Origin of the sequence: Cryobacterium sp. TMT4-31 (assembly GCF_004403385.1) — a bacterium.
Taxonomy (GTDB): domain Bacteria; phylum Actinomycetota; class Actinomycetes; order Actinomycetales; family Microbacteriaceae; genus Cryobacterium; species Cryobacterium zongtaii.
Map to the genome: position 1 here is coordinate 1 of NZ_SOGI01000063.1, position 57,392 is coordinate 57,392.

A 57,392-nucleotide genomic window follows, 5' to 3' on the forward strand; every position below is an offset into this window, starting at 1 on the left:
CGCCGGGGCGGAGACGGGCCGCCGGGGCGGAGACGGGCCGCCGGGGCGATGTCGCGCCGCCCGGGGGAAGGGCGGGCCGCCGGGGAGGCTCAGCCCTCGGCGTCGAGCCGGCGCGTGGAGGCGCGTTCGATGAGGGCGGGAACGGACGCCGGAAGCGGGGAACCGTCACCGTTGATGCGGCTGAGCAACACGCTGAGCATGTCCCGTCCGATGTGCTCAAAATCCTGGCGCACGGTGGTGAGCGGGGGCGACAGGTGCTCCGCCTCGGGCACATCGTCGAACCCGACGATGCTGACGTCGCGGGGAACCGACCGTCCCCGATCGGACAGGGCGTGCATCAGCCCCACCGCCATCTGGTCGTTCGACGCGAAGATCGCCGTGAGCCCCTCGAGGTCGCAGGCCATGCCGAAGGTGTAGCCCGCGGACGGCGACCAGTCGCCGATGCCGATGCGGCGCGCCTGCAGGCCACGGGAGGCCAGCTCGTCACGCCACCCGCGCTCCCGCTCCTTGGCGTCGATCGAGTCGCTCGGCCCGGCCAGGTGGGCGATGTTGCGGTGGCCGAGCCCGGCCAGATAGGCCACCGCGGTGCGGGCGCCGCTGTACTGGTTGGCCCCGACCGTGGTGATACCGGTGCGGGCCGTTGCCTCAAGCGCCACCACGGGGATGGCCAGCTCCATGCCGGCGACGACGTCGACGACGCCCTGGCGGCTCGTGATCACGGCGATACCTTCGACGTTCTGCCGGAGGAACGCTTCGACGACGGCCCGGATCGCCGACGGCTCGGTGTCGATCAGGCTGGCCGTGAAGACCGACCAGGATGCCTTCCGCGCGGCAGCGTTGAAGTAGAGCTGGGTGGACGCCGGACCGAACTCGGGTGTGCCCGTGGCGATCAGCCCGATGGTGCGCGACCGCCGGGTCACGAGCGCCCGCGCGGCGGGGGAGGGCACGTAGCGCAGCTTCTTGATGGCCTCCTCGACCCGAACCCGGGTGGACGGCCGCACATTGGGCAGGTCGTTGAGCACCCGGGAGACCGTCTGGTGCGATACCCCGGCGAGACGCGCGACGTCGAAGATCGTCGCCTGGCGGGGAGTTTCCTCTCTCACGGCGATACCTTTCCCTGCGGGTGACGGGGCCCCAACTCTCCGCGGTCGATCGTCACACGGAGCATCCGGCCAGCCCACATAGTGCAGGGTTGTGTCACCGATTCTAGACGAGTGCCCTGACCGGCCAGTGCCAGGAGCCCGAGGGTCCCGGTCACCGCTCGGCCCCCCGACGCTGGTCGTCGTCATCGTCGGCGCCGTCGGCGATGACGGTGAGCAGCCGCTCGACGGTCAGGTCGTGGTTGCGGATGTCGGCAACCTTCTTCCGATCGCGCAGGATCGCCACCCGGTTGCTGATGCGCAGCACCTCTTCGAGTTCGGCCGAAATGAAAACCACGGCGAGACCGTTCTCGGCCAGATCGGTGACCAGATTCTGGATCTCGGCCTTCGCACCGATGTCGATGCCCCTGGTGGGCTCGTCCAGAATCAGCAGGCGGGGCGCTATGGCCAGCCAGCGGGCGAGAAGCAGCTTCTGCTGGTTGCCCCCGGAGAGGTGCCGCACGAGAGCATCCGGGTTCGGCGGGCGAATGTTCAGAGCCTGGATGTAGCTGGCGGCGAGCTCGTCCTGTCGTTTTCGGGAGATCCGACGGAACCAGCCCAGGTCGGCCTGCAGGGCCAGTGCGATGTTGTCGCGAACGGTCAGGTCCCCGATGATGCCCTCGGCGCGGCGGTCCTCCGAGGCGTAGGCGATACGGTGTTTCAGCGCATCGCGGGGGCCCCGGAACTTGTGCACGACACCGTCGACCGACACGCCGCCCCTGTCCGGCCGGTCGATGCCCGCCAGCAGTCGTGCCAGCTCGGTGCGGCCGGAGCCGAGCAGACCGGCCATGCCGACGATTTCGCCCTCGTAGACGGCCAGGTCGATAGGTGCCAGAGCGCCGTCCCGGCCGAGGCCGACGGCGCTCACCAGCGGCCGTTCACCGCCGAGGGCTTCCTCGACCTCCCGCTCACTCGTGCGATGCTGCATCTCGGAGAGAACCGACATCCCGGCGCCGACCATCTTCTGCACGAGATCGATCCGCAGCAGCTCATCCGTGAGGTACTCGCCGACGAGTTGGCCGTCGCGCAGCACGGTGAGTCGGTCGGAGATCTCGTAGACCTGCTCGAGGAAGTGCGAGATGAACAGGATGGCGACCCCGGACTCCTTGAGGTGGGCGATCACCCTGAACAGCTCCGTCACCTCGTCGGTATCCAGGCTCGAGGTGGGTTCGTCGAGAATCAACACCTTGGGTTGCACGGCGACGGCCCTGGTGATGGCGATGAGCTGTTGCACGGCGAGTGAGTGGTCCGCGAGGATGGACGCCGGGTCGATGTCGAGGTTCATTCCCCGGAGGAGCTCGCCGGCGTGCCGTCGTGTTGCCGGCCAGTCGATGCCGCCCCACGGACGGCGGGACTCGTGCCCGAGCAGGATGTTCTCGGCAACGCTGAGGTTGGGCAGGAGGTTGATCTCCTGGTACACGGTGCTCACGCCAGACCGTTGCGCGTCGGCCGGGCTGGCGAAGGCCACGCTGACCCCATCGACCTCGATCCGCCCGCCGTCGATGCGGTACACACCCGTCAGCGCCTTGATCAGGGTGCTCTTACCCGCGCCGTTCTCGCCCAGCAGCGAGTGAACCTCCCCGGGGAACAGCCTGAAGTCCACGGAATCCAACGCCGTGACGCCCGGGAACGTGACGGTGACGCCGGTCATCACCACGATCGGTTCGGCTTCGATTCTGTGCACCTCGCGAACCTCCTCGTCCCCCTGAATGTTAGGGTTCACAACTCGTTCGGCGCAACAGGAGCCCCGCAGGGCTGCATCCCAGTAAAAAGCCCTTGACAACACCGGCAAAACGCGGTTAGCCTCCGAAAAGAGCGATTGTGAAGGCTAACAATTGATCCCGACGACGAAGTCAGAAACTATCAAGCAGCTGGCTAGTAGCGAATTGTTAGCGATCACACATCGTCCAAGGCACCGCAGTCGTTCATTGAACACATTCATACTGCTGGCACGACGCTCGTGCCCGCAGATCTCAAGGAGGAGATCACATGGCACCCACATCACGGTTCCGAGCGTTCACGGGTTTGGCCCTGGCCGGAACACTAGCTCTCAGTCTGGTCGCCTGCTCATCGGGGTCGGACGAACCGGCCGCATCCGGTGACGACAGCGGCGAGCTCACCACCGTCGGATTTGTCGCCGTCGGACCTGAGGGAGGCTGGCGCACCGCGAACGAGCAGAACATTCAGGATGCGTTCTCCACCGAGAACGGGTTCGACCTGAAGTATGCCCCGTCCAGCAACGGCGACCAGAACTCCCAGATCACCGCGTTCACCTCGTTCATCGACGAGGGCGTAGACGCGATCCTGCTCTCCGCCACCGAGGCAACGGGCTGGGAAGACGTGCTCGAGCGGGCACAGGAGGCCGAGATTCCGGTGGTGCTGCTTGACCGCGGCATCGAGCCGAACGACGAAAGCCTCTACACGAGCCGGATCGCTCCGGACAACGTGGGCATCAGCGCCTCGGCCGCCGAATGGGCCAACGAGCAGTTCCCGGATGGCGCGAACTACGTCGTCCTCGAAGGCCCGCCCGGACTCTCGGTGGTGAACGACCGCAACAAGGGATGGGACGAGGCCGTCGCCGACAACCTGACCAAGCTGGAGAGCCAGTCGGCGAACTGGTCCACCGAAGAGGCCAAGAGCGTCTTCGAGACCATGCTCAAGGCCAATGGCAACGACATCCAGCTCGTCTTCGCCCAGAACGACGAAATGGGCCTGGGCGCCGCTCTCGCGGTGGAGGAGGCCGGACTCACCCCCGGCACCGACGTGAAGATCATCACCATCGACGGCACACAGGCCGCCCTCGAAGCCCTTGCGGCCGGCCGGCTCAGCTTCGTGGCCGAATACAACCCGCTCTTCGGAGAGGACGCCATCGAGGTCGTCAACGCGGCCCTGGCGGGCGAGGACGTCGAGTCCAGCATCGTCGTGCCGAGCACGACATTCGATTCGCCCGAGGCGGCCACCGCGGCCCTGCCCGACCGCCAGTACTGACCGGCAGCACGACCCGAACGTGTTCGTTCCTGCGGCCCATCCGGCCGCAGGAACGAACACCCCCTTCGTGGCAGGTTCGCCACGCCACTCAACTTTCGAGGCCGACACACCGGCAGGACCAGGCAGAGACATGGCAGCGACAGCGCCGGCAGTGACAGAGCCGATCGTCGAGATGGAGAACATCTCGATCGAGTTCCCGGGGGTCAAGGCTCTCCAGAACGTGAACTTCCGACTCTTCCCTGGCGAAGTACACACCCTGATGGGCGAGAACGGGGCGGGCAAATCCACCCTCATCAAGGCGCTCACCGGTGTGTACAAGATCGACTCCGGCACAATCACCGTCGGCGGCGTTCCGAGGCGGTTCGCGGGCACCGCGGATGCGCAGAGCGCCGGCATCTCCACCGTCTACCAGGAGGTCAACCTCTGCGACAACCTCACGGTGGGGGAGAACGTGATGCTCGGCCACGAGGTACGCGGGCCGATCGGCATCAACTGGCGCAAGACCCGCGAGGCGGCCCACGAGGCCCTCATCCGGTTGGGCCTGGGCGACCTCGACCCCAGACAACCGCTCTCCAGCATCTCGCTCGCCCTGCAGCAGCTGGTCGCGATCAGCCGCGCGATGGTCACCGACTCCACTGTCCTGATCCTCGACGAACCGACCTCCAGCCTGGACGCGAACGAGGTTGAAGGCCTGTTCACGGTCATCCGCCGCCTGCGCGACGAGGGTGTTGCCATCCTCTTCGTCTCGCACTTCCTCGACCAGGTGTACGCGATCAGCGACCGGCTCACCGTGCTGCGGAACGGCGTCGTGGTCGGCGAACACCAGACAGCTGCGCTGCCGCGCAACCAGCTCATCTCCGAGATGATCGGCAAGGACGTGGACACCCTCAACTCCCTGGGCTCCCAGCGATCCCGGGCCGTGCACTCGGGCGGCGCGCCCTACTACAGCGCGAAAGACCTGACCCGCAAGGGCTCCATCGAACCCGTGGACATCGAGGTGCACGCCGGCGAAGTGGTGGGCCTGGCCGGATTGCTCGGTTCCGGCCGCACCGAGCTCGGCCGGCTCATCTACGGTGCCGACAAACCCGATGCCGGCATCGTGACCATCGACGGGAAAACCACCGAGGTCACCAGCCCGGTCGGCGCCCTGGCGCGCAAGATCGCCTTCTCCACCGAAAACCGGCGCGACGAGGGAATCGTCGGCGACCTCACGGTGCGGGAGAACCTGGTCCTGGCCGTGCAGGCCCGCCGCGGCTGGGCCCGGCCGCTGTCCCGCCGGGAACAGGCCGCGATCTGCGACAAGTACCTGGTGGAGCTGAACGTGCGACCCGCCGACCCGGAGCGGGCCGTGCGGGATCTATCCGGCGGCAACCAGCAGAAAGTCCTGCTCGGCCGCTGGTTGGCCACCCAGCCGGAACTCCTGATCCTCGACGAACCGACCCGCGGAATCGATGTGGGGGCCAAGGCGGAGATTCAGGAGACAATTGTGGCGCTCGCCGATGACGGCATGTCGGTGATCTTCATTTCGTCTGAATTGGAGGAAGTCGTGCGCCTCAGTGAGCGCATCATCGTGCTGAAAGACCGGCGCAAGATCGGCGAGATCGTCAACGGACCCGACGTGACCGCCGAAGCCATCGTCGATCTCATCGCTTCAGAAGGGAGCGGCGCATGAGCACCCCCGTCGCACGTCCGTCCGCAGCCATCCGCGTCATCACCGGGCTGTTCCACCAACCGTACGTCTGGGCGATCGTGGCCCTGCTTCTGTTGCTCGTGGTCAATCTCACCAAGAACCCCGCCTACCTCGGGGTATCGGTCAACGCCGCCACCGGCAACCTCTCTGGCAACGTCATCGACATCCTGCGCGCGAGCGCGCCGATCATGATGATCGCGGTCGGCATGACCCTGGTCATCGCCACCCGCGGCATCGACCTGTCGGTCGGGTCGGTGATGGCTGTGGCCGGTGCCGTCTCAATGGAATTCATGCGCAACACCGGCACCGGATCGTTCGGCACCGCGGTGGTGGCCGTGCTCCTGGCGCTGGGAATCAGCGCGCTACTCGGCACCCTCAACGGCATCCTGGTCTCGATCGTGGGCCTGCAACCCTTCATCACGACCCTGGTGATGATGCTCGCCGGCCGCGGCCTGGCCAAGGTGATCACCTCGGGCCAGAACACCTCGGCGACGAACGAGACCTTCCGTTGGATCGCCAACGGCACCTTCCTCGGCTTTCCCGTTGTGTTCGTCATCGCGGTGCTGATCGTGGCGGTCCTGGCCGCCCTGGTGCGCCGCACCGCGCTCGGCCTGATGATCGAATCCATCGGCATCAACCCCAAGGCCGCCCGGATGGCCGGGATCCGCCCCGTCGGCATCCTCATCTCCGTCTACATAGTGAGCGCTGTGCTCGCCGGCGTGGCCGGGATCTTCAGCACCGCCAGCGTCATGACGGTCGAGGTGGCGAAAACGGGCATGACCGCCGAAATGGATGCGATCCTCGCCGTGGTCATCGGCGGGACCTCGCTGGCCGGAGGCAAATTCTCGCTCACCGGCAGCATCATCGGGGCCCTGCTGATCGCGACACTCGACAAGACCATCGTCTACATGTCCATCCCCTCGTCGGCGACGCCGGCCTTCAAGGCCGTCGTCATCGTGATCATCTGCCTCCTGCAGTCGCCCAGGGTGCGCTCGATGTTCAACCGGCGCAGAACCCGCGTCATCATCACGGATAAGGAAACGGTGCCGGTATGACCATCACCGAGCTCGATCGGCCGGCCGCACCCTCGCTGCTGTCGCGAATGAAGCCGAACCTGGAAACCCTGCCGACCCTGGCCGCCGTGGCGATCTTCATCGCCATGCTGATCTACGGTGAGGTCGCCTACGGGCGGATTGTGCAGTTCAGCACGATCTCGAACCTGCTGATCAACAACGCGTATCTGATCATCCTGGCGGTGGGCCTGACCTTCGTCATCCTCACCGGCGGGATCGACCTGTCGGTCGGAGCGGTGATCGCCATCAGCAGCCTGGTCGGGGTGATGCTGGCCAACGCCGGCTGGAATCCGCTCATCGTGATCGTGCTGATGATCCTGATCGGCTCGGTCTTCGGCGTCGCCTCCGGGGTGCTGATCCAGTACTTCAACGTGCAACCCTTCATCGCGACCCTCGCGATGATGTTCCTCGCCCGCGGCCTCGCGTCCATCCTCAGCACCACCCCGCAGCGGCTCGACGACGACTCGGTGATCCGCAGCCTGTCCACGCAGTGGAAGGTCTACGACGGACCCAAGATCGACGACCTCGTGACAACCCCCAACGTGCTCATCGCCGCCCTCGTCGTCATCGTGGCGTTCTTCATGCTGCACCGCACCCGATTCGGTCGCACGGTCTACGCGATCGGCGGTTCGGAACAGTCGGCGTTGCTGATGGGACTGCCGGTGGTGCGCACGAAACTGTTGATCTACGTGATCAGCGGCACCCTCGCGGGACTGGCCGCCGTCGTGTACACCTCGAAGCTCGGCATCGCGCAGAACATCACCGGGGTGGGCTGGGAGCTGGACGCCATCGCCGCCGTCATCATCGGTGGGACGCTGCTCACCGGCGGAGCCGGCTTTGTGCTCGGTTCCGTGATCGGCGCGCTGGTTCTCGGACTGATGAACGTGCTCATCACCCGCGACGGCGGCATCCCGCCTGAAGCCACCACGATCATCACCGGCGGCATTCTCCTCGCCTTCGTGCTGCTGCAGCGATTCGTCGTCTCGCGCAAGCGCAAATCCTGAGCCCCAGAAGGGGGACGGATCCGCCGACCGGGTGATCGACGCGCCCGGCGGCGGATTCCACAGGGCAAAATCATGTCCCGCTCGACCTGTGGATAACTTCGGGTCCGACCGCGTATTCCTGCGGTCTTCGGTGGTGCCGCCCTGTTGACAACCGGTGGAATGTCGGTGGATAAGTACATAATTGTAATTCCCGCATGTAGTGGCTGTTCCCATTGGCAATCACTAGATGTAGTATTGAAGTCCAAGCAATCGCACAACGCTTGAAAAAGAACTTCGCACTTTACGGGTGCATTTCCACCACATTTCCACTACGTCTTCACCACGGATTTCGCACAGCTTTGCCTATGGTCCGAAACGACGAGAACGATACGAGAGGCCTCTTCGATGGCAATCACCGTCTACACCAAGCCGTCCTGCGTGCAGTGCACCGCGACCTACCGTGCCCTGGACAACAAGGGCATCGAGTACAACATCCTCGACCTGTCAGCCGACGAGAACGCACTCGAGGCCGTCAAGGCGCTCGGCTACCTGCAGGCGCCCGTCGTCATCACCGATGAGGACCACTGGTCGGGCTTCCGCCCCGACAAGATCAACGAGCTCGCCGCGCGCCTGGCGTAACCAGCGTTGCGCCTGGGGGGCGCCGACCGTTCAACTCGCACGAAAAGGGGAACCCATGCTGCTTCAGGCTGATTCCACTCGCGAGTCCACCGCCGGCGCGGCAGGACAGGGTGCCGGCGCGGAAGTCGATGCCGGAGACGTGGACATCGTCTACTTCTCGAGCGTCTCCGGAAACACTCAGAGGTTCGTAGAGAAGCTCGGCCGGCCCGCCGCCCGCATCCCGCTGTACGCCAAGGATGCGCCCCTTGTCGCCCGGCATCCGTTTGTGCTCGTTGTACCCACCTACGGCGGCGGCGATCTGGGGCCGGCAGTGCCGCGCCAGGTCATCCGCTTTCTCAACGACACACGCAACCGCTCACTCATCCGCGGCGTCATCGGCGCCGGGAACACGAATTTCGGTGAGGCCTTCTGCCTCGCCGGGGACATCATCGCGCAGAAGTGCGGTGTACCCCACCTGTATCGCTTTGAAGTATTCGGCACACCGGACGACGTAGCCGCCGTTCACGAAGGATTGGAAGAATTTTGGAAGCAACAGCCGTGAAGGTCACCCCGATCAGCCCGCCGTCGGGCCTGGACATGGATTATCACTCCCTGAACGCCATGCTCAACCTGTACGGACCGAACGGGGAGATCCAGTTCGACAAGGACCGCGAAGCTGCCCGGGAGTTCTTCCTGCAGCACGTGAACCAGAACACGGTGTTCTTCCACTCGTTGCGTGAACGTCTCGACTACCTGGTCGAGAAGGAGTACTACGAGCAGGCCGTGCTCGACATGTACAGCTTCGAGTTCATCACCAGCCTCAACAACCTGGCGTACTCGAAGAAGTTCCGCTTCCAGACCTTCCTCGGCGCGTTCAAGTACTACACGTCGTACACGCTGAAGACCTTCGACGGCAAGCGCTACCTCGAGCGCTTCGAGGACCGCGTCGTGATGACCGCCCTCGGCCTGGCCCAGGGCGACGAAAAGCTCGCGGTCGCCCTCGTCGAGGAGATCATCGCCGGTCGTTTCCAGCCCGCGACGCCCACCTTCCTGAACTCCGGCAAGGCCCAGCGCGGCGAGCTCGTCTCCTGCTTCCTGCTGCGTATCGAAGACAACATGGAGTCCATCTCCCGCGGTATCAACTCCTCGCTGCAGCTGTCCAAGCGCGGCGGCGGCGTGGCCCTGCTGCTCTCCAACATCCGTGAGTCCGGCGCGCCGATCAAGCAGATCGAGAACCAGTCCAGCGGCATCATCCCCGTGATGAAGCTGCTCGAAGACTCCTTCAGCTACGCCAACCAGCTCGGTGCCCGCCAGGGCGCCGGAGCGGTGTACCTGCACGCGCACCACCCCGACATCATGCGCTTCCTCGACACCAAGCGCGAGAACGCCGACGAGAAGATCCGCATCAAGACCCTCTCCCTCGGTGTGGTCATCCCCGACATCACCTTCGAGCTGGCCAAGAACAACGAGGACATGTACCTGTTCTCCCCGTACGACGTCGAGCGCGTCTACGGCGTGCCGTTCGCCGACATCTCGGTGTCCGAGAAATACCACGAGATGGTCGACGACTCGCGCATCAAGAAGTCCAAGATGAAGGCCCGCGACTTCTTCCAGACCCTCGCCGAGATCCAGTTCGAGTCCGGCTACCCGTACATCATGTTCGAAGACACCGTGAACGAGGCGAACCCCATCAAGGGCCGCATCAACATGTCGAACCTGTGCTCGGAGATCCTCCAGGTCAACACCCCGACCACGTACAAAGAGGACCTCTCCTACGACACCATCGGCAAGGACATCTCCTGCAACCTCGGCTCGATGAACATCGCGCTGGCCATGGATGCGCCCGACTTCGGCCGGGTCGTCGACACCGCGATCCGCGGACTCAGTGCGGTCTCCGACCAGAGCCACATCGCGTCGGTGCGTTCGATCGAGAGCGGCAACGACAAGTCCCACGCCATCGGCCTGGGCCAGATGAACCTGCACGGCTACCTCGCCCGTGAGCGGGTGTACTACGGCAGCGAAGAGGGCATCGACTTCACCAACATCTACTTCTACACGGTGCTGTTCCACGCCCTGCGCGCCTCGAACAAGATCGCCATCGAACGCGGCACCACCTTCGAGGGCTTCGCGGACTCCACCTACGCCTCCGGCGCCTTCTTCGACAAGTACACCGACCAGGTCTGGGAGCCGACCACCGCCCGCGGCGCCGAGCTGTTCGCCAACTCGGCCGTTGAGATCCCGACGCAGGCCGACTGGGCCGAGCTCAAGGCATCCGTCATGGAGCACGGTATCTACAACCAGAACCTGCAGGCCGTGCCGCCGACCGGGTCGATCTCGTACATCAACAACTCGACCGCGTCGATCCACCCGATCGCCTCGAAGATCGAGATCCGCAAGGAAGGCAAGCTCGGCCGGGTGTACTACCCGGCGCCGTTCATGACGAACGACAACACCGAGTTCTACCAGGATGCCTACGAAATCGGCTACGAGAAGGTCATCGACACCTACGCCGCTGCCACCCAGCACGTGGACCAGGGCCTGTCGCTGACGCTGTTCTTCAAGGACACCGCCACCACCCGCGACATCAACCGCGCCCAGATCTACGCGTGGAAAAAGGGCATCAAGACGATCTACTACATCCGTCTGCGCCAGATGGCCCTCGAGGGGACCGAGGTTGAGGGCTGTGTTTCCTGCGCTTTGTGATGTAATTCACTGATCTCAGCGGTGGTCGAGCCTGTCGAGACCACGTAAGCAGATCTCGACAGGCTCGATCAACGACGTACCACCAAGAGGAATAAATCATGATTGACAAGCTCAAGCTCGTCTCCCACGTTGACGCGATCAACTGGAACAAGATCGAAGACGAAAAAGACGTCGAGGTCTGGAACCGCCTCGTCAACAACTTCTGGCTGCCCGAGAAGATCCCGCTCTCCAACGACGTGCAGTCCTGGAACCAGCTCACCCCGGTGGAGCAGCAGCTCACCATGCGCGTGTTCACCGGACTCACCCTGCTCGACACCATCCAGGGCACCGTCGGTGCCGTCTCGCTGATCCCCGACGCGATCACCCCGCACGAGGAAGCCGTCTACACGAACATCGCGTTCATGGAGTCGGTACACGCGAAGAGCTACTCCTCGATCTTCTCGACGCTCGCGTCGACGAAGGAGATCGACGAGGCGTTCCGGTGGTCGACCGAGAACGTCAACCTGCAGAAGAAGGCGTCCATCGTGATGGACTACTACCAGGGTGACGACCCGCTGAAGCGCAAGGTCGCCTCGGTGCTGCTCGAGTCGTTCCTGTTCTACTCCGGCTTCTACCTGCCGATGTATTTCTCCAGCCGCGCCCGCCTCACCAACACGGCCGACCTCATCCGTCTGATCATTCGGGATGAAGCCGTGCACGGCTACTACATCGGCTACAAGTTCCAGAAGGGTCTCGAGGGAGCCACGCAGGAGCGCAAGGACGAGATCAAGGACTACACCTTCAACCTCATGTACGAGCTGTACGAGAACGAGGTGCAGTACACGCAGGACCTCTACGACCAGGTCGGCCTGACCGAAGACGTGAAGAAGTTCCTGCACTACAACGCCAACAAGGCGCTGATGAACCTTGGCTACGAGGCCATGTTCCCCAAGAGCGTCACCGACGTGAACCCGGCGATCCTGTCGGCCCTGTCGCCCAACGCCGACGAGAACCACGACTTCTTCTCCGGGTCGGGCTCCTCGTACGTCATCGGCAAGGCCGTCAACACCGAAGACGACGACTGGGACTTCTAGCTCTCGTCTTGTGAACCACACTCGAAAGGGCGGATGCTTCGGCGTCCGCCCTTCTTGACTCTTTCTGCATTGTTCAGTTAGTCGACGGGGAGTAAGTGAATTGGCAGCACCTTTCGTTTCGATGCGAAAGTTGGTGGACAACTCTTTGTCAGCCATGCTTTCAGCTGTAGAGATCTACAACAAGCCGCAGATGACGTACCGCGACGAGATCACCGTAATGATGGTCGTGAACGCGTGGGAGCTGGCGTTGAAAGCGGCGTTGAGGCAGGGCAACCAGTCGATCTTTTACCCGAAGACTCGGGGCGATCGATACCGGTCAATCACACTCGATGATGCGCTACGCCGCGTAGCTTCACGGAAGCTCTGGCCGGCTGGGATCGATGGTGTCGCCGTGACAGCGAACGTGAAGGCGCTTTCGGAGTACCGGGATCGAGCGATTCACCTCTATAACGCAAAGGGGCTTGGCGCTGTAATTTATCCCTTTCTTCAGCAGAACGTGCTCAACTATCGGGACTTCATGCTGGCGAAGTTCAAGAAGGATCTTGCCGATTCGATGACCTGGCAGCTGCTCCCGCTTGGAGCGACTGCACCCGCAGACGCCGTGCAATTTATGCGAGTAGACAAGAACGCGACGATGGTTGCCGAAGTTCAGGATTCTATTGACGAGTTGAGGTCCTATATGGACTCAGCTGAAGCTGCGGGAAGCGACATGACGCGCGTCGCAACGGTTTACGACATCAACTTGCGGTCGGTGAAGAACATGACTAGTGCCGACCTCGTCGTCGCAGTTTCCCAGACCGCGGATGGCCAAATTGTGGTGAAAAAGAGTGATCCCAACCAAACGCACCCTCACAGCATGAAAGAGCTGATTGAGAAGGTGAACAAGCGCCGCGTTGGGCGTGCTCTCAGCAGCTATGATCATCAAGCCATCTGCTGGAAGAAAGACCTCCGGAACGATGCGAAATTTGCCTGGCGCCACAGCAACAATGACACCTACGTATGGTCGGGAGATGCTGTGATCCTTCTTGCGTCACTCACCGACGCTGAGTGCGACCAGATGAGATTGGAATATGGATCGCATCTCAAGGATCGAGCTGCGTCGTAGAAGGCGGGTCGTCGACGTGGTGTACATGGTCATGAGGGTGGTGACAGTCAGCTGACGGGTGTGGTTCTGATTCGGGTGCCCGCCTGGGTCAGAAGCTGACCCAGGGCGTTGGTGCGGTGCAGGTGGCTCGCGAGGGGCAGTGCGGCTTGCTTAGGTGTTGTTCGACACAGATCCTCTCCAAAGGCTCTCGAGCCTTGACCGGGTTTCGGTAGATAGACGGTGTCAGAGAGGACGCCTTCAACGACTCCGAGCGTCACCAATGACATGTCAATGCAACCTTGCGCACGAGAGTCGGGTTGCCAGGAACGCCAGCGGTATGCCGGCCAAACATTCAATCAGCTGTTCCGCTGAAGCCGGATTGTCGTCGTGGCGCAAGCGGTGTGCATCACGAGACAGGTGCCCGCGCGTATTGATGAAGTGCAATGTGAACGACACGCCGTGCGCTCTTCGAACGCATGCGATGATGGACCCATGCAACCGGCCGAACTTCAGGAAACGGATGTCGAGCTAGATCTCGGTCTGCCTGCCTCTGAACTACAACGTGCCAGACGGCGCCGAATCCCTCGAGCAAAGACCGCTCAACGAAGTCATCTCTGGATTCAGCCAGTACTCAGCGAAGCTATGTTGTCCGTCGGCGCCTTTCACACAGCGTTCAATCTGCCGAGGCACCTCCGACCGCAGGAACGCATCCCAGTTGGGCTAGCTCAGCTACGGATCGCTTTACTCGAAGAAGAGGTCGGAGAGTTCCGGGTCGCGGCAGAATCGGGCGACTTGGTTGGTGTCGCTGACGCCCTCGCCGACATCTTGTACGTGGTGTACGGTTCCGCTCTGACATATGGCATCGACCTTGATGCGGTCGTCAGAGAAGTACATCGTTCCAACATGAGCAAGCTGGACATGAACGGAAAGCCGCTTATGCGAGCAGACGGAAAAGTCCTAAAATCCGAGCAGTTTTCGCCGCCCGACATACCTCAAGTCCTGAAAAGCCAGCCGCCGTTGCCGTTTCCGCCATTTCTAGAGCTGCACCACGCGTAGCTTCGGACCCCGTGGCGCTATTGGTGAGTGAACCAAGCGCCGCGCTGTAAGCGATCATTAGAGGCAAGCTTCGGCCGTGCTGTGCTTTGCTGTGCCGTTTGCGCGGGCATCTTGCTCCCTGAATTATTGCCTTCAACTGGGAGTTTGACCCTCTAAAGGGTGCGAGACACCAGGCACTTGAGCGCGAGAGTATGGAAGTTCCACGTGCGAGCGAGTCGACTCTTTGCGTGCTGTGCGCGCAAGAGCCGAAGGAACTGAGCCGCAATGAACACCGTCGCCGAAAAGCGATCCCTCATGCCAAGAATCGTTGTCCTTAGCGGGCCCGTTGGTTCAGGAAAGAGCACGCTCGCAAGTGACCTTACGGATCGCTACGGCGCAAATCATATTCGGACCCAAGAGATCATCAAGTCACTGGCCGCGCAAGCCGGGGTCCCGCTACCGAATGAGCGAAAAGCGCTCCAAGATTACGGCGACCTTCTCGACGAGCACACGGACGGCGCGTGGGTTGCGGACGCGGTGGACAAGTGCATCGGAGATTCTGCCGACAACGTGGAGCTGATAATTGTCGACGCAGTGCGTCGCCTTGCGCAGATCGAGGCACTTCGGGACCGCTATCCAGCGAGAGTGACCCACATCCACGTGGACGCGCCTACGGACGTGTTGGAAAGCCGCTACGAGGAACGCAAACGGAGTGCGGGGCCACTCCAGGAACTGCATAGCTATAGAGACGTGGCCCTCAATAAAACTGAAAGCCAGACGACATCACTTGGGCAAGACGCAGACGTATCTATAGACACAGACCGCTGTTCAAGCGCTGATGTAGCGATTCGTGCAGCAGCGGCTTTGAGGCTCGATGTTTCTCGATCGGCACGGTTGGTTGATGTTCTCATCGGCGGCCAGTACGGCAGCGAGGGCAAAGGGAACATCGCCTACTTTATGGCACAGGAGTATGACCTGCTCATGCGGGTGGGCGGCCCGAACGCAGGACATAAAGTGCCGACCAAAGACACGGCCTACACGCATCGGCTTTTGCCCTCGGGGACCCTCGCAAATAGTCGAGCAAAGCTCTTAATTGGGCCCGGGGCTACGTTAGACGTTCAATTGTTGCTAAAGGAAATTAGCGAATGCGGCGTCGAGAACACGCGGCTCGTTATTGATCCGCAAGCGATGATCATCGAAGACTCTGACAAGGCCGCCGAATCTCACCTCAAAAGCACGATCGGCTCGACAGGAAAGGGTGGCGGTTCCGCTGCGTCACGTCGAATCATGGGACGAACCGGAGGAGGAGAAGAGCCGGTCCGCCTTGCAAAAGACGTCGATGAACTTGCCCCCTATATTGGCTCGGCCGCAGACCTCCTAGAGGAGACTTTCCGCAGGAACGGGCGTGTGCTGTTAGAAGGGACACAAGGCACCGGACTGAGTATCTACCACGGGCACTATCCCCACGTCACGAGTCGCGACACCACGACTTCGGCAACGCTCGCGGAAGCTGGAATTGGGCCGCACCGCCTTCGCCGAGTGGTGATGGTGATCCGCACGTATCCAATTCGTGTGGGGAACCCGATCAATGGTGAATCCGGACACATGTCGCAAGAAGTGGACTGGGACAAGATCGCCGATCGTTCCGGGCACGATGAGACAGTGCTCCGCGACAACGAAAAAGGATCTGTCTCAGGGACGAAACGTCGCGTTGGAGAATTCGACTGGGTACAGCTGAAGAGGGCGGCAAACCTCAACGGCGCAACCGACATCGCTTTGACGTTCACCGACTACATCGACAAGCAGAATGAGGATGCTCGACGATTCGAACAACTATCTGAGGCAACGGTCAACTTCGTCGAAGAAGTCGAAAAGGTCGCAGGTGCACCAGTTTCCCTCATCGGGACTCGCTTCGACAAGAGAAGCGTGATCGACCGGCGTGAATGGTAAATGGCAACGGAGCAAGGAATATGGAAACCGAAGAACTGATCGAGCGTTACCCAAAGCTGTACCACATGGCAACGGCCGGCAGCTGGCAGCTGATTAAGGCCAGCGGCCTTTGGACAACTGAACAGATAGTTGCGACCTCGGGCCTTGACGCGTTGGAAGCGGACCGAATGCTCTCGCAGAAGCGTGAACATTCAGTCGCGCTCGCACACCCGCTGTTGGGGGAGATCACAGTGAGGGATCAAAAGCCGTTGCGGATGAGCTTCCTTGAGGCCAGTCTGGTGGATGTCACTCCGGCGGAATGGCTCGCGACTTTGAACAATCGCGTCTTTTTCTGGCTTCACATGGATCGACTGACCAGGCTGCTAAACGCCAGACACTACCGCACTATGGAGCAGGATGTGCTGACCATTGATACGCGGAGTCTCGTCGAAGCACATGGCGAGAGAGTCCGGCTTTCTCCCATGAACAGTGGAGCCACACTGTTCCCCAACCCGCCGATGCGCGGTAGTAACACCTTCTCGACGATCGGCAACTATCCCTACGAGGAGCGACGAAAAGGCCGTGTGCCAAGCGATGCGGTTGTCGAACTCGCTGTCGTCAATGGGGTCCATGACCTCGCGGATCATGTGACGTCTGTGCACCGTTGGAGGGGAGCAACCCAACTCTACGAGCTGGAATTGTGACCTGAAAGCCAGGGGTTGCGACCAGTGCCATGCACCACTCCGAGCTGTTACAAGCGCACATCTGGCGCGGAAGCAATGGCTATTCGCCATGCATGTCTCGGCGCGGGGAGTGTTCCCAGCGGATCCGCAGCACTAATTCAACTCGGGCTAGCGTCAAGTCTGAGCGGTCACCGCACGGCCAGTGCCGCGCTGGCGCCCCTGGCGTTCGGGACGCCGCGCGCCTCCGGCCTGGACCCTCGCGATCGCCGATGGGGTGGGCGCCGGATTCTTCGGGCGGGCCAGCGCAAAACGGCATCCGCTTTTGTGTCGCGACTACATGAACACATGTGACCGGACGCGCGTCGACGCCCGCGCCGTCGAACGCGCGGACGTATCGCTAGGCGATGGTCGCGCCCGATCGGCACGGCGAATACGCCAACATGTCACGCACCACGTGCCTGAAGCGGAGCGAGCGTAGAGGCGTGGCGTATTGGCCGCCCAGCAACGCCATCGGTGAGATCGCCCGCGTGTCTGTGTGATTGTGCAGCTGCCCGTCGCGTCCGGGGCGACCGCGGGCTATCGTGTGGGCGTGCCCGCACTTGTCGACGCGAAGCGCGCTCACGCCGCCGGCGTGCAGCGCCTACTCGAGAGCTATCGGGCCGTCCCCGACGGGGCCCCGATTCGGCTGGCCAAACCAACGTCGAACCTGTTCCGGGCACGCGCCAAGAACACCGTGCCGGGCCTGGACACCTCCGGGCTGACCGGCGTCATCGCGATAGACGAAGAGGCGCGGACGGCCGACGTGGCCGGCATGTGCACCTACGACGGCCTCGTCGCCCAGGCGCTGCCCCACGGGTTGGCGCCGCTGGTGGTGCCGCAGCTGAAGACCATCACGCTCGGCGGCGCAGTCACCGGCCTCGGCATCGAGTCGACGTCGTTCCGCAACGGCCTGCCGCACGAGTCGGTGCGGGAGATGGACATCCTCACCGGCACGGGGGAGGTGCTCACCGTCTCGCCCACCGAGCACGCGGATCTGTACCGGGCCTTCCCCAACTCCTACGGGACGCTGGGGTACGCGGTGCGCCTGCGCATCGAGCTCGAACCCGTGAAACCGTTCGTCGCGCTCAGCCATCTGCGGTTCCACTCGCTCGTCGACCTGATCCGGGCCATGCACGGCATCATCGAGACCGGGATGTTCGACGGTGACGTGGTCGACTACCTCGACGGCGTGGTGTTCAACGCGGCGGAAAGCTACCTCTGCCTCGGTAGGAAGACCAGTGCGCCCGGCCCCGTGAGTGACTACACCGGCCGACAGATCTACTACCGCTCCATTCAGCACGACAGCGGGGTGACGGACGACCGCCTCACCATCCACGACTACCTCTGGCGCTGGGACACCGACTGGTTCTGGTGTTCGGAGGCGTTCGGAGCGCAGAATCCGCGGGTCCGCCGGCTGTGGCCGCAACGCTACCGGCGCAGCAGCGTCTACGGGAAGCTGATGAAATACGAACAACGATTCCACATCGGCGATCGCATCGAGAAACTGGCCGGCCGGCCGCCCCGCGAGCGCGTCGTCCAGGACATCGAGGTGCCGATAGAGCGGTGCGCGGAGTTTCTGGACTGGTTCCTGGACACCGTGCCGATCACACCGGTCTGGCTGTGTCCGCTGCGGTTGCAGGATGACACCGGCTGGCCGCTCTACCCGATCGGGCCGCGCCAGAACTATGTGAACGTCGGCTTCTGGTCGACGGTGCCGGTCGGGTCCACCGCGGGGGCGACGAACCGCCTGATCGAACGCGCGGTCCGTGATTTCGACGGGCACAAGTCGTTGTACTCCGACTCCTACTACTCCCGGGCGGAGTTCGACGAACTCTACGGCGGAGAAAACTACCGGGCAGTGAAGAACAGATACGACCCTGATTCACGTCTCCTCGACCTCTATGCCAAGGCGGTGCAACGACGATGACCACGTACCGGGAACGCTCGACGAAGTCGACTTCGCTGACGGATGCGCCAGGGAAAACCGGATCGGCGGGGAAATACACCCTCGCCGAGGTGCTGGAGATCTTGGCAGGCGGCCGGCTTCCGCTGCGGTTCACGGCCTATGACGAGAGTTCGACCGGGCCGACGGACGCGTCGTTCGGGCTGGATCTGAGAACCCCCCGCGGCACGAGCTACCTGGCCACCGGCCGCGGCGACCTCGGCTTTGCCCGCGCCTACATCGCCGGCGACCTCGACATCCGCGGGGTGCACCCGGGGGACCCCTATGAGCTGCTCAAGGCCCTCGCCGACAGCCTCGTCTTCGCACGCCCACCGGCACGGATGATGGTCGACATGATCCGCTCCATCGGCGCCCGGCACCTGCGCCCGATAGCGCCGCCGCCCGAGGAAGCGCAGCCCCGGTGGCGCAGGATCACCGGAGGGCTCCGGCACAGCAAGATCCGGGATGCCGAAGCGATCCACCACCACTACGACGTCTCGAACACCTTCTACGAGTGGGTTCTCGGGCCGTCCATGACCTACACCTGCGCGTGTTACCCGCGCGGGAGCGCATCCCTCGAGGAGGCGCAGCACAACAAGTACCGACTCGTCTTCGAAAAGCTGCGACTGGAACCGGGCGACCGGTTGCTCGACGTGGGCTGCGGCTGGGGCGGCATGGTGCGCTACGCCGCCCGCCGCGGCGTGCGAGCGACCGGTGTGACGCTATCGACCGAGCAGGCCGGCTGGGCACAGCGGGCCATCGCAGACGAGGGCCTGGGCCATCTGGCCGAGGTCCGTTACGCCGACTATCGCGATGTCACGGAAACCGGGTACGACGCGGTGTCGTCGATCGGGCTGCTCGAGCACATCGGCGTGCGCAACTATCCGTCGTACTTCGGGTTTCTGCAGTCCCGGCTGCGCCCCGGCGGGCTGCTACTCAATCACGCCATCACCTGGCCGGAGAATCACAAACCACCACAGCCGCGCGGATTCATCGATCGTTACGTCTTTCCCGACGGGGAGCTCACAGGGTCTGGCCGGATCATCAGCGAGGCGCAGGACGCCGGTCTGGAGGTTCTGCACGAAGAGAACCTGCGGCAGCACTACGCGCTGACGCTACGCGACTGGTGCGCCAATCTCGTCGAGCACTGGGACGAGGCGGTCGCCGAGGTCGGGCTCCCCACCGCGAAAGTGTGGGGTCTGTATATGGCTGGATCGCGGCTCGGGTTCGAGAACAATGGCATCCAGTTGCACCAGGTGTTGATGTCCCGGCCCGACAAACCGGGCGCTGCCGGCGAGCTGCCGTTGCGGCCCTGGTGGACCCCGTAGTCGCCGTTCGTGCGGCCCGCACGGCTCCTGGAGCGGCCTACGCTGGGGGAATGTCACGCACCAAGCGCCTGAAGCCGAACGAGTTGGTTCACGAGTGGCCGGATGGCCCGGCCAGCGACGCCATCGGCGAGGTCGCGCGGACGTTCGCGGGCAACTTGCGCCGTGCCATCGGTTCGCGGAGCATCCGCAATGCCGCCGAGTCCTGCGGCGTGAACCACGCCACCCTGATCGGCATCCTGGACGGGCGGGCCTGGCCGGACATGGAGACCATCGCCAAGCTCGAACGTGGGCTGGATGCGGCGCTCTGGCCGGGGCACGTGACGAGGACCTGACCGGGTCGTTTTGGTTTGCTCAGCGGTGGTTTTCGGTCTGCTCGATCTGGTCGGCGAGATTGTCCGGGCTGAGGTCCGCGTTCTTGAACTCGGGTGTGAGCGGCAGTTCCAGGTGCAGGTCGGTACCGATGCAGATCTCGATGGTGCCCGAGAGTAACGCGAAGTCGAGCACGTGGCCGCCGTGCTGCCGGTCGGCGTCGACGAAGTGCACGTGCCCGCCGGGCACGCCGATGCCCTGCCCGTAAAGCGGGGTGCGGAACCCCGCGACGACGCCGGTGGAACGGCCGAACTCCAGGGTCTTCTCGCCCCGGATGGCCTCGGACATGGGCAGATACGGCTTCTCCTGCCGCTGCACGGCCCGCACCCGCACCCACTCGAACTCGCCGGTCAGCCGCACCGCGTAGAGGTAATTCGCGCTCTGCAGGGTCTCGTTGATCAGCGCCACCGCCTGATCGCGGGTGGCAGGCCCGGTGACGGGGATGGTGACCGTGGGGACGAACTCGGTGACCACGGCGAACGGGGTCAGGTCGCCGGGCGCGGCGGGTGCCACCGTGCCGTCGACCCGCATCCGGTAGCAGACACCGTCGAGGATCAGCATCTCGCCGTCGAGCGCGTTGAAGGTGCCCAGGCCGAAGTCGCCGTGTTCGAGCAGGGTGGCCACGGTGGTGTCACCGTCGTAGATGCCGTCGAGCAGGGCGCTCATCAGGCTGGTCTGGTACACGAGATGGCGGCCGGCGGGGACGTCCACGATGGTTCCTCCTAAGCGTGCGGTGGGGTTAGAGCGACGGGATCAGCTCGGGCACCCGGCAGGGCTGGCCGTGGGCGTAGTTGAGGCAGGAGCCCAGGGCATCCGGGTACGGGTCGGGGTTGCCGGAGCCGAACCAGGCCGTGTAGAACAGCCAGAAGTTGAGGTTGCCGTGGGTGGAGCATCCGTCGCCATCACTGTCGGGGTCGGCGAGGGCCGCCTCGTTGGGCTGGTACGGGGTGTAGTTGTACAGGTTGGCGGTGGCCTGGTTCTGGATGTCGACGGTGCTGGCGCCGCACGCGGCGTCGGGATTGTAGCCCACCTCGGTGTCGCCGATCTTGTAGGTGCGCTCGGGCTCCTGGGTGTACTGACGGAACTGCCAGGCCGCGTTGTAGACCTGGTTGAAGAAACCGAAGTACTCGGTCTCGCAGTCGGCCGTGTCGGGGCAACCGTAGCCGGTGGCGCGCAGGTAGCCGGACTCGGTGGGCCGGCTGAGCAGGGACTGCTCCTTCTGCAACAGCACCAGCAGAACGCGGGGGCTGATGCCGCAGGCCTCGGCGACCTTGCTGATGATGGTGCTCGCGTGTTCGTTCTCGGCGCCCGGGTAGGCGGCACAGTGGCCGGCACCCGCGGCGGGCTGGTCGACGGTGCTCTCGCGGTACTCCCAGAGGCAGGGTGAGCTGTCGGTGCGGATGCAGCTGCGCGACAGCAGGAACGACTGCACCTGCTGCTCGGTCATGGCGTCGGCGTTGAAGAAGGTGTAGTCGCTGACGATGCGGCCGGGCTCGAAGCCGGCCAGGTCGATCGTGTTCGTGGCGATGGGCGCGGTGGGGGCCGCCGTGGCGGGTTCGGCGCGCAGGGCGGCACTGACGAGGGCTGCGCCGGCCAGGACGACGACGAGAACGGCAGCCGTCGCGAGCGCGGACAAACGGTGGCGCTCGAAGTAGCTCATCCCCAGAGACTATCGAAGGCGTTGGGGCGCCGGGTGGGAGGCGGCTGCGAGAGGCTGCGCCGGCGCGGCTCAGCGGCGGAGGGCGGCCGGAATTCCTCGCCCGAGATGGCCCGCGCTCTACCGGCGGCAGGCTCGGGACGGTTGAATGGGAGGGAACCGCAGGAGTCGGACGCTCCGCCTTCCGCGGCAGGAGGCCACCATGGACGCTGACACCGGCACAGGCAAGGACCCTCGACCCGATGCGGGCGACGCGGCGGCGGTGCACGCCGAAGCGGCCGCGCAACCGGCACAGCAGCCCGGCCCGCGCACGGGCATCGTCGTCGGGCATGATGGATCGGCCGACGCCGATCACGCCCTGACCGTGGCTCTCGACCTGGCCGCCGACCTCAAGGTGCCGGTGACGATCGTGCGCGCCTGGACCATCGACACGGCTCCGCGCCCGGCGAACTGGGAGTTCGGCTATGTGTCGTCGTACTCGGACTACGCGGGCGCGGTGCGGGAACGCCTCGTGGACGACACCCGGGACGTCGTCGCCGAGCATCCGGGGCTCACGGCGGAGTATCGGGTGGCGCTGGGCGGGCCGGCTAAGACTCTGATCGAGGTCTCGCGGGGGTCCCGGATGCTGGTGGTCGGCTCCCGCGGGCGCGGCGGACTGGCCGGGATGCTGCTCGGCTCGGTCAGTGAGCAGTGCGTGCGGCACGCGGACTGCCCGGTGCTCGTAGTGCGGCCCCGGTCCTGACCCGCGGAAGCGGGACTGCCGGGTGCGGGTCAGCCGGCCTGGAGGCGGTTGCCCACCGCGAACCAGGCGAGCGCGCCGAACACCGGTGCGAAGACCACGGTCAACACCCACCGTGTGCGGGCCGGTTCGCTCAGGTGCACGGCGCGGACCACCTGCGCGAGGGCGGCCACGATGAGGACGAGGGCGCCCAGGCCGGCCAGGACGATGAGCGTCACGCCGATCAGAGCGCCCAGCGTGGCGCCGTCGATAGCGCCGCCGTCCAGGACATCTGTGCGCCCGAGCGTTCCTTGCCAGGCGGTGCTGAGTATTCCTGTGCTGTTCATTCGTCGGATTCCCCTCGATCCCGGCAGATGGTGCCCGGCGGCGGCGCTGGGCGGGTGGTGCGGTCGTGCGGTAGTCGTCGGCCGGGAAAACAGGTTCCCCCCGGAATGCTCGCCCGGCCTAATGGAAGCATACCAAACGGTATGCTTTCTGGTGAGACGAAGTCGGAATTGGTCTCGGTGCCGTGCCGGGTGCCCGTTTCCAGTCGAGGAGCGTCATGACCCAACAGGCTCGCGCCGTGGAAACCCGGGCGGCGATCATCCGCGCCGCCGCCGATGTCTTCGGCGCTGTGGGCTACGGCGGTGCCTCGATGGCGGATATCTGTGTCGCGGCCGGGCTCACCAAGGGGGCGCTGTACTTCCACTTCGCGTCGAAGGAGGCGCTGGCGCTGGCGGTCATCGACGCCCAGCATGAGCGGGCGCTCGGGCTCGGCGACGAGTTGCTGCACAGCGAGCAGCCCGGCCTGCACGTGCTGTTGCGGATGGCGTTCGAGCTGGGCAAGCAGGTGCGCGACGATCCGGTGTCGCGGGCAGGCATCCGCCTGACGATGGAATCGAGCAACCTCTCGGTGCCCGTGGTGACGCCATACGAGGACTGGATCGCGGCCTGCGAGCTGTTGCTGCGGCGCGCGATCCTCGACGGCGACGTGCGCGCCGACGTGGATGTCGCCGCCGCCGCCCGGTTCATCAGCCCGGCGTTCACGGGTGTGCAGGTGGTCTCCGGCGTGCTCACCGGCCGGGCGGACCTGATGCAGCGGCTCGTGGAGATGTGGTCGTTCGTGCTGCCGAGCCTGGTGGTGCCTGAGCGGTGGGACGTGCTGCGGACCCTGCCCGCGGAGATGGCCGACGTCTGGGGGTAGAGCCTGCCGGTGGCGCAACTGGTGCCCGTGCGGACAATTGGTGCCGGTGTGCCGGACGCAATTGTCCGCACGGGACGCAGAACGAAGGTGGTGGCTAGTCCTCGTCGGTGACGACGGTGAGCTTCACGGCGATGTTGCCGCGGGTGGCGCGGGAATACGGGCAGACCGCGTGTGCGGCTTCCATGGCTGCCTGCGCTGTGGCCGGGTCTGCGCCGGGGATCTGGGCCTCGATGGTGACCTCGAAGTCGAGGCCGGTGGCCATGCTGCCGACGAGGTTGACCGTGAGGGTGACGGCGGATTCCGACACGTCGACCTTGTTCTGGCGGGCGGTGGCCTTGAGGGCGTTGTGGAAGCAGGCCGCCCAGCCGCTGGCGAAGAGCTGCTCGGGGTTGGTGCCGGGTCCGTCGTCGCCGCCCATGTCCTTGGGGATGGACAGGTCGAGGTCGAGCTTGTTGTCGCTGGTGACGACCTTGCCGGTGCGTCCACCCCAGGAGGTGGCGGATGCGGTGTAAATGGCGTTGGTCATGATTGTCTTCTTTCGGGTAGAGCGGAGCACACTGGACTCAGTCGTCAACACGCAGAGTGTTCGACATCGAGCCGACAAGTGCTTCGTATTCGAAACAACTTCTTTCTCACCCTAACGGAGGACCGACCATGGGAATTCCCGAACCATCCATCTCGGCCGATGAGATGCGTGCCTGGGCGGCCCTGTTCGAGACGTCGAACATCGTGCAGTACGCGGCCGACCGCAATCTGCGCGACTCCGTGGGCCTCACCCTCGCGCAGTTCGAGATTCTCCTGCGCATCGGCGAAGCCGGCACCGTTGGGCGGCGCATGACCGACATCGCCGATTCACTCACGGTCTCCCGCAGTGGGCTCACGTACCAGGTCGGCCAGTTGGAGCGGAAGGAGCTGGTGCTTCGGCAGCCAGCCCCCGACGACGACAGGTCGGTCATCGCCCACATCACTCCGGCGGGCCTCGACCTGCTGCGGACGGGCATCCCCGGTTACGTCGACCTGGTGCGGGAGATGCTCTTCGACAGGCTCAGCCATGCCGACCTGATGACCGTCACCGAGATCCTCGACGATGTGCGCCGCCAGCTCAAGGAGCAGCCGAAGCGGTCAACCTACCGGCGGGCGCGGCGCAGCGTCGCTCAGGCTGGTTCGGATGCCGCGGCGGCGGCCGGTGCGGTGCCGACCACCGAGTAGCGCCGGATGGGCAGCCGCGAGGGGTTGCATCCGTCGGCGCGCTGGGCAGACTGGGGGGATGAGCATCCCCACACATGGCGATAGTCAGCCCGGTGCCGGCGAGCAGCGCACCGTCGAACTCGTCGAGGATGAGCGCCGGTACGTGCTGCTGCTCGACGGGGTGCAGGTGGGCCACACTGTCTACGCCGATCACGGCGAACAGCGGGTGTTCGTGCACACCGAGATCAGCATGGACCAGTCCGGCAAGGGGCTGGCGTCGACGCTGGTGGCGGCCGCGCTCGCCGATGTGCGGGCGCGCGGGCTGCGGGTCGTGGCGTTGTGCCCGTTCACGGCCGCCTACCTGCGCGGGCATCGCGAGTACGACGATATTCTCGACCCGCTGACCCCGCGGCTGAAGGCCGATCTGCGCGCGGCGCAGCTGATCTAGCGCCCGCCGCACGGCCTGCGCGGGCCACGGCGCGGGGGTACTCTGTGCAGCGAAAACAGGCCGAACCCCAAGGAGATGCATCATGGCTGGTGGAGTAGCGCGCCGCGACCGATTCGAATTGCCCGACTCGGTGCGACGCTTTTTTGAGGGCGACTGGGAGTCCGCAGCCCTGCGGGTGGAGGAATACCACGAGGGTGACACCCTCGTGGTGAAAGCCGAGATGCCCGGCATCGACCCCGACAAGGACGTGGACATCTCGGTGTCCGACGGGGTCCTGCACATCCAGGCCGAACGCCAAGAGACCAGCGAACACAAGGAGAAGGGCGGTTACCGCACCGAATTCCGCTACGGCTCCTTCGCCCGCGACATCCCGTTGCCCAGCGGCAGCAAAGACTCCGACGTCTCGGCCAGCTACCGGGACGGCGTACTCGAGGTGCGGGTGCCCGTCGCCGAGCGCGAGCAGACGACGTCGAAGATCCAGGTGACCCGCGGCTGAGCCTGCACCGCTGGCACTGACGGGTCAGACGGCGGTCGGCGCCGCCGCCTCGGTGGATGCCGGTTCGCCGGATGCTGCGGCCCGGGGCGCCGGCTCGTGGCCGAACAGCTTCGGGCGCAGCCACAGCGACACGTAGACCAGGGCGATCAGAGCCGGCACCTCGATCAGCGGGCCCACGATGCCGGCCAGGGCCTGACCGCTCGTGGCGCCGAACGTGCCGATGGCCACCGCGATGGCCAGCTCGAAGTTGTTTCCCGCCGCCGTGAAGGCCAGCGTGGCCGTGCGGGCGTACGACAGCCCGACCAGCCGGCCGGCCAGAAAGCCCGCCCCGAACATCACCGCGAAGTAGACCAGCAGCGGCAGGGCGATGCGCACCACGTCCAGCGGCCGGTCGATGACCTGCTGACCCTGCAGGGCGAAGAGCAACACGATCGTGAAGAGCAGTCCGTAGAGCGCGAACGGGCCCACCCGCGGCAGGAACCGGCTCTCGTACCAGGCGCGGCCACGGGCGGCCTCGCCGATGCGACGGGAGAGGTAGCCGGCCAGCAACGGAATTCCGAGGAACACCAACACGCTCGCGGTGATCGCCCAGATGGAGAACTCGGCGCTGGTCGTGGCCAGGCCGAGCCAGGCCGGCAGCACCTGCAGGTAGAACCAGCCGAGGGCGGCGAACGCGATGACCTGGAACACCGAGTTGATCGCCACGAGGAACGCCGCGGCCTCCCGGTCGCCGCAGGCCAGGTCGTTCCAGATGAGCACCATGGCGATGCACCTGGCCAGACCCACGATGATGAGCCCGGTGCGGTATTCGGGCAGGTCGGGCAGGAAGACCCAGGCGAGCGCGAACATCAGCGCCGGGCCCACGAGCCAGTTCAGCACCAGCGAGGACACCAGCAGGCGCCGGTCGCCGGCGACGGCGCGGGCATCCGAGTACCGCACCTTGGCGAGCACCGGATACATCATCACCAACAGGCCCACCGCGATCGGCACGCTCACCGAGCCGATCGAGAACGCGTGCAGCAGGTCGCCGACGCCGGGCGCGAAGACGGCGAGCAGTAGCCCGAGCCCCATCGCGAGGAGAATCCAGACCGGCAGCAGCCGATCGGTGGTGCCGAGCTGCGCGGCGGCAGGGGCGGGCTGGTCGGCGGATGTCATGGTGCTCCATCGGTCGCGGCTGGGAAATAGATGAACGTCGATATTGAGTGTGGCGACAGCATCGATGGATGTCAATTCGCGTGTCAGAATGGGGGGATGGTGAACGTCGAACTTCTGCAGGCCCCCGCGGCGGTCGAGTGCTGCGCGCCGCCCGCCCGCCAAGCGCTCGCCGCGGACGGCGCGGAAAAGCTTGCGAAGACCCTCAAGGCCATCGCCGATCCGGCCCGGCTTCGGCTGATCTCGATGGTCGCCGCCCACGACGACGCCGAAGCCTGCGTCTGCGACCTCACCGAACCCCTCGGCCTCAGTCAGCCCACGGTGTCCCACCATCTCAAAGTGCTGGTGGATGCCGGTATTCTCTCCCGGGACAAGCGCGGCACCTGGGCGTACTACCGACTGGTGCCCGGCGCTCTCGACGCCCTGGCCCAGTCGGTCGTCACCGTCTGAGCCCTCGGGTCCACTGGAACCACCCAGCCGCGCTTTGTAGAGTGAAGGCATGACAATCGCACCCGATCACGCCGTGCGCCGCAGCGCTCTGTTCGGCTGGCTGTGGAGCGTCGCGGTTCTCGGCCTCGGCCTCTGGGTGAGCCTGGCCACCGGTGAGTGGATCGCCTTGCTGTGCGCGGCAGGCCTGGTCATCCTGCCGATCGGCGGCCTGGCCCTCCGCGCCAGACGACCCTAGCGACACCCCCGCCGATGTGTGCGTACGCATGCACGCACACGGTTTACCCAGAAACGTGACGTAACGTCATTTACCTGCGCGCGGGGCCGACGTCGTCGCCGTGTGCTGGATTCCCATTCGGCGGTGCCACCTTCACGGTTCCCGCCCGCTCCACGCCCTATCCGGCCTGCCCTGTCACCTGACGCGGGCCGCTGCCGGTGAGTGACCCTTTCGAGGCCTGGTGGATCCGCATCCTGATCCCGCATCGACCAGAAAGCTTTTGCCATGTCCATTTGCACCGTGCACATCCTTGCCCACGTTTCGGCCGGGGAGTTTCATGCGTAGGCGCAGCGGATTCATCAAGCCGCCCTCCCGCCGCCGGCAGGTCACCGCCGTCACCGCCATGACCTTTGTGGCGCTGCTCACCACGGCCGGTGCGCTGCCCGCGCAGGCCGCTTACGTGGATGCCGACGGTGCTCCGGCCAGCGCGGCTCAGGCGTCCGCCGCCAGGGTAGCCCAGGCCGAGGCCGCACCGGCACAGAGCATCAGCGTGACCGCCGCAGCGCCCGTCCCCGTGCAGGTGGACACCTACACGGCCAAGGAGGTCGCGCCGCCACCACCACCCGTGGTCGTCGCCCCCGCCGCCGCGGCCGCGGCCACCGCCGTTGCCGCCGCCCCCGCCGGGGCGAGCGTGCGCTGGCCGTTCCCCGGCTCCATCCGCATCTCCGACGGGTACGGCCCCCGCTCGGCGCCCTGCGCGGGATGCTCGACCTTCCACGACGGCCTCGACATGAACCCCGGCCAGGGAACCCCGATCGGTTCCGTCGCCGACGGCGTCGTGAGCTCGGTGACCGCGTACGACAACGGCGGCCTGGGCGTGCACGTCATGATCGATCACGTCGTGAACGGTCAGAACGTCACCAGCACTTACGGGCACATGCTCGCCGGCTCCGCCGCCGTGAGTGTGGGCCAGTCCGTCACGGCCGGTCAGGTGATCGGCAACGTCGGCAGCACGGGCCAGAGCACCGGACCGCACCTGCACCTGGAGCTGCACCTCAACGGCGTAACCGCCATCGACCCGTACTCCTGGCTGACCGAGCACGCGGGGCCGATGTAGCCGACCCCGGGGCTCCATGCGGCGCCGGTCGCCCGGGCCGGGAGTCAGGGCGTCGGCGGCGTCACCTGGAAGTACAGGTGGGCGTGCAGACGACATCCGTCATTGAAGGGCGACCCGCACGCCGGGCAGGCGGACACGGACCTGTAGACCTCGATCGTGAGGGTCTGCCCGCACGCCCCGCAGAGAATCGCCCGCTCGGCCCACTCCGCCGGCGCCCACTGCGCTGCCGGGTGCGATTCGGCGTCGGCGTGACACTGGAAGCACGGGTAGAACCTGTCGCAGCAGCGGAACCTGATCGCGACGATGTCGGTGGGCCCGGCGTAATGCACGCACCGGGTGTTCGCATCGACTGTGGCGCCGTAGACGCGCGGCCTGGCCGGGTGCCGGTCGGCCGGGACTTCGTGCAACATGCCGTCTCCTTCGGGTCCAACAGCGCGGTCACCCGCTCGCATCCGTTCGCATCCGCTCTCGTGCGCGGAGAACAACTGTGGCCGGTGCGGACTTCTGCGCCCGGTGTGCCGGGTGCACTTGTCCGCACCGGCCACAGTAGCCGAGCTGGATGCCGTCGCGGGAGTCCGCGCGGGCAGTGGCTACTCGCCCGTGTCGGTGCCCGAGTCGGTGCCGCTGGTGTCGGTCGTCGCGGTGGCCTGCTCCAACACGAACGCCTCGAAGGCTGCCGCGTCGCCGAGGTCGCCCTCATACTTGACGCCCTGCACGAGGACCGTCGGGGTGCCGGCGAGCGCGCCGATGTCGGTGTTGGGCAGCGGGTTGTCCAGAGCGCGGTCGGTGGCGTCGCCCACCCAGTCGGCGAACTCCTGGTCGGTGATGCAGGTGGCCACGGATTCGTCGGTGACGCCGGCCTCCTCCACCAGGCTGACGAGCTCAGCATTGCTGAGGCCGGTCGTGCCCTCGGTGGGCTGGTTCGCGAACAGGGCGCTGTTCACGTCGAGGAAGCTGTCCGGCTGGTAGTTGGCCACGCAGGCGGCGGCGTTGGCCGACCTGGTGGAGTACTTGCTGCCGCTCGAGGACTGGTCGAGGATCGAGATCGGGTGCGTCTCGAGGGTGATGTTGCCCGCGGTGAGCCAACTGGTGAGCTGGGCGCCGTTCGTGGTCTCGAACTGGCCGCAGTATGGGCACAGGTAGTCCAGGTACACCGCGATGTTCACGGTGCTGGTGAGCTCGCTCACATCGGTGGGCACTGGCTCGGCGTCGGCCGCGGTCGCCGCGGTCGTCACGGCGCTGATGGTGGTGCCGTCACCCTGCATCAGGATGCCGTCGCTGGCCATGTTGAGCGGCCCGGGCGAGGGCGGCTTGACGCTGCCCACGATCAGGACGGCGACGATGACGGCCACGGCCACCAGGGCCAGGCCGATGCCGCCGCGGAGGAACCAGCGATTGCGCGTCTCGCGCTTCTTCTGCTCCTCCCGCTGGATGCGGGCGGTCTCGCGCGCGACCTCACGGCGATCCTTCTTCGGGGGGAGCGCCTGGCCGGGGGTTTTTGAGTTCATGGGCTATCTGTGCCGTTTCGTCGGGACTGGTTCTCACCCCGACGATATCGACCCGGCCTATGAGGCCGGTTGCCGGGTGCTGTGAGCTAGCTGGGAGGGCAGCCCGAGCCGGGCACCCAGATCAGCCTAAGACCAGATCGGGGTGCACCGGGAGCGAGCGGCTAGAACCAGGTGCTCAGGTGCGGGGCGTAGGCGGAGTGCAGCGCCGTGTCCAGCCGGATGGCGGCATCCGGGGACTTCTCGGTGATCCGGCCGGCGCGGGCGAGGTCGACCGCGCTCGTGCCGCCGAGGTACAGCGACGCCAGGTCCGCTGCCGAGAGGGCCACCTCGACGGCGCCGGCCGGGGCCGTACCGGTGAGCGGATGCGCCTGTCCCGACCCGTCGGCGGCCACGGTGAGCAGAAACCGGCCCTCGGCGAAGCCGAGGTCGTCGGTGACGTCGAGCAGGTAGTCGCCCGGCGCCGCGTAGCTGCGGGCGCCGAGCGCCACCGGAACGTCGAGGATGCGCAGCCAGAGGTGGTCGCGTTCGCTGGTCTTGCGCACGGCGCGGTGGTCGGAGACCTGCCAGGCCACCGGCTCGGAGACGCTGCGGAGGCCCGCGTTGATCTCGTTGACCATGTCCATCTCGATCACGAACCGCCAGAGCGCGGCATAGGCGTCGTCGGTGGCCGCGACGAGGTCGACAAGCTTGAGCTGGCCGGGGTGGCTGACGTTCTGCAGCGCGATCTCGTAGAGCGCGAATCCGGCGATGGCGCCGTCGGCATCGTCGTAGCGCACCGCGCGGATGCCGCGCTTGTGCGCGTCGGGTTCGTTCGGCAGCAGGCCAAGGGTGCGCTTCCACCAGATCTCGCGACGGTCGACCTCGCCGGGGGAGCGATCGCGGGTGCGTTCGAAGACTTCGGGGCCGTCGGCGAGCAGCGATTCCGGGCTGACGAACTGAACGCGGCCGGCCGGGGTGGGGCCGGTCCAGCGGGCCCGCTGGGTGTCGACGACGTACGAGGACTGCCGAGCCGACGGTCCGAAACCGTACCGGCCGTAGATGGTGGCTTCGGAGACCGTGAGCATGGCGATCGGCAGGCCAAGCCGCTGGGCGGTGCGGAGCTCCGACGTGAGCATGGCCCTGGCAATGCCCTGGCGGCGGTGGGTGGGGGAGACGGTGACCGAGCTGATCGCCCAGGTGCCCAGGGCGGTGCCGCCGGGCACGGTCAGGCCCATCTCCCAGGACCGTATCGTGGCGACCGGGGTCTCCGGGTCGGCCTGCGAGGCGTCCCAGACGCCGGTGACCCTGTCGGTGGCGATGTCCTCGACCTGCACCTCGAGGGTGCCCTCGGTGGGCGTTACCTCGTGGAAGCCGCGGGCATCCGCCAGCAGCCAACGCTTGAGGCCCGCCTCGTCGTCGGCGTCGAGCACCGCCAGTCTCAGGCCGCGTTCGGCGAGGTTTGCGGTGGATTCGGGGTCGACGGGTGCGGAGGCGTAGGCATTCACCCATCCAGCCTACTCACGCCGATCCGGGGCGGACCGGGTGGGTGGCGGCCCGCTTGTCACCGATGCGGGCGTCATCGGCGGCGACGGTACCGGGATGGTGTTCCTGGCGCAGGCGAGTGCCCTCCACGTCTCGTGGACCACTTTCTTCCCGCAGGCAGGTGTCCTTCGCGGCGGCACGGGTTCTAGCGTGTGCCGCCGGGACTGACGTGTGCCGCCGGGACTTGTGAGTGCCGCGAGGCCCGCGGCGCCGGAAGCGGGGCGAGGCCCCGCCGGGAATGGACCGCGCCAGAGCCGCCAGGCGGCTGCAACGTTGTAATGAAGGCGGTAAGTTCGGACGTGAGCAGACCGACGCGCCGAGGACGGCGTGTGGCCGCCCGGAGTCGCGACCGCGCGCACGGACTGTTCGCGGCACTGACCGACAGGGAGCGAAATTGGCAGCAACACTGCGCGATGTGGCGGCGCTCGCCGGCGTGTCGATCAAGACCGTCTCCAATGTGGTCCACGACTTTCAGCACATCCGGCCCGCAACCCGGGAGAGGGTGCGCGCGGCCATCGACGAGCTCGGCTACAAGCCCAACATCTCGGCACGCAGCCTGCGCTCCGGCCGCACCGGTGTGATCGGCCTGGCCCTGCCCGAGCTCAGCCTCAGCTACTTCGCCGAGCTGGCGGATGCGATCATCCAGGCCGCCGAGCGCCGTCACCTGGTGGTGCTGCTCGAGCAGACCGGTGGCGGTGACCGCGGCCGCGAGATCGCCATGCTCTCGAGCCCGCGGCTACAGCTGACCGACGGCCTGATCTTCAGCCCGCTGGGCCTGAGCACCGACGATGCCGCAATGCTCAACGTGGGCTACCCGATGGTGCTGCTCGGTGAGCGGGTCTTCGGCGGACCCGTTGACCACGTCACCATGCACAACGTGGAAGCCTCGAAGGCGGCGACCCTGCACCTGATCAGCCGGGGCCGGCGCCGGATCGCCATCATCGGTGCGCACGAGGGCGAGGTGGTGGGCTCCGCCGTGCTGCGTGTGCAGGGTTACCGCGAGGCCCTCGCCGAGGCCGGCATCCCGTTCGACCCGGCGCTGATCTGCAATGTGGGCCGGTGGCACCGGGCGGACGGCGCCGAGGCGATGCGCGCCCTGATCGACACCGGCGTCAGTTTCGACGCGGTGTTCGGGCTCAACGACACCCTGGCGCTCGGCGCCATGCGGGTGGCTCAGGTGGCCGGGCTGCGGGTACCGGAAGACGTGATGTTCATCGGCTTCGACGCCCTCGACGAGACCAAGTACTCCCTGCCGACCCTGTCGACCATCGACCCCGGCCGCGACGAGATCGCCGACACCGCGGTGCGCCTGCTCGTGCAGCGCATCGAGGAGGGCGTGACCCCGCGGGTGCCCGAGGTCTACCTGGCCGACTACACCGTGATCGACCGGGAGTCGACGGCAGGCTGACTGGACTGGTGCTCGAGGGCGGTGTCGAGGTGCACAAGACGGCAGCCGTGTGCCGGCACCCGCAGGGTGGTGCCGCCGTTCGTCACCGCGACCTGATCGCCGTGCCACAGGTCGGTGGCCGTGGCCGCCCCGGCCGGTGCGCCCAGCGCCGACAACGGCAGATGGATGTCCCTGGCGGCGTCCGCGGTGTTGAACACGGCCACGTAAATCGCCGCCGGCTCCTCGACTTCGGCCCCGGCAACCGAACTCCACACGATGGTGTCACCCTCCCGCCAGAGCTCCCGCTGGCCGTGCGAGTCGCGGTGCATGCGCAGCACCGCCGGGTTGGTGAGCAGGGCCAGGGTCTGGGGTGGGGTGGACGGCAGGTCGCCGCCGAACATCAACGGGGACCGGGCCAGGCACCACAGCGTGAGCATGGTGCGCTGTTCGTCCGGCGTGAGCCGGCTCATCCGGTCGTCGCCGCGTTCGGCCCGGATGCCGATGCGCCCCAACGGCAGCATGTCGGCGTCGGCCCAGGCTCCGGGGCACTGGTGCGGTGCCCAGCGCGCGAGCCGGCCGAACTGGTCGAGGATGTCCTCCCAGCGGTCCCAGAGATCGTCGGACACCCGCCAGAGCTCGGCGTTTGCGGCCAGGTGCTCGCGGTGGGCCTGGGAGAGATCGGTGCCGGGGGAGAGGCTGAGGGTGATCGGGCGTCCGGAGCGGGCGATGGCCAGGGCGTAGGCCGCAATTTCGCGGGAGTGGTACGGCGCGAGCATGTCGTCGGCCTTGATGAAGTCCACGCCCCAGGTCGCGAACTGGGCCACCTGGGCGTCGTAGTAGGCCTGCGCGCCGGGGTGGTCGTGGTTCAGGCCCACGTTGTCCGGGTTCCAGGTGCAGGCCGAGGCCGGGTCGGCGATGTCGGCGGCGGTCACCCCGGCACGCTCGAAGACGGGCAGGGCCCGCTCCACCGCGGCGCGCGGGATCCCGCGCATGATGTGCAGCCCGAAACGCAGGCCGAGCGCGTGCACCCGGGCGGCGAGCGGGGCGAAGCCGGCGCCGGCGGCCGCCGACGGGAACCGGTTGGTGGCGGGCAGCTGGCGGCCCCAGGCATCCATCTCGATGCCGGGCTTCTCGTTGTAACCGCCCGCGCGGGCGGCGGGGTCGTACCAGGCGATGTCGACCACGATGGTGTCCCAGCCGAAGCGCAGAAGGTGTTCGGCCATGAACTCGGCGTTGGCCAGCACCTCGGCCTCGGTGACGGTGGTGCCGTAACAATCCCAGGAGTTCCAGCCCATCGGAGGCCGGTCGGCGAGTGGGGCGACGGTGTCGTGCATGGCCAGGTCAGCGGGGAATTCGAGGGACATCGGGAGGCTCCGGTTCGGTGGGCCGCCCCGGCCACGGCCGGTAACGGGACGATAACATTTATTGCAACGTTGGAATTTTTTACCGGGATTCGTTGCGTATGCACCGAGCCTGTCATACTGTTACAACGTTGTAAAACACTCAGGACGCGGATGTCCGACCCGACGGGCCGTGGCATCCACCACTCACAGCACAGCCAATCGGGAAGGAACTACGTGATGAAGAGGTCACGTTTTATCGCCGCCTCCGTAGCAATGATCGCTACGACCGGCCTTCTGCTCAGCGGATGCTCGGCAGGAGCAGCAGACACCGGTGAGAAGCAGCTCACATTCATGTTCCGCGGCGGCGAAGACGAGAAGGCCGCATACACGACGGCCATCAAGGCCTTCGAAGAAGCCAACGACGTCAAGGTCAAGATCATCTCGACCACCGCAGACGACTACGCCACCAAGCTCAAGGCGGCCATCGCCGGCAAGCAGATCCCGGACGTGTTCTACATCGCGCAGGGCGACATCCAGGCCTACGTGAACAACGGTGTCGTCCTCGACATCACCGAGTACGTCGAAGGGTCGGACACCCTCGACCTCGACAACATCTGGGAATACGGCGTCGACAGCTACCGCTTCGACGGCAGCCTGGTCGGCGAAGGCGCCATCTACGCTCTGCCGAAGGACGTCGGACCGTTCTCGTTCGGGTACAACAAGACCATGTTCGAGGCCGCCGGTATTCCGCTGCCCGACGTGGACGTTCCCCTGACGCTCGAGGAGTTCGTCAACATCTCCAAGCAGCTCACCAAGGACCTCAACGGTGACGGCGAGCTGGACCAGTGGGGCACCGGCCTCAACGTGCAGTGGAGCCTGCAGTCGTTCGCATGGTCGAACGGCGCCGACTTCCTCAACGAGGACCGCACCAAGGTCACCGTTGACACGCCCGAGTTCGCCGAGGCGCTGCAGTGGTTCGCGGACCTGTCCAACGTGGAGGGCGTCACCCCCTCCACCGCGCAGGCGCAGACCCTTGACACCTACCAGCGTTGGATGAGTGGCCAGATCGCGTTCTTCCCGGTGGGCCCGTGGGACGTCTCCACGTACGCCGAGCTCGACTTCGACTGGGACCTGATTCCCTACCCGGCCGGGAAGACCGGTGAGTCCGCCACCTGGGTCGGCTCGCTCGGCATCGCCGTCGGCAGCACCACCGAGGACCCTGAGCTGTCCGCCAAGCTTGTCGAGTACCTCTCTGCCGACGTCACGGCGCAGCAGACCTTGGTCGACGCCGGGGTGCAGATCCCGAACCTCAAGGACATGGCCGACACCTGGGTGGCCGACTCGACCACCAAGCCGGCCAACAAGCAGGAATTCCTCGACATCGTCAACGACTACGGTCGTGCGCTGCCGGCGAACAACACCTACAACGCCGAGTGGTACGACGAGCTGTTCACCAACATCCAGCCGGTCCTCGACGGCAAGCAGACCGCCGCCGACTACCTCAAGGAGGCGCAGCCCAAGATGCAGGCCTTCCTGGACGACGCCAACGCCCAGGCCGGTATCGGCTAACACCGCCCGGATGCCGCGGCCGCGCTCTCTACGCGTGGCCGCGGCATCCGCCCCCGGCCCCGGCCGGCCCCCCGCTCATGGAATCACGTCAAGGAAGATCACTGATGTCCACCACAGCTCTTCGCACCAAGCCGCGCCGCTCTCGACTGCACAGGCGCGAGCACCAGGTTGCCCTCGCGTTCATCGCGATCCCCCTGATCGGCTTCCTGCTTTTCACGCTCTACCCGCTGCTGTTCTCCGTCTACGCCTCCTTCACGGCCTGGAATGGGCTGGCCGCTCCGAAGTTCAACGGGATCGACAACTACATCAAGATGTGGAACGACCCGTATTTCGCCAAGGCCATGTGGAACACCTTCTTCATGATGATCGGTATCCCGATCGGCCTGGTGCTCTCGATGGCGTTGGCCCTCGGGCTCAACCGTAAGATGCGCGGCACCACGTTCTTCCGCACCGTCTACTACGTGCCGGTGATCTCTTCGATCGCCGCAATCGCCATCCTCTGGCAGTGGGCCTACAACGGCGACTTCGGCCTGGTCAACCAGGTTCTGGACCTGTTCGGCATTCAGGGACCCAACTGGCTGGCGAACAAGGACACCGTCAAGCCGGCACTGATCATCATGGCCACCTGGAAGGGGCTCGGCTACTCGATGCTGCTCTACCTGGCTGCCCTGCAATCGGTGCCGCGCTACCTCTACGAGGCCGCAGCGCTCGACGGCGCCGGCACCTGGGCTCAGTTCCGCCACATCACCCTCCCGATGGTTCGACCGGTCACCTTCTTCCTCGTGGTGACGAGCATCATCGGCGGCTCGCAGATCTTCATCGAGGTCAACATCATGACCCCGACGGGCGGTCCGGAATTCAGCTCGGCGACCATCGTCTGGTACATCTGGCGGCAGGCCTTCAACAACCTGCACATGGGCTACGCGTCATCGATGTCGATCGTGCTCGGTCTGATCATCTTCGTGATCACCGTCATCCAATTCAGGCTCAACCGCCGCAACCAGTTCTCGATCGACTGAGGCCGCCACCGTGACTACATCAACCTCCCTGCCCGGCTCCATTCCGAGCGCAGCTCCCCTCCTGGCCCCCGACGGGGCACTCCCACCGACCTCAGGTGGCCGCCGTCTCCCGGCGCCGAACCGCAAGCGCGGCGTCTCGCGCACCACCAGCTATTCGATCGGCAATGTGATCGTCACGATCATCCTGTCCATCGGCGCTGTGGTCATGATCGGCCCGTTGCTCTGGACGTTCTCCACCTCCATCAAGACCCAGGAAGCGATCTTCTCGCTGCCGCCGCAGTGGATCCCCGACCCGATGGTGTGGGAGAACTACCTGCGGGTCTGGTCGGCCGGTCCGCTGCTCAGCGGCATCCGGAACAGCCTGATCGTGGCGGGCACCGTCACCGTGGTCGGATCGGTCACCTCCTCGATCGCCGCGTTCGCTTTCGCGAAGATGCGGATGCCGTTCAAGAACGCCGCATTCCTGATGCTGCTGGCCGGCCTGATGATCCCGTTCCCGACCATCATGATTCCGCAGTTCATGGTCTTCGCCGAGATCGGTTGGGTCGACACCCTGCTGCCGTTGATCGTGCCCGGCCTGTTCGGCAACATCATCATGATCTTCTTCCTCAAGCAGTACCTCGAGAACGTGCCGGACTCGATCATCGAGGCCGCCAAGCTCGACGGCGCTTCCTACCTGCAGATCTTCTTCAAGCTGATCTTCCCGGCCATCCGGCCCGCCATGGCGGCGCAGTTCATCCTCTGGTTCATGGCCGTCTGGAACGACTACCTGGCCCCGATCATCTACCTGAACACGCCGGAGAAGCAGACCCTGCAGCTGGTGATCGCGAGCTTCAACGCCCAGTACGCCAGCCAGACCGACTACCCGCTGATCATGGCGGCGTCCTTCATCGCCCTGCTGCCCGTGCTGATCGTGTTCATCATCTTCCAGCGCCAGATCATCGAATCCGTCGCCCTCACCGGCGGGAAGGGCTGATCATGTCGGTTCTCGACCAGACCCTGCCCGGCCAAGCGCGACCCGGCCAGGCGCTGCGCAGCCTGACCCCGGCGCCCGCCGGCGACCCGGCCGACTGGGGCACCCGCAACGCCCACGACCCCACCGTCGTGCGCGACACCGACGGCACCTGGTACATGTTCTCCACGGATGCCGCCGCCGGCGCCGATGCGGTGGCGGCCGGCGTGCACGTGCGCCGGTCGCCCGACCTCGTGCACTGGTCCTTCGTGGGCACCGCCCTGGACGGCGTGCCCGGGCCCGCTTTCGAGTGGAGCCAGGCGCCCGGGCTCTGGGCTCCGGAGGTCGTGCGCTGGCCGACGGGCGGCGCCTCGACCGCCGCCGCATCCGATGTGAAGTGGCACATGTACTACTCGGCCTCCACCTTCGGTTCGAGCACGTCCGCCATCGGCCTGGCCGTGGCGAGCCGGCTGGCCGGACCGTGGGAGGACCGCGGCATCGTCGTGGCCACCCGCGCCGGAACCGACAGCCAGAACGCGATCGACGCGGCCGTCACCGTCGACAGGTCCGGCACCCCGTGGCTGACCTACGGGTCGTTCTTCTCCGGCATCTACACGCTGCCGCTGAACCCGGCGACCGGCCGACCACAGACGCCGGGCGACCTGGGCACCGTCATCGCCCGCCGGCCGGTGTCGGTGGACCGGGCGATCGAAGGCGCCTTCATCGTCTACCGCCGAGAGGAGGACCGCTACGTGCTGTTCTCCTCCTACGACTCGCTCTTCGACAGCTACAACGTACGGGTGGCCGTGGCCGAGGAGATCACCGGCCCGTACACCGACCTGCTCGGCCACTCGATGACCGACCTCGACACCGATCCGGCCCTGATCGGCACCAAGGTGCTCGGCAGCCACCGGTTCGGCGACGACACCGGCTGGCTCGCCCCCGGGCACAACTCGATCCTGACCGAGCCGGGCCTGCCCGGCACGAGCCCTGCCGCCGATGCAACAGCGTCAGCCTGCCGCGCCGACGAGTACTTCATGGTGCACCACGTGCGCTTCGCCGACGACCCCAGCCAGCACGTTGTGCAACTGCGGCGCACCTTCTTCACCGAAGCGGGGTGGCCCGTCGTCTCGCCGCAGCCGTTCGCCGGCGCCGATGCGGAGCGCCTGGCCGCGCCGGTGAGCCTGGCCGGCCCGTGGCGCGCGGTGCGTCTGGTTCCGGAGTCGACCGCGCTGGTGAATGCCGACCCGGTCACCGTCGCAACGGCGCCCACGGTTCTGGTTCCCACGGATGCGCCTGAGCGGCTCTTCGACGGGCGCACCGAACGCGTGCGGCTGGTGGTCGGGGGCGCATCCGGCACCGAACTCGACGCCGTGGTCTTCACCAGCTGGGACTGGGCGAACGCCCGGCCCGCCCTCTCCTTCAGCGGTCTCACCGCCGACGGGGTGGCCTGGTTCGGCACGAGTGGCGCCTGAGATGGACGACTACGCCATCGGCTGGGCCGGGAAGGTGATGCACTGGCTGCGGTTCGCGATCGCGCTCGTGGTGATCAACCTGCTCTTCCTCGCGGGCACTCTCGCCGGGCTGATCGTGCTGGGCGTGTTCCCGGCGGCCACGGCCGCGGCGATCCTGCTCGGCCGGCTGCGCGCCGGCCAGCCCAGCGACAGGCTGGTGCGGGACTTCATCACCGCCTACCGCGCCCAGTTCTGGCACCTCGCGGTCGTCGCGATCCCGTTCCAGCTCGCCACGGTACTGGTGTTCCTCGACCTGGTGGCTTTCCAGACCACTGCGGTGGCGGGCAGCCCGGTCAGCGCAGTGCTGCTCGTGCTGCTGGTCGTGGTCTCGGTCGGCACCCTGCTGGCGGCGTTCTCCGCGATCATCATCTGCACCCGCTACCGCGACTCGGCCCGCTCGATCTGGCGGTACGCGTTTGTGCTGCCGTTTGTGTCCCCGCTGCTGAGCCTGTCGCTGATCCTGGCGCTGGGCGCGCTCACGCTGGCCCTGTTCCAGTTCGGCGTGCTGGTGCCGCTGATCGGCGCCTCGGCGCCACTGTTCGTGGCGGGCTGGCTCATCGACCACCGGCTCGCCGCCCTCGACGCGGCGCACCCCGCGCACGGCGCGGTGCGCAACGAAGACGGCGCACTGTCACTCGCGCCCAGCCGGCGTGCGTCGCCGGCCTGAACAGCCCACCCCACCGCCTTTTCTCGTTTCACTCGACTTCGCCCCACCTCGTCAACGCTGCACAGATAGGACACGATCTCCATGACCACCGCACGAATCAGTATCGACCGCACCAATGTGGTCGCCACCATCAACCGGCGCATCTTCGGCTCCTTCGTGGAGCACCTCGGTCGCTGCGTCTATGACGGGATCTACGAGCCCGACCACCCCACCGCCAACGAGGACGGCTTCCGCCTTGACGTGGTCGACCTGGTCAAGGAGCTGGGCTCCACCACCATTCGCTACCCCGGCGGAAACTTCGTCTCCGGCTACAAGTGGGAAGACGGCGTCGGACCCCGCGACCGGCGCCCGGTGCGCCGCGACCTGGCCTGGCACTCGCTGGAAAGCAACCAGGTGGGCCTGGAAGAGTTCGGCCGCTGGTGCGAACTGACCGGCTCCGAACTGATGATGGCCGTGAACCTCGGTACCCGCGGCATCGAGTCGGCGCTCGACCTGCTCGAATACGCCAACGGTGAGGCCGGCACCGCCCTGGCCGACGAGCGCGTCGCCAACGGCAAGACCGAACCGTACGACATCCGCATGTGGTGCCTCGGCAACGAGATGGACGGCCCCTGGCAGGTCGGCCACATGTCCTCCGACGACTACGGCAAGATCGCGGCCCGCACCGCCTCGGCAATGAAGACCGCCGACCCGTCGCTGGAGCTCGTGGTCTGCGGATCCTCCGGCTCGGCGATGCCCACCTTCGGCGAGTGGGAGCGGGTCGTGCTCGAGCACAGCTACGAGTCGGTCGACTACATCTCCTGCCACGCCTACTACCAGGAACGCAACGGCGACCTGGCCTCCTACCTGGCGTCGTCGCTGGAGATGAAGTACTTCATCGACACCGTCGTGGCCACCGCCGACCACGTCAAGCACAAGCTGCGCAGCAAGAAGACCATCCAGCTCTCCTTCGACGAGTGGAACATCTGGTACCTCGACGAGCACCAGGCCTCCGAGGAGGTCAACGACGAGTGGCGTTTCGCGCCGCGTCAGCTCGAGGACGTCTACTCGGTGGCGGATGCCGTCGTGCTCGGCAACCTGCTGATCACCCTGCTGCAGAACCACGACAGGGTCGGCTCGGCCTCTCTGGCACAGCTGGTGAACGTGATCGCCCCGATCATGACCGAACCAGGCGGAGACTCCTGGCGCCAGAGCACATTCTTCCCCTTCTCGGTGACCTCCAGGCTCGCCCGCGGCGAGGTGCTCACGCCCCGCATCACCGTCGACACCTACGACACCGCGGTGTACGGCGCCGCACCGCTGGTGGACTCGGTCGTGACCGCTGACGCCGAGACCGGCACGAGCGCGGTGTTCCTGGTGAACCGCAGCCAGACCGAGTCGATCGAGGTGGCCATCGACGTGTCCGGGCTCGGCGCATCCGCCATCACGGAAGCCGTCACCCTGCACGACGCCGACCCGTACGCGAAGAACACGCTGGCCGACCAGAACCGGGTGGGCCTGAAGGACCTCACCGGTTCGGTTCTCGCCGACGGCACGCTCACCGTGACGTTGCCGCCCGTCTCATGGTCGGCGATCGCGCTCGGTTAGGACGAGCGGGTCAGGCGGGCACGCCCGCGGGCCTGTTCGTCCTGACCCTGGCCGCGGTCGTCCTGTTCGTGCTGAGCGGATGCTCGGCCGAGCAGGGCGCCCGCGACCTCACCGGTGACATCGCCACCCACGACCCCGCCTACGTGGCCGGGGTCGAGGGGGACGCGTCGTACGTGTACTCGACCGGCAACGGGCAGGTCGCGGACGGCAACATCCAGATCCGCCGGTCCATGGACGGGCTGGATTGGGAATACGTCGGCGAGGTCTGGCAGGAGAAGCCGGACTGGCTGGTGGAGGCGGTGCCCGGGGTGGACAACCTGTGGGCGCCGGAGCTCTCCCAGCACGACGGCACCTGGTACCTCTACTACTCGGCGTCGCTATTCGGCACGAACACCTCGGTGATCGCGCTGGCGACCAACAGCACCCTCGATCCGGATGCGGCCGACTACGCCTGGGTGGACCGGGGCGAGGTGATCACCTCCGTGGGCACCGACTACAACGCGATCGACGCCGGGGTGGTCGAGGATGCCGAGGGCACGCCCTGGCTGAGCTTCGGCTCGTTCTCGTCCGGGCTGCACCTCGTCGAACTCGACTGGCCGAGCGGGCTGCGCGCCGACGACGCCGACCCGGTGCTGATCGCGGACCGCAACTTGGCCGTGAACGCTCTCGAGGCGCCGTTCCTGCTCGCGCACGACGGCTTCTACTACCTGTTCTTCTCGCGGGATTTCTGCTGCCGCGGCGTGGACAGCAGTTACAACATCGCCGTCGGACGGTCCGAGACCGTGGACGGACCGTACTTGGACGCCAACGGCGCCGCGCTGCTGGATGACGGCGGCACCCCGGTGCTCTCCGGCGACGGGGACCGGGTCGGCCCCGGCGGCCAGTCGGTGTCCGGCGGCACCCTCGCGTTCCACTACTACGACGCCAGCCTGGACGGCGCCTTTCAACTCGGCCTCATCCCGCTGCGCTGGGACGACGGCTGGCCGGTCGTGGCCTGGGAATAGCCGCCCATTTCTTCCGAACTAGCCACAGGAGTCCTCATGCCCATCACCGGACCCGTCAGCCCCCTCGCCAGGGCACACAGCGTCCTCCGTCCGCTGCCCCTCGACGCGGTGAGCCTCACTGGAACCGGGCAGCTCGCCAGCTGGCAGCGGGTGAACCGGGACGCCACCCTGGCGCACTGCGTGCGGCAGCTCGAGGAGTCGGGGGCGCTGGCCAACCTGCGGATCGCGGCCGGCTTGGAGAGCGGGGTCTTCCGCGGCTTCGTCTTCGCCGACTCCGACGTCTATAAGGTGCTCGAGGCCATCGGCTGGGAGGCCGGGCGGGCCGGTGGCGGCGCCGAGGTGTTCGTCTCCTTCGTCGATGACACCGTGGCGCTGCTGCAGGCGGCGCAGCAGGACGACGGTTACCTGGACTCGTTCTTCCAGGTGGCCAAGCCCGACGAGAAGTTCGCCGACCTTCGTTGGGGCCACGAGCTGTACTGCCTCGGGCACCTGCTGCAGGCCGGGGTGGCGTGGCAGCGCACCCGTGCCCGCACCGACCTGCTCGAGGTGGGGCTGCGGTTCGCCGGCCTGGTCGAGCAGCGCTTCGGCGCCGGCGGCGTGGACGCGGTCTGCGGGCATCCGGAAATCGAGACAGCCCTGGTCGAGGTGTACAGGGTGACCGGGCAGCGGCGCTGGCTTGAGCTGGCCCAGCGCTTCATCGACCTCCGCGGCCACCGGAGCGTGGGCGAGGACCGGTTCGGCTACGGGTACTTCCAGGACCACGAACCCGTGCGCACGGTGCCCGGCGCCACCGGGCACTCGGTGCGCCAGCTGTACCTGGCCGCCGGCGTGGCCGACGTCTATGCCGAGAACGGGGAGCCGGAGCTGCTCGCCGCCCTCGAACGCATCTGGTCCGATGTGCACCGGAGCAAGATGTACGTCACCGGCGGGCTCGGCTCCCGGCACCGCGACGAGGCCTTCGGCGACCCGTTCGAGCTGCCGCCGGATCGGGCATACTCCGAAACCTGCGCCGCGATCTCCAGCGTGCAGTTCAACTGGCGGATGCTGCTGCTCACCGGCGAGGGCCGGTTCGCCGACGAGATCGAACGCGCGCTGTACAACGCCGTCGCCGGGTCGACCACGAGCGACGGCACCGCGTTCTTCTACTCCAACCCGCTGCAGGTGCGCACCCACCGGGACGGCGCACACGAGCAGGCTCCGGCCCGCCGGGTGGGCTGGTACGACTGCGCCTGCTGCCCGCCCAACCTGGCCCGACTGGTCTCGTCGCTGCAGCACTACGCGGCGACGACGGCTGCGGGCTCCCTGCAGCTGCACCTCTACGAAACCGGCACCATCGACCTCGGCGGGGTCGGCGGGGCGGCCACCGTGGCCCGGATCCGCACGGGTTACCCGGTCGACGGTGTCGTGGCGATCGAGTTCGACGCGCCGTTCACCGGTGGCGAGGTGGCGCTGCGGGTGCCCGCCTGGGCGGAGTCCTGGCGGCTGACCGTGAACGGGGAGGCGGCTTCTGCGGCGGTGTCGGCCGGCTACCTGCGGGTGCCGGGGGCGGGCATCCGCTCGATCGAGCTGGTGCTGGACATGCCCGTGCGGCTGCGGCGGGCACATCCGCAGGTGGATGCGGTGCGCGGCTGCGTCGTGGTGACGCGCGGGCCGCTGGTCTACGCGCTCGAACAGGCCGACCTACCCGGGTCGCTGGTGCTCGAGGACTTCGTCGTGGATGCCGCCGCCGCCGCCGAGCTGGGCCCGGTCGACGCGGATCTGGGCGTGCCGCTGGTGCGAATAACCGGGGCGCGGCGGGCGCCGGACGCGGGGGAGCTCTACCCGGTGGCTTCTGGCGACCGGTCTCCCGGCGGCGATGCCATCACCGTGACCGCGGTGCCGTACTACCGGTGGGGCAACCGCGCGCCCGGGGGCATGCGCGTCTGGATCCCCACCAGCTAGCCGTACCCCGCCATCCGCGCACTCGGCCCACCTCGCGAAAGCGGTGATGTGGTTGCTTCAGCTCGCGCGAGCTGACCGTTTCCCCGCTTTCGCGAAACAACCGCACCCTGCCCTCGGCCAATGAGACCCCAAGTAGGTCGCGAAAGCGGTGATGTGGTTGCTTCGGGTCGCGCGAGGTGACCGTTTCCCCGCTTTCGCGACACAGCGAACGTACGAAAGCGGGGTGCGGAGCTAGGCGCGGTGCGCGGCGTACTGGGCGCGGATGACCGGGCGGAAGTCCGGGGTGGGGTGCGCCTCGACCGCCACCGACCAGGCCGGGCGGGTGCCCGTGAGCGACCAGGCCGCCTGGGCGGCACCGCCGTCGGCGACGTACTCGCCGGGGGTGGGCACGGCCACCGGTGCATCGAACACCTGCGCGGCGATGAACTGCACGGCCGGGTTCTGCGCCGCTCCGCCGATCAGCAGGATGCGTTCGACGCTGACTCCCTGCGCGCGCACGGCGTCCAGCCCGTCGGCGAGGCCGCACAGCAGCCCCTCGATCGCAGCCCTGGCCAGGTTCGGCCGGGTGGTCGAGGTCAGGGTCATCCCGAACAGGGAGGCCGTGGCGTCGGGCAGGTTGGGGGTGCGTTCGCCCTCGAAGTACGGCTGCAGGACCAGGCCCTGCGCGCCGGGCTCGGCCTCCAGCGCGAGCTGGCCCAGTTCGTGGTGGTCGACGCCGAGCAGGCCGGCAATGGAGTCCAGAATGCGGGCGGCGTTGAGCGTGGCGATCAGCGGCAAGTGCAGCCCGCTGGCGTCGGCGAACCCGGCGACGGCGCCGGAGGCATCCTCGCTGGGCACCGCGGTGACGGCGAAGACCGTGCCGCTGGTGCCGATCGACACGATCACGTCGCCGGCCGCAGCGCCCAGGCCCAGGGCGGCGCCGGCGTTGTCGCCGGCTCCCACACCCACGACGAGACCGGCGGGAACCCCGGGCAGGGCCACCGTGGTGCCTGCGGTCTCGCCAGGGCCGAGCACCCGGGGGAGCACGGCGTCGTGGCCGAGCCCGCGCACGAGCAGCTCACGGTCGTAGTCATCGAGGGCGGCCGAGAAGTAGCCGGTGCCGCTGGCATCCGACCGGTCGGTGGTCAGCGCGGTCAGCACGGGGCCGAGCTCGCTCTCACCGGCCGGGCCGTAACCGCGCAGCCGCCAGCTGAGCCAGTCGTGCGGGAGGGCGACGGCGGCGACCCTGGCAGCGTTGGCCGGTTCGGCATCCCGCAGCCAGCGCAGTTTGGTGACGGTGAACGAGGCCACCGGCACGAGGCCGGTGCGGCGGGCGTATTCGGCGGCGCCGACCTCATCGATCAGGTCGGCGGCGGCCTGCGCGCTTCGGGTGTCGTTCCAGAGCAGGGCCGGGCGGATGACGCGGCCGTCCTCATCGAGCACGACCATGCCGTGCTGCTGCGCGGCCACCGACACGGCGGCGACGTCGTCGAGACCGCCGGCCTTCTCGACGGCGGCCAGCAGGGCATCCCACCAGGCGGCCGGATCGACCTCGGTGCCCACGGGATGACTCGCCTTGCCGGTGCGCACCAGCGCGCCCGTCTCGGCATCCCGCACTACTATCTTGCAACTCTGCGTCGACGAGTCGACTCCGGCAACCAGCGCCATGGCGCACTCCAAACCTCAAAAATCCGCGGTGGGTCGGCGGCGTCCTCGCCGTCGCCCGGGGGCTCACACATAAAATGTTCTGGGTCTAAACATATTCGGTCCAGCGGGGATGTTCAAACGCTTGCGGGCCCCCGCGGCATCACGCAAGGGGCTCCGTGCCGCCCGCAGCGGGCTGGCGGCACCCTCAGGTCAGGGTGAGCAGCCGGCAGACGGTGGCGACCGCGCGCTCCAAATTTGCCGCGCCATTGGCGAGGGCGCTGGGCAGGTCGGCGACACCCGGCACGATGGGCACCAGTGCGGCGAAGCCGTGGTCGTAGAGCACCTCGGCGCCGGGGCCGATCCGGCCTGCGAAGGCGACGACCGGGACACCGTGCACGCCGGCGGCCTCCGCAACACCCATCGGGGTCTTCCCGCTCAGGGTTTGGGCGTCGAGGCTGCCCTCGCCCGTGAACACGAAATCGGCGCCGGCGATCCGGTCGGCCAGGTGCACGGCATCCATCACGACATCCACACCGCGGCGCAGCTCGGCCGGGAAGAACGCCAGAAAGGCGGCCCCGAGTCCACCGGCGGCTCCGGCGCCGGGCTGGTTGGACACATCCGTGCCGGTCAGGGCGGCGATCACGGTGGCGTATACGCCCAGCGCGGCGTCGAGCTGGTGCACGGTGGCGGGGTCGGCGCCCTTCTGCGGGCCGAAGACGGCGCTGGCGCCGGCGGCTCCGAGCAGCGGATTCGTGACGTCACTGGCGATCTGGAACGTGCTGCCGGCCAACCGCGGGTCGACGGCGGACAGGTCGATCCGGTGCAGCCGTGCCAGGGCCGCACCGCCGCGCGGCAAGTCCGCACCGGCCTCATCGAGCAGGCGGGCGCCGAGGGCCTCGAGCATCCCGGCGCCACCGTCGTTGGTCACCGAGCCGCCCAGACCCACGATGAACCGCGTCGCACCACGGTCCAGGGCGTGGCGGATCAACTCGCCGGCCCCGTAGGAGCTGGTGATCTTCGGGTCCCGGTCGGCGACGGCGACCAGGTCGATCCCGGCGGCGGCGGCGATTTCGATGATGGCGAGGTGCTCGGAGCCGACGTAGCCGTACCGGGCCCGAACGGAACGTCCGAGGGCGTCGTGCACCGGGGCGCTGACGAGCACACCGTCGAGGGCATCGGTGAGGGCCTCCGTGGTGCCTTCCCCGCCGTCGGCCATCGGCGCGGCCACGCAGTCGGCGTCGGGAAACACCGACAGCACACCGCGTCGCATGGCGGCGACGGCCTCGGGCGCGGTCATCGATTCCTTGAACGAGTCGGGGGCCAGAACGAATTTCATGGGATTGATCCTCTGTGGAAGCGACGAACGCAGGGACGAGGGCGACCCTCTTCCCGCCCGGACGCCCGGTTCTCGACACGGTACCGCATGCCGATCCCCGGTTCGTCAGCGGGTTGTCGCTCCACGCCCCTCGGCAGAAACGGACTAGCCTCGCCTCATGGTTTCCCTTGATCCCCGGCCCACCGGCTCGCAGGCGCTCCTCCTGTCTCCTCTCACCCTCGGCACGTCCGGCTGGTCGCCGCGGAGTGCTGCCGAGACCAGCGCCACGGATGCCCTGGCCGCGTCCTGGGCGGCCGGCCGGCTCAGCACGAACGTCATCGACACCTCCAACATCTACGGCGACTCACACTCGGAAGGGGTCATCGGCAAGGCGCTGGCCGGCACTGTCGGCCCGGGACTGGTCGTGCAGACCAAGCTCGACCGCGACGTGGCGCGCAACGACTTCTCGGCGGCGCAGATGGAGAGATCTCTGCAGCAGTCGCTCGACCGGCTCGGCCTCGAATCCGTCGACATCCTTTTCCTGCACGATCCCGAAAACGTCGGCTTCGAGAGCGTCATGCAGCCCGGCGGTGCCGTGGATGCGCTCGTCGCCATGCGGGACCGCGGTGTGGCCCGGTACATCGGTATCTCGGGCGGACCTGTCGCGATGATGCGCCGCTTCGTGGACACCGGCCTCTTCGACGTCCTGATCAATCACAACCGCTTCACCCTGGTGGACCGCTCGGCGCTGGGCCTGTACCAGGCGGCCAGGGACCGGGGCATGATCGTGGAGAACGCGGCCCCGTTCGGCGCCGGGATCCTCACCGGCGACCCCCGGTTCGCCGGCACCTACGCCTACGGCCCGATCCGGCCGGAGACCCAGGCCGCCGTGGACGCCGTCACCCGCATCGCGGCCGACGCCGGGATCCCGCTGGCCGCGCTCGCCTTGCAATTCAGCCTGCGGCATCCGCTCGTCGACACGACCGTGCTGGGCGTGCGCACGAGGGAGCGCTTCGACGAGGCCGTCGCCCACGCCGCGATCGACGTGCCGGATGCGGTCTGGGCCGAGCTGGACACCATCCTCGCGAACTGAGAGAAAAGCACCCACAACTCGCGCGAAGGTGCTTACCTCACGGTTCGCGGGTGGGGGATGCGAGAAAGCCCCGGCCGGGAGAACCCGGCCGGGGCAGATGGTGCGGGTGGAACGGTCGAACGAACCTGCTGGTTAACGGGCGCCGAGCAGGTGCTCGAGGGCCAGCTGCTGCAGGCGAACGAAGCCGAAGCCCTTGCCACCGAAGTACTCCTCCGGAGCGAAGTCCTCGTAGGCGCTCTTGTCGGCCAGGAAGTCGTCGTAGCTCTCGCCGTCGGACAGAGTGGTCTGCGACAGTTCCGGCACGCGCGATGCGGCCAGCTGCTCCTGCACCTCGGGGTCGGCGCGGAAGGCCGCGGCACGCTCCTTGAGCAGCAGGTAGGTGCGCATGTTCGCGGCGGCGGAGTCCCAGACGCCGCTGATGTCCTCGGTGCGGCTCGGCTTGTAGTCGAAGTGACGCGGGCCGTCGTAGGACGGGCCACCGTTCGGGCCGCCGTTTTCGAGCAGGTCCACCAGCGAGAACGCGTTCTGCAGGTCGCCGTGGCCGAAGACCAGGTCCTGGTCGTACTTGATGCCGCGCTGACCGTTGAGGTCGATGTGGAACAGCTTGCCCTGGTAGAGCGCCTGGGCGATGCCGGCGGTGAAGTTCAGCCCGGCCATCTGCTCGTGACCGACCTCGGGGTTGACGCCGACGAGTTCGGGGCGCTCGAGGGTGGTGATGAACGCCATGGCGTGGCCGACCGTGGGCAGCAGGATGTCGCCGCGCGGTTCGTTGGGCTTGGGCTCGATGGCGAAACGGATGTCGTAACCCTTGTCGGTGACGTAGTCGCCGAGCAGGTTGACAGCCTCGCGGTAGCGGTCGAGGGCGGCGCGGATGTCCTTGGCCGCGTCGTACTCTGCGCCCTCACGGCCGCCCCACATGACGAAAGTCTTGGCGCCGAGCTCAGCGGCGAGGTCGAGGTTGCGCATGACCTTGCGCAGGGCGAACCGGCGCACGGCGCGGTCGTTGGAGGTGAAGCCGCCGTCTTTGAAGACCGGGGCGCTGAACAGGTTGGTGGTGATCATCGGCACGATCATGCCGGTGTCGGCGAGGACCTGCTTGAGACGGTCGATCTCCTTCTGGCGGGCGGCATCCGTGGAGCCGAAGGCGAAGAGGTCGTCGTCGTGGAAGGTGAGGCCGTATGCGCCGAGCTGAGCGAGGCGGGTGACGGCTTCGACGGTGTCCAGCTGCGGGCGAGTGGGTCCGCCGAACGGGTCAGACCCGTTGTATCCGATGGTCCACAGGCCGAATGAGAACTTGTCGGCGGGGGTGGGGGTGAGTGACATGACTGTGCTCCGATTCAGCTTCATTGGCGATTTGTTGCTATGACCAACATATTACACACCCGCGGCCCATCCGTACAGTTGCCCGCACGGGCCGCAGGAAAACCCCCGGCCACAACATATTCGCCGGAAGTCGGTTTTTGCGCCTCCTCCCGCCACTGACCCTGTCGAACGGTTTCGACGATTCCCGTCGCAATTAGAGCCCTCGAGGGGGTGCGTCATCATGCCAACCCCCCAAACAGGGGCATTTCCTGTTTTGCCCCTAGGCAAACCGAGAAGGTACGAGATAAGTTCTGTCCGTCAACAAAGGCCGCATTTGCGCGGTGGGTCAATCACAGCGATGTCCCGTTACAAGGAGGTAACCCTGACACGCGTTCGCCCAGTGCTGGGGGAGCGGGCGACAAGATTTCCTCCTCTGGCAGTCCACCGGCATACCGGTGACTGCGGTGACTGGCAGCTCTCAGAGAGGAAAGCTCCAACTATGTCCAAGACCAAGAAAATTCTCGCCCTCGCGGCCACAGGCATTTTCGCCCTGTCGCTCGCGTCCTGCGCCAGCGACGGTGAAACCACCGGAGGCGGCGATGCAGCCGCCGGCGGTACCGAGTGCAACGTCGGCATCTCGATGCCGACCCGCAGCCTGGAACGCTGGATCAACGACGGTGAGCAGCTCAAGGCGCTGCTCGAAGAGGCCGACTGCACCGTCGACCTGCAGTACGCCGACAACAAGACCGACCAGCAGATCAGCCAGATCCAGAACCAGGTCGCCGGCGGATCGAAGATCCTCGTTGTGGCCGCCGTCGACGGCCAGGTGCTCGCGCCGGTGCTCGCCGAGGCCAAGAAGCAGGACGCCACCGTCATCGCCTACGACCGCCTGATCAACGGCACCCCTGACGTCGACTACTACGCCACCTTCGACAACTACAAGGTCGGCCAGCTGCAGGGCCAGTTCCTGGAGACCCAGCTCGACCTGGCCAACGCGACCGGGCCGATCTCGATCGAACCGTTCGCCGGCAGCCCCGACGACAACAACGCCAAGTTCTTCTTCTCCGGCGCCTGGGACGTTCTGCTGCCCTACGTGGAGAGCGGCGTCCTCGTCGTTCCGAGCGGCCAGTCACCCGCCTCCAACGACGACTGGGCCTCGATCGGCATCCAGGGCTGGGCCAGCGACAAGGCGCAGTCCGAAATGGACAACCGTCTGTCGTCGTTCTACACCGGCGGCGACAAGGTCGACGTGGTGCTCTCCCCGAACGACAGCCTGGCCATCGGCATCATCGCCTCGCTGAAATCGGCCGGCTACGCACCGGGCACCGACTACCCGCTGATCACCGGACAGGATGCCGACAAGGCCAACGTCAAGGCGATCCTCGACGGTGAGCAGTCCATGACGGTCTGGAAGGACACCCGCACGCTCGGCGAGCAGGTGTTCACCATGATCGAGGAGATCGTGGCCGGCGACGAGGTCACCGTCAACGACACCGAGACCTACGACAACGGCGAGAAGGTCGTGCCGTCGTTCCTGCTCGACCCCGAGGTCGTCGTCAAGGACGATGTGCAGACCAAGCTCGTCGACTCCGGCTTCATCAAGGCATCGGATGTCGGCCTCTAACGAGCCGACCCTGGTCGGCCTGTTCGTTCCGAGCAGGCCGACCTCCTAGCCGGGCACCCGGGAAACCGGGTGCCCGGCCCATCAGCAAACAGGAGAGCGCAGTGGAGCATTCGATCATCCTCAGGATGAACAACATCGTGAAGGACTTCAATGGGGTGAAGGCCCTCGACGGTGTTTCCCTCGAGGTCACGAGGGGGCAGGTGCACGGCATCTGCGGGGAGAACGGCGCCGGCAAGTCCACGCTGATGAAGGTCCTCAGCGGGGTGTACCCGGCCGGCAGCTTCGACGGCAGCATCGAGTTCGAGGACCACGAGGTGGCCTACAAGACCATCAACGACAGCGAGCACGACGGTATCGTCATCATCCACCAGGAGCTGGCGCTGAGCCCGTACCTGTCAATCGCGGAGAACATCTTCCTCGGCAACGAGAACGCCACCCGCGGGGTGATCGACTGGAACAAGACCAACCGTGAGGCCGCCCTGCTGCTGGCCCGGGTGGGCCTGGACGAGAACCCGGCCACCAAGATCCTCGAGCTCGGCGTGGGCAAGCAGCAGCTCGTGGAGATCGCCAAGGCGCTCTCCAAACGGGTCAAACTGCTCATCCTCGACGAGCCCACCGCGGCCCTGAACGACGAGGACTCCACCCATCTGCTGGGCCTGATCGACCACCTGCGCACGCAGGGCATCACCTGCATCATCATTTCCCACAAGCTCAAGGAGATCAAACGCATCGCCGACACCGTCACGGTGATCCGGGACGGCAAGACCATCGAGACCATCGACATGGCAGGGCCGGATGCCACGGAGGCTCACATCATCCGCGCCATGGTCGGCCGGGACCTGAACAACCTGTTCCCGCCGCGGGAGCCCGCCGTGGGCGCCGAGGTGCTCAGGGTGGAGAACTGGACAGTGCACCACCCCGTCGACGTGGCCCGCAAGGTCGTCGACGGCGCCTCCTTCACCGTCAACGCCGGCGAGATCGTCGGCTTCGCCGGGCTGATGGGCGCCGGCCGCACCGAATTGGCGATGAGCATCTTCGGCCGCTCCTACGGCACCAACATCTCCGGGCAGGTCTTCAAGGACGGCACCGAAATCCAGATGCGCACCGTGGGGGAGGCCATCGAGCACGGCTTCGCGTACGCCACCGAGGACCGCAAACGCTACGGCCTCAACCTGATCGGCGACATCACCGTCAACGTGTCCGCGGCCGCCCTGGCCAAGCTGGCCAAGTACGGCGTGATCGACAAGCACCGCGAGTACAAGGTCGCCGACTCCTACCGGCAGAAGATGAACATCAAGGCGCCGTCGGTCACCTCGATCACCGGCAAGCTCTCCGGCGGTAACCAGCAGAAGGTGGTGCTGTCGAAGTGGATCTTCTCCGGCCCCGACGTGTTGATCCTGGACGAGCCGACCCGCGGCATCGACGTGGGGGCCAAGTACGAGATCTACGGAATCATCAACGAGCTCGCGGCGCAGGGCAAGGCGGTCATTGTGATCTCCTCCGAACTGCCCGAGCTGATCGGCATCTGTGATCGCATCTACGCGATCTCGGAAGGAAAACTCACCGGCGAGGTCGCCAAGGCCGACGCGTCGCAGGAAACACTCATGCACTACATGACCGCAGGAAAGGACTGAGCGCGATGACCACCACCACGCCAGCGAGCAAGGCGCCCACAGAACCACCCGTCAAGCGCCGGATGCCCAAGCTCTCGATCAACCTTCGCCAGTACGGCATCGTCGCCGCCCTGGCCGTGATCGTCATCCTGTTCCAGATCCTCACCGACGGGCGCCTGTTGCTGCCCGGCAACGTGAACAACCTCATCCAGCAGAACGCCTACGTGCTGATCCTCGCGATCGGCATGGTCATCGTGATCATCGCCGGCCACATCGACCTGTCCGTCGGCTCTGTCGTGGCCATGGTCGGCGCTGTCGCCGCGATCAGCATGAACAACTGGGGTCTGCCCTGGTGGGGCGCGGTCCTCGTGTCGCTGCTGGTCGGCGCCCTGGTCGGCGCCTGGCAGGGCTACTGGGTGGCGTTCGTCGGCATCCCGGCGTTCATCGTCACCCTGGCCGGCATGCTCATCTTCCGCGGCCTCACCCTGGTACTGCTCACCGGCGGAACCATCAGTGGCCTGCCCGCCGAATTCACCGCGATCGGCGCCGGCTGGCTACCGTCGTACCTGGGCGAACTGGCCGGGCGCGACGTGCTCACCCTGGCGCTGGGCATCCTCACCGCCGTGGCCCTGATCGTCTTCCAGCTGCGCACCCGCGCTACCCTGGCCCGGCTGGACCTGCCGCGCGAACCGCTCGCCTCGATGTGGACCAAGAACGGCATCGCCGCCATCGCGATCGTCTGGTTCGCCTGGTTGCTCAGCGACTACAGCGGCACCCCGATCATCCTGATCGTGCTCGCCGCCCTGATCCTGATCTACAACTTCGTGCTCAACCGCACGGTGTTCGGCCGCCACGTCTACGCCATGGGCGGCAACCTCTTCGCCGCCGTGATGAGCGGGGTGAAGACCAAATGGGTCAACTTCTACATCTTCGTGAACATGGGCGTGCTGGCCGGCCTGGCCGGTGTGGTCTCGACCGCGCGAGCCGGCGGCGCCGTCGCCTCGGCGGGCCAGAACTACGAGCTCGACGCCATCGCCGCCGTCTTCATCGGTGGTGCGGCCGTGCAGGGCGGCGTGGGCACCGTGGTCGGTGCCGTGGTCGGTGGTCTGGTGATGGGCGTGCTCAACATGGGCCTGTCGATTCTCTCGGTGGATGCCGCCTGGCAGATGACAATCAAGGGCCTGGTGCTGCTGCTGGCCGTCGCGTTTGATATCTTCAACAAGCGGCGCGCCGGAGGACGATAGCACTGACGCCACCCGGCGGTCCTCTGTCGGGCCCGCACCCGAAAGGACCGTGACCCACCCGTGAGCCAAGCGTCACCCACCCTGGGTGTTCGGGGCGGCACCAGCAACGACCAGCTCCGGCGGTACAACCTGTCGATGGTCATGACGATGCTGCACCACGCCGGTGGCTGCTCCCGAGCCGAGCTCACCAAGCGCACCGGACTGAACCGGTCGACGATCGCGGCCCTGGTGGCCGAACTCGTCGACCTGGGCATGGCGTTCGAGGTGGAACCGGAGAGCGTGGTGGGCCGGGTGGGCCGGCCCAGCCCGCAGGTGGTGCCGAACCCGGGGCTGGCCGCGATCGCGGTCAACCCCGATATTGACGCCATCACCGTGGGACTGGTGGGACTCGGCGGTGAGGTGATCCGGCGCATCCGTTTCGACACCACCCGGGTGCCCACCGTGGCCGAGGCCATCAACGCGGTCAAGGCCATCGTCGACGGCATGCGCGGTGAGATCGACCAGAGCTACAGCATCGCCGGGGTCGGCGTGGCGGTGCCGGCGCTGGTGAACTCCGCGGACGGCCGGGTGCTGATCGCCCCGCACCTGGGCTGGCGCGACGTCAACCTGGCCCGCGATCTGGCCCGGGTGCTGGACTACCCGGTCTTCGCCGGCAACGACGCCAGCCTCGGCGCGATCGCCGAGAGCATGTTCGGCGCGGCCCGCGGCATCAACGACCTGGTCTACCTCAACGGCAGCGCCAGCGGAATCGGCGGCGGCCTGATCATCGGCGGCACACCGCTCCGCGGCACCAGCGGCTACGCGGGGGAGCTGGGCCACACCCTGGTGAACAGCGCGGGGGTGCGTTGCCACTGCGGCCGGATCGGCTGCCTGGAGACCGAGGTGAGCATGGCCAGGCTTCTCGCGGTGCTGAAGCTGCCGCGCGCCGACCTGGACGACCTCGACATCGCGCTCGGCGTCTCCCGCGACCCGGCCGTGCTGGCCGAGGTGCGCCGGCAGATCGAGCTGCTCTCCGAGGCGATCTCCAACTTCGTGAACCTGTTCGACCCCGAGATGGTGGTGCTCGGCGGGTTCCTCGGCTCGCTGCTCTCGGTGGGCCGGGAACAGCTGACCGCGGCGATGATCGTGCGCTCCATGAGCAGCATCGGCCACACCGTGGCCATCGAGCGGGCCAGCCTGGGCTCGCACCTGATGCTCGTGGGCGCCGCCGAGCTGGCCTTCGCCGACCTGCTCGACGACCCGGCCGGCTTCGTGCGCGGTCGTGCCGCTCGTCGCTAGTTCGCTGATCTGACATTTGTCGTCAATCACCACAAACTACTTGCGGAAGCGAGGAAGTCTGCCGTAGGCTCCCTTGCGAGGCGGTCGAAACGTTTAGACACTTCGCTCGCCGCTCGGCTGCGTTTCCGCAATCGATCCCGCACTATCCGACCGACGATGGAGTCCAGGTGGCCAACATTCACGACGTGGCACGTGTCGCCGGAGTGTCGATCAGTACGGTGTCCTACGCCCTCAGCGGTAAGCGTTCGATCGCGGCATCCACTAAACAGCGCATCGACCAGGCCGTTCTCCAGCTCGACTACCGGGCCAACGCCGGCGCGCGGATGCTCAAGGGCGCGCGCACCCAGATCCTCGCGTTGAGCGCTCCGCTGCATGCCGGCACCCACGCCCCGGCCCACATGGCCTTCGTGCTCTCGGTGGTCACGGCCGCCCGCCTGTACGACTACGACGTGCTTCTGCTCACCCAAGACGAAGCAACCGTGGGTCTCCGCCGGGTGGCGCGCAGCTCCCTGGTCGACGGCATCGTGCTGTTGGACGTCTCCACCGCCGATCCCCGTACCGACCTGGTGCGCGAGCTCGGCCTGCCGGCCACGGTGATCGGCATCCCCAGTGACACCGCCGGCCTCACCTGTGTCGACCTCGACTTCGAACAGGCCGCGGTGCTGGCCGTTCGCCGGCTGGTCGACCTCGGCCACCGCGAGATCGGCCTGATCGGCCAGGCGCCGCTCGTCTATGAGCGTGGCTCGAACTTCCCGCCGCGTTTCCGGGACGCCTTCCTGGCCGAAGCCGCCCGGCTGGGCATCACCGTGGCCTTCACCCCGGCCGCCGAGGAGTCGGCCGGCGTGCGCGCGGCCGTCGAGCACGTGACGGCCGCTCTGCCCGGAATGACCGGGCTCGTGTTGCACTGCAACGAACCCGTGCAGTCCATGGTTCTCGACGTGCTCAGCCAGCGCGGCATCAGCGTG

The 57,392-nt window shown here is 66.6% G+C and carries 52 protein-coding genes (1 of these 52 running past the window's edge); 38 read left to right on the forward strand and 14 right to left on the reverse strand.

What is annotated here, in order from left to right; all coding sequences use genetic code 11:
* Positions 1–89 precede the first annotated feature (89 nt).
* Together E3T19_RS14345 and E3T19_RS14350 are read right to left on the reverse strand one after the other, a co-directional pair.
* The gene (locus E3T19_RS14345) at positions 90–1,103 is read right to left on the reverse strand and encodes a LacI family DNA-binding transcriptional regulator (RefSeq protein ID WP_198414937.1); all 1,014 of its coding nucleotides are present in this window, start codon (positions 1,101–1,103) and stop codon (positions 90–92) included.
* Positions 1,104–1,254: 151 nt separating this feature from the next.
* A complete protein-coding gene (locus E3T19_RS14350) occupies positions 1,255–2,790 on the reverse strand; it encodes a sugar ABC transporter ATP-binding protein (RefSeq protein WP_134409204.1) in 1,536 nt (511 codons plus the stop codon).
* A gap of 338 nt (positions 2,791–3,128) precedes the next feature.
* Between E3T19_RS14350 and E3T19_RS14355 the strand changes: the two genes are divergently transcribed.
* The 15 genes from E3T19_RS14355 (at position 3,129) to E3T19_RS14425 (ending at position 20,639) form a co-directional block, all read left to right on the forward strand.
* Positions 3,129–4,127, forward strand: a complete 999-nt coding sequence (locus tag E3T19_RS14355; protein ID WP_088455063.1) for an ABC transporter substrate-binding protein — start codon at positions 3,129–3,131, stop codon at positions 4,125–4,127.
* 130 nt (positions 4,128–4,257) lie between these two features.
* Positions 4,258–5,799, forward strand: a complete 1,542-nt coding sequence (locus tag E3T19_RS14360) for a sugar ABC transporter ATP-binding protein (protein WP_134409154.1) — start codon at positions 4,258–4,260, stop codon at positions 5,797–5,799.
* The gene (locus E3T19_RS14365; RefSeq protein WP_088455065.1) at positions 5,796–6,872 is read left to right on the forward strand and encodes an ABC transporter permease; all 1,077 of its coding nucleotides are present in this window, start codon (positions 5,796–5,798) and stop codon (positions 6,870–6,872) included. Before E3T19_RS14360 ends, E3T19_RS14365 begins: the two co-directional genes overlap by 4 nt.
* Positions 6,869–7,894, forward strand: a complete 1,026-nt coding sequence (locus E3T19_RS14370; RefSeq protein ID WP_088455066.1) for a sugar ABC transporter permease — start codon at positions 6,869–6,871, stop codon at positions 7,892–7,894. The genes E3T19_RS14365 and E3T19_RS14370 overlap by 4 nt, the downstream gene beginning before the upstream one ends.
* A 384-nt stretch (positions 7,895–8,278) precedes the next feature.
* Positions 8,279–8,512 carry a glutaredoxin-like protein NrdH gene (gene nrdH, locus E3T19_RS14375; protein ID WP_066592430.1) on the forward strand — a complete coding sequence of 78 codons (234 nt, stop codon included), beginning with the start codon at positions 8,279–8,281 and terminating at the stop codon, positions 8,510–8,512.
* A 55-nt stretch (positions 8,513–8,567) separates the two neighbouring features.
* A complete protein-coding gene (gene nrdI, locus E3T19_RS14380; RefSeq protein WP_088455067.1) occupies positions 8,568–9,053 on the forward strand; it encodes a class Ib ribonucleoside-diphosphate reductase assembly flavoprotein NrdI in 486 nt (161 codons plus the stop codon).
* Between the two features lie 35 nt (positions 9,054–9,088).
* Positions 9,089–11,194 (forward strand): class 1b ribonucleoside-diphosphate reductase subunit alpha, encoded by a 2,106-nt coding sequence (gene nrdE / locus E3T19_RS14385; RefSeq protein ID WP_134409205.1) that lies wholly within the window; start codon positions 9,089–9,091, stop codon positions 11,192–11,194.
* Positions 11,195–11,292: 98 nt separating this feature from the next.
* Complete coding sequence (gene nrdF, locus E3T19_RS14390; protein ID WP_088455068.1) at positions 11,293–12,267, forward strand: class 1b ribonucleoside-diphosphate reductase subunit beta; 975 nt, start codon at positions 11,293–11,295, stop codon at positions 12,265–12,267.
* Positions 12,268–12,388: 121 nt separating this feature from the next.
* Positions 12,389–13,372, forward strand: coding sequence for a DUF3644 domain-containing protein (locus E3T19_RS14395; RefSeq protein ID WP_370294276.1), 984 nt, complete (start codon positions 12,389–12,391; stop codon positions 13,370–13,372).
* 471 nt (positions 13,373–13,843) lie between these two features.
* Entirely contained in the window at positions 13,844–14,407 is a 564-nt protein-coding gene (locus E3T19_RS14400) for a hypothetical protein (protein WP_198418795.1), read from the forward strand.
* 264 nt (positions 14,408–14,671) lie between these two features.
* Positions 14,672–16,336: an adenylosuccinate synthetase gene (locus E3T19_RS14405; protein WP_134409156.1), complete on the forward strand. Its 1,665-nt coding sequence runs from the start codon at positions 14,672–14,674 to the stop codon at positions 16,334–16,336.
* A gap of 20 nt (positions 16,337–16,356) precedes the next feature.
* Positions 16,357–17,019: a hypothetical protein gene (locus E3T19_RS14410; RefSeq protein WP_134409157.1), complete on the forward strand. Its 663-nt coding sequence runs from the start codon at positions 16,357–16,359 to the stop codon at positions 17,017–17,019.
* A gap of 568 nt (positions 17,020–17,587) precedes the next feature.
* Complete coding sequence (locus E3T19_RS14415; protein ID WP_198418796.1) at positions 17,588–18,964, forward strand: FAD-binding oxidoreductase; 1,377 nt, start codon at positions 17,588–17,590, stop codon at positions 18,962–18,964.
* Positions 18,961–20,307: a class I SAM-dependent methyltransferase gene (locus E3T19_RS14420; protein WP_134409158.1), complete on the forward strand. Its 1,347-nt coding sequence runs from the start codon at positions 18,961–18,963 to the stop codon at positions 20,305–20,307. Before E3T19_RS14415 ends, E3T19_RS14420 begins: the two co-directional genes overlap by 4 nt.
* 50 nt (positions 20,308–20,357) lie before the next feature.
* On the forward strand, positions 20,358–20,639 hold the full coding sequence (locus E3T19_RS14425; RefSeq protein WP_088455077.1) for a hypothetical protein: 282 nt from the start codon (positions 20,358–20,360) through the stop codon (positions 20,637–20,639).
* A 19-nt stretch (positions 20,640–20,658) separates the two neighbouring features.
* Here the strand turns inward: E3T19_RS14425 and budA are convergent, their stop codons facing one another.
* Positions 20,659–21,387, reverse strand: coding sequence for an acetolactate decarboxylase (budA, locus tag E3T19_RS14430; RefSeq protein ID WP_241980252.1), 729 nt, complete (start codon positions 21,385–21,387; stop codon positions 20,659–20,661).
* A 28-nt stretch (positions 21,388–21,415) separates the two neighbouring features.
* Positions 21,416–22,336: a hypothetical protein gene (locus E3T19_RS14435; protein ID WP_134409159.1), complete on the reverse strand. Its 921-nt coding sequence runs from the start codon at positions 22,334–22,336 to the stop codon at positions 21,416–21,418.
* Positions 22,337–22,535: 199 nt separating this feature from the next.
* Here E3T19_RS14435 and E3T19_RS14440 point away from each other — a divergent pair, with 199 nt between their 5' ends.
* A complete protein-coding gene (locus E3T19_RS14440) occupies positions 22,536–23,075 on the forward strand; it encodes a universal stress protein (RefSeq protein WP_198414940.1) in 540 nt (179 codons plus the stop codon).
* Positions 23,076–23,104: 29 nt separating this feature from the next.
* On the opposite strand, the gene E3T19_RS14445 is transcribed toward E3T19_RS14440, so the two are convergent.
* Positions 23,105–23,398 (reverse strand): PLDc N-terminal domain-containing protein, encoded by a 294-nt coding sequence (locus E3T19_RS14445; RefSeq protein WP_103459675.1) that lies wholly within the window; start codon positions 23,396–23,398, stop codon positions 23,105–23,107.
* A gap of 215 nt (positions 23,399–23,613) precedes the next feature.
* Here E3T19_RS14445 and E3T19_RS14450 point away from each other — a divergent pair, with 215 nt between their 5' ends.
* Positions 23,614–24,255 (forward strand): ScbR family autoregulator-binding transcription factor, encoded by a 642-nt coding sequence (locus E3T19_RS14450; protein WP_088455081.1) that lies wholly within the window; start codon positions 23,614–23,616, stop codon positions 24,253–24,255.
* Positions 24,256–24,349: 94 nt separating this feature from the next.
* Here the strand turns inward: E3T19_RS14450 and E3T19_RS14455 are convergent, their stop codons facing one another.
* The gene (locus E3T19_RS14455; protein ID WP_174776277.1) at positions 24,350–24,781 is read right to left on the reverse strand and encodes an organic hydroperoxide resistance protein; all 432 of its coding nucleotides are present in this window, start codon (positions 24,779–24,781) and stop codon (positions 24,350–24,352) included.
* Positions 24,782–24,909: 128 nt separating this feature from the next.
* Here E3T19_RS14455 and E3T19_RS14460 point away from each other — a divergent pair, with 128 nt between their 5' ends.
* The 3 genes from E3T19_RS14460 (at position 24,910) to E3T19_RS14470 (ending at position 26,387) form a co-directional block, all read left to right on the forward strand.
* Positions 24,910–25,464: a MarR family winged helix-turn-helix transcriptional regulator gene (locus E3T19_RS14460; RefSeq protein WP_134409161.1), complete on the forward strand. Its 555-nt coding sequence runs from the start codon at positions 24,910–24,912 to the stop codon at positions 25,462–25,464.
* Between the two features lie 58 nt (positions 25,465–25,522).
* On the forward strand, positions 25,523–25,891 hold the full coding sequence (locus tag E3T19_RS14465; RefSeq protein WP_088455083.1) for a GNAT family N-acetyltransferase: 369 nt from the start codon (positions 25,523–25,525) through the stop codon (positions 25,889–25,891).
* Between the two features lie 82 nt (positions 25,892–25,973).
* Positions 25,974–26,387 carry an Hsp20/alpha crystallin family protein gene (locus E3T19_RS14470; RefSeq protein ID WP_134409162.1) on the forward strand — a complete coding sequence of 138 codons (414 nt, stop codon included), beginning with the start codon at positions 25,974–25,976 and terminating at the stop codon, positions 26,385–26,387.
* A gap of 24 nt (positions 26,388–26,411) precedes the next feature.
* Here E3T19_RS14470 and arsB read toward each other — a convergent pair whose 3' ends face one another.
* Positions 26,412–27,542: an ACR3 family arsenite efflux transporter gene (arsB, locus tag E3T19_RS14475; RefSeq protein ID WP_134409163.1), complete on the reverse strand. Its 1,131-nt coding sequence runs from the start codon at positions 27,540–27,542 to the stop codon at positions 26,412–26,414.
* 96 nt (positions 27,543–27,638) lie between these two features.
* Between arsB and E3T19_RS14480 the strand changes: the two genes are divergently transcribed.
* The 3 genes from E3T19_RS14480 (at position 27,639) to E3T19_RS14490 (ending at position 29,320) form a co-directional block, all read left to right on the forward strand.
* Positions 27,639–27,989, forward strand: coding sequence for a metalloregulator ArsR/SmtB family transcription factor (locus tag E3T19_RS14480; RefSeq protein ID WP_103459677.1), 351 nt, complete (start codon positions 27,639–27,641; stop codon positions 27,987–27,989).
* Positions 27,990–28,038: 49 nt separating this feature from the next.
* Positions 28,039–28,224, forward strand: coding sequence for a hypothetical protein (locus tag E3T19_RS14485; RefSeq protein WP_134409164.1), 186 nt, complete (start codon positions 28,039–28,041; stop codon positions 28,222–28,224).
* A 316-nt stretch (positions 28,225–28,540) separates the two neighbouring features.
* Positions 28,541–29,320, forward strand: coding sequence for a M23 family metallopeptidase (locus E3T19_RS14490; protein WP_134409165.1), 780 nt, complete (start codon positions 28,541–28,543; stop codon positions 29,318–29,320).
* 44 nt (positions 29,321–29,364) lie between these two features.
* Here E3T19_RS14490 and E3T19_RS14495 read toward each other — a convergent pair whose 3' ends face one another.
* From E3T19_RS14495 to E3T19_RS14505, 3 genes are all read right to left on the reverse strand, one after another.
* A complete protein-coding gene (locus E3T19_RS14495) occupies positions 29,365–29,730 on the reverse strand; it encodes a CHY zinc finger protein (protein ID WP_134409166.1) in 366 nt (121 codons plus the stop codon).
* 180 nt (positions 29,731–29,910) lie between these two features.
* A complete protein-coding gene (locus E3T19_RS14500) occupies positions 29,911–30,828 on the reverse strand; it encodes a thioredoxin domain-containing protein (RefSeq protein WP_103479850.1) in 918 nt (305 codons plus the stop codon).
* A gap of 161 nt (positions 30,829–30,989) precedes the next feature.
* Positions 30,990–32,312, reverse strand: a complete 1,323-nt coding sequence (locus E3T19_RS14505; RefSeq protein WP_134409167.1) for a GNAT family N-acetyltransferase — start codon at positions 32,310–32,312, stop codon at positions 30,990–30,992.
* Positions 32,313–32,743: 431 nt separating this feature from the next.
* On the opposite strand from E3T19_RS14505, the gene E3T19_RS14510 reads away from it, so the two are divergent.
* Complete coding sequence (locus tag E3T19_RS14510; protein WP_088455092.1) at positions 32,744–33,757, forward strand: LacI family DNA-binding transcriptional regulator; 1,014 nt, start codon at positions 32,744–32,746, stop codon at positions 33,755–33,757.
* On the opposite strand, the gene E3T19_RS14515 is transcribed toward E3T19_RS14510, so the two are convergent.
* Complete coding sequence (locus tag E3T19_RS14515) at positions 33,721–35,100, reverse strand: glycoside hydrolase family 27 protein (protein ID WP_370294275.1); 1,380 nt, start codon at positions 35,098–35,100, stop codon at positions 33,721–33,723. The two genes, E3T19_RS14510 and E3T19_RS14515, sit on opposite strands and share 37 nt — an antisense overlap.
* 252 nt (positions 35,101–35,352) lie before the next feature.
* Between E3T19_RS14515 and E3T19_RS14520 the strand changes: the two genes are divergently transcribed.
* The 8 genes from E3T19_RS14520 (at position 35,353) to E3T19_RS14555 (ending at position 45,332) form a co-directional block, all read left to right on the forward strand.
* Positions 35,353–36,648, forward strand: coding sequence for a sugar ABC transporter substrate-binding protein (locus tag E3T19_RS14520; RefSeq protein WP_370028216.1), 1,296 nt, complete (start codon positions 35,353–35,355; stop codon positions 36,646–36,648).
* A 104-nt stretch (positions 36,649–36,752) separates the two neighbouring features.
* On the forward strand, positions 36,753–37,667 hold the full coding sequence (locus E3T19_RS14525; protein WP_165791122.1) for a carbohydrate ABC transporter permease: 915 nt from the start codon (positions 36,753–36,755) through the stop codon (positions 37,665–37,667).
* A 10-nt stretch (positions 37,668–37,677) separates the two neighbouring features.
* Positions 37,678–38,643: a carbohydrate ABC transporter permease gene (locus E3T19_RS14530; RefSeq protein WP_240632350.1), complete on the forward strand. Its 966-nt coding sequence runs from the start codon at positions 37,678–37,680 to the stop codon at positions 38,641–38,643.
* Positions 38,644–38,645: 2 nt separating this feature from the next.
* Positions 38,646–40,094, forward strand: a complete 1,449-nt coding sequence (locus E3T19_RS14535; protein WP_134409168.1) for an arabinan endo-1,5-alpha-L-arabinosidase — start codon at positions 38,646–38,648, stop codon at positions 40,092–40,094.
* 1 nt (position 40,095) lies between these two features.
* A complete protein-coding gene (locus tag E3T19_RS14540; RefSeq protein ID WP_088455096.1) occupies positions 40,096–40,800 on the forward strand; it encodes a YesL family protein in 705 nt (234 codons plus the stop codon).
* 81 nt (positions 40,801–40,881) lie between these two features.
* The gene (locus E3T19_RS14545) at positions 40,882–42,387 is read left to right on the forward strand and encodes an alpha-N-arabinofuranosidase (protein WP_134409169.1); all 1,506 of its coding nucleotides are present in this window, start codon (positions 40,882–40,884) and stop codon (positions 42,385–42,387) included.
* Positions 42,363–43,391 (forward strand): arabinan endo-1,5-alpha-L-arabinosidase, encoded by a 1,029-nt coding sequence (locus E3T19_RS14550; protein ID WP_134409170.1) that lies wholly within the window; start codon positions 42,363–42,365, stop codon positions 43,389–43,391. Before E3T19_RS14545 ends, E3T19_RS14550 begins: the two co-directional genes overlap by 25 nt.
* 36 nt (positions 43,392–43,427) lie before the next feature.
* The gene (locus tag E3T19_RS14555; RefSeq protein WP_134409171.1) at positions 43,428–45,332 is read left to right on the forward strand and encodes a glycoside hydrolase family 127 protein; all 1,905 of its coding nucleotides are present in this window, start codon (positions 43,428–43,430) and stop codon (positions 45,330–45,332) included.
* Positions 45,333–45,563: 231 nt separating this feature from the next.
* Here E3T19_RS14555 and xylB read toward each other — a convergent pair whose 3' ends face one another.
* Entirely contained in the window at positions 45,564–46,979 is a 1,416-nt protein-coding gene (gene xylB, locus E3T19_RS14560) for a xylulokinase (protein WP_134409172.1), read from the reverse strand.
* A gap of 184 nt (positions 46,980–47,163) precedes the next feature.
* On the reverse strand, positions 47,164–48,294 hold the full coding sequence (locus E3T19_RS14565; RefSeq protein ID WP_134409173.1) for a glycerate kinase: 1,131 nt from the start codon (positions 48,292–48,294) through the stop codon (positions 47,164–47,166).
* Between the two features lie 157 nt (positions 48,295–48,451).
* Between E3T19_RS14565 and E3T19_RS14570 the strand changes: the two genes are divergently transcribed.
* Complete coding sequence (locus E3T19_RS14570) at positions 48,452–49,366, forward strand: aldo/keto reductase (RefSeq protein ID WP_134409174.1); 915 nt, start codon at positions 48,452–48,454, stop codon at positions 49,364–49,366.
* Between the two features lie 132 nt (positions 49,367–49,498).
* On the opposite strand, the gene xylA is transcribed toward E3T19_RS14570, so the two are convergent.
* Positions 49,499–50,689 carry a xylose isomerase gene (gene xylA, locus E3T19_RS14575; RefSeq protein ID WP_088455103.1) on the reverse strand — a complete coding sequence of 397 codons (1,191 nt, stop codon included), beginning with the start codon at positions 50,687–50,689 and terminating at the stop codon, positions 49,499–49,501.
* Between the two features lie 478 nt (positions 50,690–51,167).
* Here xylA and chvE point away from each other — a divergent pair, with 478 nt between their 5' ends.
* The 5 genes from chvE to E3T19_RS14600 form a co-directional block, all read left to right on the forward strand.
* Positions 51,168–52,292, forward strand: a complete 1,125-nt coding sequence (chvE, locus tag E3T19_RS14580) for a multiple monosaccharide ABC transporter substrate-binding protein (protein ID WP_088455104.1) — start codon at positions 51,168–51,170, stop codon at positions 52,290–52,292.
* Positions 52,293–52,417: 125 nt separating this feature from the next.
* Entirely contained in the window at positions 52,418–53,926 is a 1,509-nt protein-coding gene (mmsA, locus tag E3T19_RS14585) for a multiple monosaccharide ABC transporter ATP-binding protein (RefSeq protein ID WP_088457834.1), read from the forward strand.
* A 5-nt stretch (positions 53,927–53,931) separates the two neighbouring features.
* Entirely contained in the window at positions 53,932–55,149 is a 1,218-nt protein-coding gene (gene mmsB, locus E3T19_RS14590) for a multiple monosaccharide ABC transporter permease (RefSeq protein WP_088455105.1), read from the forward strand.
* A 60-nt stretch (positions 55,150–55,209) separates the two neighbouring features.
* A complete protein-coding gene (locus tag E3T19_RS14595; protein WP_241980254.1) occupies positions 55,210–56,427 on the forward strand; it encodes an ROK family protein in 1,218 nt (405 codons plus the stop codon).
* Between the two features lie 167 nt (positions 56,428–56,594).
* A protein-coding gene (locus E3T19_RS14600) for a LacI family DNA-binding transcriptional regulator (protein ID WP_134409175.1) crosses the window boundary here: on the forward strand, positions 56,595–57,392 show its 5' portion. It continues 216 nt past the right edge of the window; only the first 798 of its 1,014 coding nucleotides appear in the window; its start codon is at positions 56,595–56,597; its stop codon lies beyond the right edge, outside the window.

Excerpts from the sequence above, each read along its gene's own strand:
- E3T19_RS14525 (WP_165791122.1), top strand. The coding sequence starts at position 36,753 with ATGTCCACCACAGCTCTTCGCACCAAGCCGCGCCGCTCTCGACTGCAC.
- E3T19_RS14370 (WP_088455066.1), top strand. The coding sequence starts at position 6,869 with ATGACCATCACCGAGCTCGATCGGCCGGCCGCACCCTCGCTGCTGTCG.
- E3T19_RS14425 (WP_088455077.1), top strand. The coding sequence starts at position 20,358 with ATGTCACGCACCAAGCGCCTGAAGCCGAACGAGTTGGTTCACGAGTGG.
- E3T19_RS14465 (WP_088455083.1), top strand. The coding sequence starts at position 25,523 with ATGAGCATCCCCACACATGGCGATAGTCAGCCCGGTGCCGGCGAGCAG.
- E3T19_RS14545 (WP_134409169.1), top strand. The coding sequence starts at position 40,882 with ATGACCACCGCACGAATCAGTATCGACCGCACCAATGTGGTCGCCACC.
- xylA (WP_088455103.1), bottom strand. The coding sequence starts at position 50,689 with ATGTCACTCACCCCCACCCCCGCCGACAAGTTCTCATTCGGCCTGTGG.
- chvE (WP_088455104.1), top strand. The coding sequence starts at position 51,168 with ATGTCCAAGACCAAGAAAATTCTCGCCCTCGCGGCCACAGGCATTTTC.
- nrdH (WP_066592430.1), top strand. The coding sequence starts at position 8,279 with ATGGCAATCACCGTCTACACCAAGCCGTCCTGCGTGCAGTGCACCGCG.
- E3T19_RS14445 (WP_103459675.1), bottom strand. The coding sequence starts at position 23,398 with ATGAACAGCACAGGAATACTCAGCACCGCCTGGCAAGGAACGCTCGGG.
- E3T19_RS14450 (WP_088455081.1), top strand. The coding sequence starts at position 23,614 with ATGACCCAACAGGCTCGCGCCGTGGAAACCCGGGCGGCGATCATCCGC.
- E3T19_RS14395 (WP_370294276.1), top strand. The coding sequence starts at position 12,389 with ATGCGAAAGTTGGTGGACAACTCTTTGTCAGCCATGCTTTCAGCTGTA.
- nrdF (WP_088455068.1), top strand. The coding sequence starts at position 11,293 with ATGATTGACAAGCTCAAGCTCGTCTCCCACGTTGACGCGATCAACTGG.
- E3T19_RS14365 (WP_088455065.1), top strand. The coding sequence starts at position 5,796 with ATGAGCACCCCCGTCGCACGTCCGTCCGCAGCCATCCGCGTCATCACC.
- E3T19_RS14520 (WP_370028216.1), top strand. The coding sequence starts at position 35,353 with ATGATCGCTACGACCGGCCTTCTGCTCAGCGGATGCTCGGCAGGAGCA.
- E3T19_RS14405 (WP_134409156.1), top strand. The coding sequence starts at position 14,672 with ATGAACACCGTCGCCGAAAAGCGATCCCTCATGCCAAGAATCGTTGTC.
- E3T19_RS14500 (WP_103479850.1), bottom strand. The coding sequence starts at position 30,828 with ATGAACTCAAAAACCCCCGGCCAGGCGCTCCCCCCGAAGAAGGATCGC.
- E3T19_RS14355 (WP_088455063.1), top strand. The coding sequence starts at position 3,129 with ATGGCACCCACATCACGGTTCCGAGCGTTCACGGGTTTGGCCCTGGCC.
- E3T19_RS14440 (WP_198414940.1), top strand. The coding sequence starts at position 22,536 with ATGGACGCTGACACCGGCACAGGCAAGGACCCTCGACCCGATGCGGGC.
- E3T19_RS14480 (WP_103459677.1), top strand. The coding sequence starts at position 27,639 with ATGGTGAACGTCGAACTTCTGCAGGCCCCCGCGGCGGTCGAGTGCTGC.
- E3T19_RS14490 (WP_134409165.1), top strand. The coding sequence starts at position 28,541 with ATGCGTAGGCGCAGCGGATTCATCAAGCCGCCCTCCCGCCGCCGGCAG.
- E3T19_RS14400 (WP_198418795.1), top strand. The coding sequence starts at position 13,844 with ATGCAACCGGCCGAACTTCAGGAAACGGATGTCGAGCTAGATCTCGGT.
- E3T19_RS14555 (WP_134409171.1), top strand. The coding sequence starts at position 43,428 with ATGCCCATCACCGGACCCGTCAGCCCCCTCGCCAGGGCACACAGCGTC.
- E3T19_RS14570 (WP_134409174.1), top strand. The coding sequence starts at position 48,452 with ATGGTTTCCCTTGATCCCCGGCCCACCGGCTCGCAGGCGCTCCTCCTG.
- E3T19_RS14515 (WP_370294275.1), bottom strand. The coding sequence starts at position 35,100 with ATGTCCCTCGAATTCCCCGCTGACCTGGCCATGCACGACACCGTCGCC.
- mmsA (WP_088457834.1), top strand. The coding sequence starts at position 52,418 with ATGAACAACATCGTGAAGGACTTCAATGGGGTGAAGGCCCTCGACGGT.
- E3T19_RS14460 (WP_134409161.1), top strand. The coding sequence starts at position 24,910 with ATGGGAATTCCCGAACCATCCATCTCGGCCGATGAGATGCGTGCCTGG.
- E3T19_RS14435 (WP_134409159.1), bottom strand. The coding sequence starts at position 22,336 with ATGAGCTACTTCGAGCGCCACCGTTTGTCCGCGCTCGCGACGGCTGCC.
- E3T19_RS14550 (WP_134409170.1), top strand. The coding sequence starts at position 42,363 with ATGGTCGGCGATCGCGCTCGGTTAGGACGAGCGGGTCAGGCGGGCACG.
- E3T19_RS14495 (WP_134409166.1), bottom strand. The coding sequence starts at position 29,730 with ATGTTGCACGAAGTCCCGGCCGACCGGCACCCGGCCAGGCCGCGCGTC.
- E3T19_RS14485 (WP_134409164.1), top strand. The coding sequence starts at position 28,039 with ATGACAATCGCACCCGATCACGCCGTGCGCCGCAGCGCTCTGTTCGGC.
- arsB (WP_134409163.1), bottom strand. The coding sequence starts at position 27,542 with ATGACATCCGCCGACCAGCCCGCCCCTGCCGCCGCGCAGCTCGGCACC.
- nrdE (WP_134409205.1), top strand. The coding sequence starts at position 9,089 with ATGGATTATCACTCCCTGAACGCCATGCTCAACCTGTACGGACCGAAC.
- mmsB (WP_088455105.1), top strand. The coding sequence starts at position 53,932 with ATGACCACCACCACGCCAGCGAGCAAGGCGCCCACAGAACCACCCGTC.
- E3T19_RS14350 (WP_134409204.1), bottom strand. The coding sequence starts at position 2,790 with ATGACCGGCGTCACCGTCACGTTCCCGGGCGTCACGGCGTTGGATTCC.
- E3T19_RS14540 (WP_088455096.1), top strand. The coding sequence starts at position 40,096 with ATGGACGACTACGCCATCGGCTGGGCCGGGAAGGTGATGCACTGGCTG.
- E3T19_RS14410 (WP_134409157.1), top strand. The coding sequence starts at position 16,357 with ATGGAAACCGAAGAACTGATCGAGCGTTACCCAAAGCTGTACCACATG.
- E3T19_RS14420 (WP_134409158.1), top strand. The coding sequence starts at position 18,961 with ATGACCACGTACCGGGAACGCTCGACGAAGTCGACTTCGCTGACGGAT.
- xylB (WP_134409172.1), bottom strand. The coding sequence starts at position 46,979 with ATGGCGCTGGTTGCCGGAGTCGACTCGTCGACGCAGAGTTGCAAGATA.
- E3T19_RS14470 (WP_134409162.1), top strand. The coding sequence starts at position 25,974 with ATGGCTGGTGGAGTAGCGCGCCGCGACCGATTCGAATTGCCCGACTCG.
- E3T19_RS14535 (WP_134409168.1), top strand. The coding sequence starts at position 38,646 with ATGTCGGTTCTCGACCAGACCCTGCCCGGCCAAGCGCGACCCGGCCAG.
- nrdI (WP_088455067.1), top strand. The coding sequence starts at position 8,568 with ATGCTGCTTCAGGCTGATTCCACTCGCGAGTCCACCGCCGGCGCGGCA.
- E3T19_RS14455 (WP_174776277.1), bottom strand. The coding sequence starts at position 24,781 with ATGACCAACGCCATTTACACCGCATCCGCCACCTCCTGGGGTGGACGC.
- E3T19_RS14565 (WP_134409173.1), bottom strand. The coding sequence starts at position 48,294 with ATGAAATTCGTTCTGGCCCCCGACTCGTTCAAGGAATCGATGACCGCG.
- E3T19_RS14360 (WP_134409154.1), top strand. The coding sequence starts at position 4,258 with ATGGCAGCGACAGCGCCGGCAGTGACAGAGCCGATCGTCGAGATGGAG.